This is a genomic window from Methanobrevibacter sp. (assembly GCF_045603845.1).
Lineage (GTDB): Archaea > Methanobacteriota > Methanobacteria > Methanobacteriales > Methanobacteriaceae > Methanocatella.
Genome location: NZ_JAZUMY010000040.1, coordinates 1 through 47782, shown reverse-complemented (window position 1 = coordinate 47782; position 47782 = coordinate 1). Strand labels below are relative to the sequence as shown.

At 34.2% G+C, this 47782-nt stretch carries 30 protein-coding genes; 13 read left to right on the top strand and 17 right to left on the bottom strand.

Annotated features, from left to right (window positions below; all coding sequences use genetic code 11):
- The 4 genes from gatB to ACKI2W_RS03720 all read left to right on the top strand — a co-directional run.
- The coding region (gatB, locus tag ACKI2W_RS03735) for an Asp-tRNA(Asn)/Glu-tRNA(Gln) amidotransferase subunit GatB (RefSeq protein ID WP_407379369.1) at nucleotides 1-1221 on the top strand (1221 nt) is incomplete at its 5' end.
- Between the two features lie 11 nt (nucleotides 1222-1232).
- Nucleotides 1233-2036 (top strand): CBS domain-containing ParB/RepB/Spo0J family partition protein, encoded by an 804-nt coding sequence (locus ACKI2W_RS03730; protein WP_407379367.1) that lies wholly within the window; start codon nucleotides 1233-1235, stop codon nucleotides 2034-2036.
- Nucleotides 2026-2316, top strand: coding sequence for a phosphoribosyl-ATP diphosphatase (hisE, locus tag ACKI2W_RS03725; RefSeq protein ID WP_407379365.1), 291 nt, complete (start codon nucleotides 2026-2028; stop codon nucleotides 2314-2316). The genes ACKI2W_RS03730 and hisE overlap by 11 nt, the downstream gene beginning before the upstream one ends.
- A 26-nt stretch (nucleotides 2317-2342) precedes the next feature.
- On the top strand, nucleotides 2343-4937 hold the full coding sequence (locus ACKI2W_RS03720) for a CDP-glycerol glycerophosphotransferase family protein (protein WP_407379363.1): 2595 nt from the start codon (nucleotides 2343-2345) through the stop codon (nucleotides 4935-4937).
- Here the strand turns inward: ACKI2W_RS03720 and ACKI2W_RS03715 are convergent.
- Together ACKI2W_RS03715 and larB are read right to left on the bottom strand one after the other, a co-directional pair.
- Nucleotides 4912-5463, bottom strand: a complete 552-nt coding sequence (locus tag ACKI2W_RS03715) for a GNAT family N-acetyltransferase (RefSeq protein ID WP_407379361.1) — start codon at nucleotides 5461-5463, stop codon at nucleotides 4912-4914. The genes ACKI2W_RS03720 and ACKI2W_RS03715 overlap by 26 nt on opposite strands.
- A 1-nt stretch (nucleotide 5464) precedes the next feature.
- Nucleotides 5465-6232, bottom strand: a complete 768-nt coding sequence (larB, locus tag ACKI2W_RS03710; protein WP_407379359.1) for a nickel pincer cofactor biosynthesis protein LarB — start codon at nucleotides 6230-6232, stop codon at nucleotides 5465-5467.
- Between the two features lie 68 nt (nucleotides 6233-6300).
- Between larB and hypF the strand changes: the two genes are divergently transcribed.
- Nucleotides 6301-8538 carry a carbamoyltransferase HypF gene (gene hypF / locus ACKI2W_RS03705; RefSeq protein WP_407379357.1) on the top strand — a complete coding sequence of 746 codons (2238 nt, stop codon included), beginning with the start codon at nucleotides 6301-6303 and terminating at the stop codon, nucleotides 8536-8538.
- A 415-nt stretch (nucleotides 8539-8953) separates the two neighbouring features.
- Here hypF and ACKI2W_RS03700 read toward each other — a convergent pair whose 3' ends face one another.
- On the bottom strand, nucleotides 8954-9097 hold the full coding sequence (locus ACKI2W_RS03700) for a hypothetical protein (protein ID WP_407379355.1): 144 nt from the start codon (nucleotides 9095-9097) through the stop codon (nucleotides 8954-8956).
- 155 nt (nucleotides 9098-9252) lie between these two features.
- Nucleotides 9253-9825, bottom strand: a complete 573-nt coding sequence (locus ACKI2W_RS03695; RefSeq protein ID WP_407379353.1) for an ArsR/SmtB family transcription factor — start codon at nucleotides 9823-9825, stop codon at nucleotides 9253-9255.
- A gap of 292 nt (nucleotides 9826-10117) precedes the next feature.
- On the opposite strand from ACKI2W_RS03695, the gene ACKI2W_RS03690 reads away from it, so the two are divergent.
- The 4 genes from ACKI2W_RS03690 (at nucleotide 10118) to ACKI2W_RS03675 (ending at nucleotide 14060) form a co-directional block, all read left to right on the top strand.
- Nucleotides 10118-10669, top strand: coding sequence for a nucleotide exchange factor GrpE (locus tag ACKI2W_RS03690; protein ID WP_407379350.1), 552 nt, complete (start codon nucleotides 10118-10120; stop codon nucleotides 10667-10669).
- A 45-nt stretch (nucleotides 10670-10714) separates the two neighbouring features.
- On the top strand, nucleotides 10715-12598 hold the full coding sequence (gene dnaK, locus ACKI2W_RS03685) for a molecular chaperone DnaK (protein ID WP_407379348.1): 1884 nt from the start codon (nucleotides 10715-10717) through the stop codon (nucleotides 12596-12598).
- A 127-nt stretch (nucleotides 12599-12725) separates the two neighbouring features.
- Nucleotides 12726-13868: a molecular chaperone DnaJ gene (gene dnaJ / locus ACKI2W_RS03680; protein WP_407379347.1), complete on the top strand. Its 1143-nt coding sequence runs from the start codon at nucleotides 12726-12728 to the stop codon at nucleotides 13866-13868.
- Between the two features lie 51 nt (nucleotides 13869-13919).
- Nucleotides 13920-14060, top strand: coding sequence for a hypothetical protein (locus tag ACKI2W_RS03675; RefSeq protein WP_407379345.1), 141 nt, complete (start codon nucleotides 13920-13922; stop codon nucleotides 14058-14060).
- A gap of 31 nt (nucleotides 14061-14091) precedes the next feature.
- Here the strand turns inward: ACKI2W_RS03675 and ACKI2W_RS03670 are convergent, their stop codons facing one another.
- The 7 genes from ACKI2W_RS03670 to ACKI2W_RS03640 all read right to left on the bottom strand — a co-directional run bounded on the left by ACKI2W_RS03670 (nucleotide 14092) and on the right by ACKI2W_RS03640 (nucleotide 40386).
- On the bottom strand, nucleotides 14092-15534 hold the full coding sequence (locus ACKI2W_RS03670; RefSeq protein ID WP_407379343.1) for an ATP-binding protein: 1443 nt from the start codon (nucleotides 15532-15534) through the stop codon (nucleotides 14092-14094).
- Between the two features lie 295 nt (nucleotides 15535-15829).
- Complete coding sequence (locus ACKI2W_RS03665; protein WP_407379341.1) at nucleotides 15830-27079, bottom strand: Ig-like domain repeat protein; 11250 nt, start codon at nucleotides 27077-27079, stop codon at nucleotides 15830-15832.
- Between the two features lie 188 nt (nucleotides 27080-27267).
- A complete protein-coding gene (locus ACKI2W_RS03660) occupies nucleotides 27268-33246 on the bottom strand; it encodes a hypothetical protein (RefSeq protein WP_407379339.1) in 5979 nt (1992 codons plus the stop codon).
- Between the two features lie 15 nt (nucleotides 33247-33261).
- Nucleotides 33262-37203, bottom strand: coding sequence for a hypothetical protein (locus ACKI2W_RS03655; RefSeq protein ID WP_407379337.1), 3942 nt, complete (start codon nucleotides 37201-37203; stop codon nucleotides 33262-33264).
- A gap of 1337 nt (nucleotides 37204-38540) precedes the next feature.
- Nucleotides 38541-38960, bottom strand: coding sequence for an NUDIX domain-containing protein (locus ACKI2W_RS03650; protein WP_407379335.1), 420 nt, complete (start codon nucleotides 38958-38960; stop codon nucleotides 38541-38543).
- A 67-nt stretch (nucleotides 38961-39027) separates the two neighbouring features.
- A complete protein-coding gene (locus ACKI2W_RS03645) occupies nucleotides 39028-39972 on the bottom strand; it encodes a TFIIB-type zinc ribbon-containing protein (RefSeq protein WP_407379333.1) in 945 nt (314 codons plus the stop codon).
- Between the two features lie 144 nt (nucleotides 39973-40116).
- Nucleotides 40117-40386: an ATP-binding protein gene (locus tag ACKI2W_RS03640; protein WP_407379331.1), complete on the bottom strand. Its 270-nt coding sequence runs from the start codon at nucleotides 40384-40386 to the stop codon at nucleotides 40117-40119.
- 110 nt (nucleotides 40387-40496) lie between these two features.
- Here ACKI2W_RS03640 and ACKI2W_RS03635 point away from each other — a divergent pair, with 110 nt between their 5' ends.
- Nucleotides 40497-41279, top strand: a complete 783-nt coding sequence (locus ACKI2W_RS03635) for an NAD(+)/NADH kinase (RefSeq protein ID WP_407379329.1) — start codon at nucleotides 40497-40499, stop codon at nucleotides 41277-41279.
- Here the strand turns inward: ACKI2W_RS03635 and ACKI2W_RS03630 are convergent.
- Both ACKI2W_RS03630 and ACKI2W_RS03625 read right to left on the bottom strand, forming a co-directional pair.
- The gene (locus tag ACKI2W_RS03630; protein ID WP_407379327.1) at nucleotides 41272-41514 is read right to left on the bottom strand and encodes a ferredoxin family protein; all 243 of its coding nucleotides are present in this window, start codon (nucleotides 41512-41514) and stop codon (nucleotides 41272-41274) included. The two genes, ACKI2W_RS03635 and ACKI2W_RS03630, sit on opposite strands and share 8 nt — an antisense overlap.
- Before the next feature lie 23 nt (nucleotides 41515-41537).
- A complete protein-coding gene (locus tag ACKI2W_RS03625; protein ID WP_407379325.1) occupies nucleotides 41538-42068 on the bottom strand; it encodes a TIGR00730 family Rossman fold protein in 531 nt (176 codons plus the stop codon).
- Nucleotides 42069-42642: 574 nt separating this feature from the next.
- On the opposite strand from ACKI2W_RS03625, the gene ACKI2W_RS03620 reads away from it, so the two are divergent.
- Both ACKI2W_RS03620 and ACKI2W_RS03615 read left to right on the top strand, forming a co-directional pair.
- Entirely contained in the window at nucleotides 42643-43320 is a 678-nt protein-coding gene (locus ACKI2W_RS03620; protein ID WP_407379323.1) for an archaetidylserine synthase, read from the top strand.
- A gap of 5 nt (nucleotides 43321-43325) precedes the next feature.
- Complete coding sequence (locus tag ACKI2W_RS03615) at nucleotides 43326-44039, top strand: alpha/beta hydrolase (protein ID WP_407379321.1); 714 nt, start codon at nucleotides 43326-43328, stop codon at nucleotides 44037-44039.
- On the opposite strand, the gene ACKI2W_RS03610 is transcribed toward ACKI2W_RS03615, so the two are convergent.
- Nucleotides 44019-44624 (bottom strand): hypothetical protein, encoded by a 606-nt coding sequence (locus ACKI2W_RS03610; protein WP_407379319.1) that lies wholly within the window; start codon nucleotides 44622-44624, stop codon nucleotides 44019-44021. The two genes, ACKI2W_RS03615 and ACKI2W_RS03610, sit on opposite strands and share 21 nt — an antisense overlap.
- A 1-nt stretch (nucleotide 44625) precedes the next feature.
- Nucleotides 44626-45123 (bottom strand): hypothetical protein, encoded by a 498-nt coding sequence (locus ACKI2W_RS03605; protein ID WP_407379317.1) that lies wholly within the window; start codon nucleotides 45121-45123, stop codon nucleotides 44626-44628.
- Between the two features lie 70 nt (nucleotides 45124-45193).
- On the opposite strand from ACKI2W_RS03605, the gene ACKI2W_RS03600 reads away from it, so the two are divergent.
- On the top strand, nucleotides 45194-45823 hold the full coding sequence (locus ACKI2W_RS03600) for a stage II sporulation protein M (protein ID WP_407379315.1): 630 nt from the start codon (nucleotides 45194-45196) through the stop codon (nucleotides 45821-45823).
- Here ACKI2W_RS03600 and ACKI2W_RS03595 read toward each other — a convergent pair.
- Together ACKI2W_RS03595 and ACKI2W_RS03590 are read right to left on the bottom strand one after the other, a co-directional pair.
- Nucleotides 45820-47001 carry an AAA family ATPase gene (locus tag ACKI2W_RS03595; RefSeq protein WP_407379313.1) on the bottom strand — a complete coding sequence of 394 codons (1182 nt, stop codon included), beginning with the start codon at nucleotides 46999-47001 and terminating at the stop codon, nucleotides 45820-45822. The genes ACKI2W_RS03600 and ACKI2W_RS03595 overlap by 4 nt on opposite strands.
- 141 nt (nucleotides 47002-47142) lie before the next feature.
- The coding region (locus tag ACKI2W_RS03590; RefSeq protein WP_407379311.1) for an MIP/aquaporin family protein at nucleotides 47143-47782 on the bottom strand (640 nt) is incomplete at its 5' end.

Sequence of the window (47782 nt, the reverse complement as noted above, 5' to 3'; positions counted from 1 at the left end):
AAACCACACCCAACTAACCAACATGCTATTGAAAATGCATTAATGATTTCATTGATGTTGAACTGTAAAATAGATCAAGGTTTTACTTATTTTATGAGAAAACATTATGATTATCCGGATTTATCTTCAGGATATCAAAGAACATCTGTTCCTATCGGATATGAAGGTGAATTGAACGGAATTAGAATTAGAGAAATTCACATAGAAGAAGATCCTGGCCAATACAAACCGGACAGAGGTATTGTTAACTTCAACCGTTCAGGAATTCCTTTAGTAGAAATTGTTACCGAACCAGATATAAGGTCTCCTGAAGAAGCCAGAAACTTCTTAAAAGAAATTATTCGTGTTTTACAATACAGTGGTGCTGCACGTGGAGAAAATTCAATGAAAGCAGACGTTAACATTTCATTAAATGGTGGAAATAGAGTGGAAATGAAAAACGTTAACTCCATCAAAGGAGCATACAGAGCTTTGAAATTCGAAATAGTAAGGCAGAAAAACCTTATCAAAAGAGGAGTTGAAATCCAGCAGGAAACCCGTGCCTACATCGAATCACAGATGATTACCACAAGAATGAGACTTAAAGAGGATGCTGACGATTACAGATTCATCCCTGATCCAGACTTACCTCCAATGGAAATTCCTGATGAACTGATTGCAAAAGTGAAAGACATCATGCCTGAAGCTCCTCACCACAAAGTGGAAAGGTTCGTTAATGATTACGGCATCGATGAGGAATCCGCAAAGGTACTGACCTCAGAGCTTGATTTGGCTATTGCATATGAAGAGGTTGCAAAAGAAGTTGACCCAGTATTTGCAGCCAAATGGATGAGAGACGAACTTAAAAGAGTATTGTCATATAACAAGCTTGATTATGCGGACAGTGAAATAAGCGCTGAAAGCTTGGTTGAACTCTTGAAAATGTTATTGGATAAAGAAATAACCACCAAAGCAGGTCAAAGAATCATCGAGCAGATGCCAAACAATGAAAATTCACCTAAACAGATTGCTGAGGAATTAGGATTGCTTGGTGTTGTAAAAGACGATGAGGTATTGGCTGCAGTAAAACAGGCAATTGATGAAAATCCTAAAGCAGTTCAGGATTACCTTGACGGACAGAAAGCGTCAATCAACTTCCTTGTAGGACAGGTAATGAGAATAACCCGTGGAAAAGCTGATCCTGGCGAAACCGTTAAGCTATTGAAAGAAAACATAGAATAGAGGCTTAGTTTATGGCAGCAAAAAAATCATTTGTAAAAGACTATATGACGAAAAACGTTATCAGCGTTTCTCCAGATACTCCAACAGAACAGATAATTACTCTAATGAAGGAAAGCCACCACAACAGTTATCCTGTAGTTGAAAACGGAAAACTTGTTGGAATGGTGACCGCTTTCGATATTGTTGCTAAGGACTGGCAGGAGTATGTAAGCGGAATAATGAGTACAAAACTGGTTGTCGCCAATGAAAACCTTTCAATCAACGATGCATCCAGAGTAATGTTTAGAAGGGGAATCTCCAGAATGCCCGTAGTTGACGAAAAGGGAGCGCTGGTTGGAATCATCACAAATACTGATATGGTCCGCTCACACATCGAAAGGTCAACTCCGAATAAGGTGGATTACTTTAAAAATACCATGGAACAGCTGTACGGCATCAAAACCACATTAAGAAGAATGAAAGTTCCTACTGAAAAGTTAAGGCCTACCCAGGACAGGGTTTATGCGGATGAACTTGAAGGCAGAACCTATGAATTGAAGATGGGTCTTGCGGAACCTGCCATTGTAGTTAAAACCGGAGACAGATGGATTTTGGTTGACGGCCACCACAGGGCAGTCGCCTCAAAGCAGATGGGCTGTGAAACCGTTGATTCATACGTTGTCGATTTGGGCAGAGACATCAAATTGGGTATGGAAAAAACTGCAGATAAAGCCGGAATCAGACGATTTGAAGACATTAAGATTATCGATGATGATAAACACCCGTTAATTGCAATTACAGAAAGCATCCAGGACAGTGAAGCTCATGGCGAATGATGAGATAATAAGGGAAGTTTGGAAAGTCCTTGAAGGAAGAAGAGACAATCCGATTGATTCCTACACTTCAAATATAATGCAGGACAGCGACAAAAGAGCTGAAGATAAGATTCTTGAAAAGATAGCTGAAGAGGCAGGCGAAGTCCTAATAGCCAGTAAAAATGACGAAAATCTTGTTTACGAATCAGTTGATTTGATTTTCCACACGATGCTGCTGCTCGTTTACAAGGGCGTTGAAATCGACGAGCTCTTCGAGGAATTCGAAAGGAGAAGAAAATAGCTTATTTTTATCAGGGTTGGCTGTTGATGAAAAAATTCGAGTTTTCCATAATTATTGCTGCTTACAATTCAGACTTATGGATTTCAAAGTCCATTAACAGTTTAATCAACCAAACCCTGGACTTTGAAGACAATGTTCAAGTTATTCTTATCAATGACGGCAGTGTTGATAATACAGGCAGAATCTGTCAGGAATATAAGGCCAAATATCCTAAAAACATCATCTATATCAATAACGAAAAGAATATGGGTGCATCATACTCAAGAAACATTGGCCTCAAGCAGGCCAGCGGAAAGTACATCAATTTTCTTGACAGCGACGATTATATTTCAAGATATACTCTCAGCGGTGTTTTAAACTTTTTTAGCGTGCATGATGACGCTGATTTGGTTTCCATACCAATACACTTTTTTGGTGAGAAAACCGGCGAACATCCGCTTAACTTTAAATACGAAGAGGAAAAGGTAGTCAATCTGCTGAAAAATCCTGAATATGTCCAGCTGTCCGCATCATCCTGTTTTTTCAAAAGGGAAGCTATCGGAGACCTGAAGTTCAATCCGGATCTGACAACGTCGGAAGACGTGGTGTTCATTAACCAGATTCTTCTTGACTATCCCAAAATTGGTTTGTGCAATCGTGGAAAGTATTATTATAGAAAAAGGGAAGAAAAATCATCACTTATTGACAATTCAACTCTCAAAAAGGAGTTTTTTACAAGCCGCCTGAATTTTTATTTCAAGTTTCTGATATTGAAAAGCATTGAAAAGTATGATGAAGTTCCCCAATTTATCCAGTATACATTAATGTATGACCTGCAGTGGCTGTTTGACATATCTTCAGTCAACAACATCCTGACAAGACCCGAAATCGAAAATCTCCATGAGGAACTCTTTGACATAATCCAGTACATTGATGATGAAGTGATATACAATCAGAAAAACATAACTAACCTTCTTAAAGCCCACATACTGGTTTTCAAGTACAAGCGGTATAGAAAAGGCTCCAAATACGGAAAAATTACAAAAAACATTATCGATAAGCTGAAACTGAATACTGTTTACATTGACGTCTATGAAATTGTCAACAGCAGACTGCATATTCTGGCTAATCTGCCGACCATGTTTGACAACAGCGTTGAAATCTATGTCAACGATGAAAGGCTGGACGTTCATGAACTTAAGTTTCCCCAAAGGGACAAATATAGCTTAAGTCATAAATACTGTACAAATTATTCATTTGAAGTTGAAATTCCACTGAAAATTGAAAATAAATATGAAATAAAGTTCAAATCCACTAAAGACAAGACCGAGTTATTGATAGAATTTTCAAGGCCATGCAACTTTTCAAACGTCGTAGGTTATGCAAAAACCAGAGACTACATTTCAACTCTTGAAAACAACACAATCATTGTCAAAAAAAGAAATTCACGCGAATGGGTTAAGCAGGAAATAAAAACAATTTACAGAATGCTTAAAAATCATAAGAAAGGATATAAAACAGGAGTGCCTATAAGAACGTTATATCTGTTGGCTTATCCCTATTTCAGACACAAGAGAATCTGGCTGTTTATGGATTTGCCAAACATTGCCGATGACAATGCAATACAGCTTTTCAAATATGCCCAGGACAGGGATCCTGAAATAGAAAAATTCTTCATCTTGGAAAGGGACAGCAAAAACTGGGATGAAGTGAAAAAAATAGGCAAGGTCATACCTTACAAGTCAATAAAACATCGTTTCATTGCACTTTATGCTGAAAAGATTGTTACATCACACCCTGACAACAACATCATCTATCCATTCTGGGGTAACTACCCTTACTTTGCAGGGCTTTTGAAATCCTCAACCATATTTTTACAGCACGGAATTACCAAGGACAACGTTTCATCATGGCTTAACGAATACGACAAGCACCTTGCAATGTTTCTGACATCTTCAAAATATGAATACAAATCAATCTTTGAATATCCGTATAACTATAAAAAGGAAGTTGTCAAACTGCTTGGTTTTCCGAGATTTGACAAACTGGAAAGAAAGGAAGATAAAAAACAGATTCTGATTATGCCTACCTGGAGAAGATACCTCAAGTTCAAATCCAATGAAGTGATTCTGAACTCCCAATACTTCAAAAAGTTCAATTCACTTATAAACAATGAAAAATTGATTGAAGCGGCTAAGCAATACGGATATGAAATAATATTTAAACCCCATCCTAACGTCTACGATTACATAAATCTCTTCGACAGAAATGAGAACGTTAAAATCGACTATGACCATGAGAAATATCAGGACACTTTCAATCACGGGTCTCTTCTGATAACGGATTACTCTTCAGTGGCTTTTGATTTTGCCTATCTCAACAAACCTGTAATCTACTACCAGTACAGCAGAGATTATCATTTCAACATTAATGAAAGCTATTTCAATTACGATACAATGGGTTTTGGTGAAATCTGCCGCAGCGAGGACACACTGGTAAATGAAATCATCGAATACATGAAAAGCGACTGTGAATTGAAAGACGTTTATAAGCAGCGTATTGAAAATTATTTCCTTTTCCGCGATAAGAACAATTCAATGAGAGTATATGATGCAATCAGAAGGCTTCCTCGTAAAGTCTAAGCTCCATATTATGCATTCCTCTTTTTAAAAAGGATTTTCTGTTGAATTCCTTAAATCCTAATTTTTCATACAACGCCTTTGCTTTCGTATTTCTGAAATCAGCATCCAGAGTCACTCTTTTGTAGCTGTTTTTTCTGGCATAATCTATGACGTCATGAATTACACGTCGTCCATATCCCTTTGATCTTTTGTCCTTATCAATAGCTATCTCGGCAAGATAGAAATCGCCCTTTTTAATGTCTGACAATACGAAATGGTCTAAAATGTCAACTATGAACAGTTTATAATGCTTAAGGCGAAATTCATGATGGATATCTGAAGTGTAAAACAACAGCATGCCTATTAATTCCCCATCATCCAGGATAACTTTCAGGCACTTTTCCTTTCTCAAATTCTTTTCGATTGCATCAATTGCCTTGTCGCTGGATTTGAAAAGCCTGTCGAATGTTCTGAAATCAACATCATATATCAATGTTGCAACATGTCTGGAATCATGTATTTCCGGGTCAAAAGTTTCATATTCCATGTTATCTACTTTTCACGATAGTTAATGCAAATACGGCAGCTCCAAAACCGTTGTCTATATTTACGACTGCGATTCCCGGAGCGCATGACTGAAGCATTGCGTCCAAAGCGACACGTCCCCCTTCGCCAACGCCATATCCGACTGATGTGGGAACGGCAATTACAGGAATGTCGACAAGCCCTGCAACGACTGAAGGAAGTGCTCCTTCCATTCCGGCACATACGATAAGCACTTCAACGCCTTCCTTTATCATATGAGCGATTTGAGGGAATAATCTGTGGATTCCGGCCACTCCGATATCATAGGATGTAATTGCTTCGCATCCCCCTTCCTCAACAATGACCTTTGCCTCCTCGGCAATGTTTATGTCTGAAGTCCCGGCGGTTATAATACCAATTTTTGCAACAGGTTCGAATTTATTCTCATCTGTTTTGATAACCAGTATTTGTGCTCTTTTATTATAGTCGAAAATGAAATCGTCAAGATAGTCCAGATCCTTTTGGAGCTTTTCATATCTTTGCCAGGACAATTTTGTAATAATCAGGTTTTGAGGGTTTTCGCTTTCAAAATACTTTTTAATGATTAACAGCAGGTCTTCATAGTCCTTACTTGGGGAAAATACGGCTTCCGGAAAGCCCGTTCTGTTTTGGCGTTTTGAGTCGAATTTGGCGATGTCATCAACTTCCAGAATATTATTTGACTTTATCATGTTTTCTGCCGTTTGTAAATCTATTTCCTCATTGATTAATCTTTCAAGTATTTCCCTCATAATACTAATATAAGATTGAAGATATTAAAAAAACTTATGAATAATTAAGCCTAAATACTATAATATTTATGACAGCGAAAAAGATTTTAACTCAGGGAATTGTGCAGGGTGTCGGATTCAGGCCTTACGTATACAGACTGGCTACAGGTTTACAGCTGAACGGTTATGTCAGGAATCTGGGAAATGTTGTGGAAATCATCCTTGAAGGAAAAGACATTGACTTATTTATTGAAAGGTTACAGACTGAACTGCCACCAATAGCTCGAATTGACTCTCTTGAGGTTACAGATATTGATGAGGGCAATTTTTCTGATTTTAAAATCATTGAAAGTTCAGATTCATATTCCGGAGTGAGCATCATCCCGCCGGACATTGCAATCTGTGACAGCTGTCTGGGCGAAATCAGAAATCCCTCAGACAGACGCTACAAATACCCTTTCAACGCATGCACCGACTGCGGTCCGAGATTTACCGTAATTGACAGCGTTCCATACGACAGGAACAGGACATCGATGGACGAATTCCCCTTATGCAGCGACTGTCTAGTTGAGTACAGAAATCCTCTTGACAGACGTTATCACGGCGAGGCAATCTGCTGCAGCGATTGCGGACCCCAAATGGCAATTTATAAAAAGGATTCTCTTATTGAATGTGACAATCCCATTAAGTTAGGTGCCAACAAGCTTAAAGAAGGCAAGATTTTGGCCATCAAGGGAATCGGCGGAACCCACCTTGTTGTTGATGCGTATAATGACAAAGCAATAAATGAGTTAAGGTCCAGGCTCAACAGACCGAATCAGGCTTTCGCTGTCATGAGCAGTGATTTGGATGCAGTTAAAGGATATGCTAAACTATCTTCTAGAGAAATCGAAACCATCACTTCAAATAAACGTCCAATCGTCATTTTAAAGAAAAATGAGAGATATGCGTTTCCCGAAAGCCTCTCGCCGGGCCTTCACAATATCGGTGTGATGCTTCCATACTCCCCAATGCACTACCTGCTTTTTGATGAGGGGGAAATCGACACCTATGTGATGACTTCAGCCAATATCCCCGGAGAGCCTATGATGATTGACAATGAGGAAATCATTGGAGGCGTCAGCGACTATTCACTCATCCACAACCGTAAAATCTTAAACAGATGCGACGATTCCGTAATAAGGTTCAGAAATGATGAGCTGTCCTTCATTCGCCGTTCCAGAGGATATACTCCCGAACCTTACACAATCAACTATGATGTCAATGACTTGAATGTGCTGTCACTGGGTCCGGAACTTGATGTCACATTCTGTCTTGCAACTGGAGCAAGTGCATACCCATCACAGCATATCGGAAACACGAATAAAGTAAAGACACTTGATTTCCTTAAAAGTTCAATCAAGCATATGAAAAGAATTACGAAGATATGTGATATAGATGCAGTTGCGTGCGATTTGCACCCACAGTTTTTCACTACGAAATTGGCATATGAATTTGGAGTGGATGTGATACCTGTCCAGCACCACCATGCCCATGCAGTGGCCCTTGCTAATGACCACGAAGCCAGTGAAATGATTGTTATCGCCGCCGACGGAACAGGATACGGCGATGACCACACAAGCTGGGGCGGAGAAATACTCTACACTGACATCAGAAGCTATGAAAGGATGGGGCATCTGGAAAGGCAGAAAATGCCCGGAGGAGACCTTGCAACCAAATATCCTATCAGAATGCTATTGAGTATCCTTAAAGATGAGGAAATGATTAAAAATTACGTTGACCATTTCAAATACGGCGAAATCGAAATAAAAAATATTTTTAAGCAGCTGGATTCCGGAATAAACGTTGGCGTGACCACAAGTACCGGAAGAATACTCGATTCCGTTTCAGCAGCTCTTGAGATATGTAACGAGAGGACATATGAAGGTGAATCGTCCATGAAACTCGAATCTGCCGCATATTACTCCACAAACGAACTAGAACTGCCGCTGATTATTGAAGACAATGTTTTAAACACCACAGAAATTCTTCGTGAAGTCGTAACTCTCTATTCAAAAGGCTATAAAAAGGCAGACATTGCAAGTGCAACACAAAAGACAATTGCTGAAGGGTTAAGTGAGCTTGCAATCGCATCAGCTGATAAAAAAGGCCTTGAAGATATCGGAGCAACAGGTGGAGTATTTTACAACGAAGCCATTACCGACACCGTTAAAAATTGCATTGAATCCAATGGATATAATTTCCTGCAGCATAAAAACACCTGCTGTGGAGACGGTTCAGTCAGTTTAGGTCAGGCCATAGTTGCTAAAATGAGAGTGTCTAATTAGTTTATAGGCAAAAAAACCTATAAACTGCCACATAATTAGACTAAATTCTTTTATACATATGTTTCAGAGGATCAAAAATTAGAACATGAAAACATATTCCAAATAATAATATAAATAATAATATTATATAAAATTAACTAAAAAAAGATAACAACATAAAAATAGAGTGTCTAATTAGTTTATAGGCAAAAAAACCTATAAACTATCACATAATTAGACTAAAAGTTTTCAATCCATATGTTTCAGAGGATCAAATTAGAACATGAAAACATATTCTAATAGATAATATATAATAATAAATTATATAAAATTTTCTAAATTGGTAAAGGGAAGAATTACGCAAAACTTCCGGATGTGATCCCTTGAAAAAACACGAACCTTTACCCAGTTCAACAGCATACTGCTATCATATCAGCTAACACAAAGCCATGTATAGGCTTATGACTGCCAATATGACAGAGACAATATTGATAGCTATTGCCAAAGCACTAGCCATACTTTTCCTCCATATGTGAATGAAAACTTTTAAAAAACATGATTCATTACCTAATAAATACATGTAAGTTTTAATTCATCTATTACATGAAACAATTATTCACCCATAATATAAAAATTAGATAGAAATTAATCCGGTTATATTGTATGAGGAGGTTATATTGTATGAACTTGTAAAAAAAGAGAAAAAAGAGTTATAACTAATACAAATCGATAGAATTATCTGTCCCTTAGAGTGCGCTCAAGTATATATTCGGCTCTTGCCTTGAGATTATCATATAGTCTTATCTGATTTTTGAGCTCCTCCAGGGCTTCCATCTGACCGTTGTCCAGTCTCTTTTCTATGTCTAAAAGTTTGGACCATTCGTCGCCTGACGGCAGCTGCAGGGTATCTCTGGGATTGTTGAAGTCCACGTTAAATGAGTTCTTGTTGATAGTTATGTGTATGGTCACTTCATTATCCAGATCATAGTATTTGCGCGGTCTTCCCCTCAATACTTTCTTATATGATGAGTTGAGTATGCCGACATCTTCCATCGCCCTTAAGTGTGCAATGATTGCCTTCTGGCCGACGTTGAGCTCATTGGATATTTCGCTTACGAACATCGGTTCCTGCCTTAGGAGATCTATTATGTCTCTTCTCGTTTTACAGCCCATGACATCCAGGATGTCTTCCTTGTCTATTTCGCCAACATTGCTTCCGTAGTTTCCGGTAATTTTTATGCTGTCTGATGATGAATTACCTTTATTCTGGAATTTGGCATTTTTCTTAATCTCATTTGTATCAGTCATGTTTATAGATTATATCTTAAACCATATTTAAAGTATTGTATTTTTATTACAAAATGTAAGAAAATAACCGAAACATTTATATAACTTTTTGTTACTATAATAATGTAAGAGAAATGTAACTTTTTGTTACTTTAATATTTGGTCATGAAAACTCGGAGTAATAACTCTTGAAAGATGAACCATTTTCCTATATGTCCATAAATTCCTTAAGCCAAATATTTGAAGTGCAAAAACAGTTATTCTCTGCTGAGAGTTATTACAAAGAGTTTTTCAAAAACAGAAGGGTGAGTGAATGGCAAAGAAAAAAGAAAAAGAAGAAACTAATGAAACGCAAGATCTTCAGGAGCAGTACGATGAGCTGCTTGAGGAGCTGGCTTCAAAGGATGAGGAAATATCCTCACTCAAAGAAGACCTCGAAAAGCAGGAAGGCGAAACTCAGGAATATGTCTCACTGTCCCAAAGACTTCAGGCTGATTTTGAAAATTTCAAAAAGATTACAGACAAAAGAAACGCTGAAATCATAAAATTTGCTAATGAAGACGTTATCAAAGAATTCCTCGACTGTTACGAAGACCTCGAAAGATCCCTTACAATCGAAAGCGACAAGGATTTCAGAGAAGGTGTGGAATTAATATACAACAAATTTTCAGATGTCCTGACCAAAGAAGGTGTTGCAGAAATTCCCGCAAAAGGGGAAAAGTTCGACCTGAACAAACATGAGGCATTAATGGTTCAGGAAAGCGAAGACGTTGAAAACGGATACATTATAGAAGAGCTCATGAAAGGATACACATACAAGGACAAAGTCCTCAAATACTCAAAAGTAATCGTTTGTAAAAAATAATCATGTTTATATAAATTATTAATTAAGAAAAAATTGGTGATATTTATGTCAGATAATAAAAAAGAAAAAATCATTGGAATCGACTTAGGAACAAGTAACTCCGCAGCATCAGTACTTGTAGGAGGAAAACCAACCACAATTCCTTCAGCAGAAGGAGCAAGCCAATACGGTAAATCCTTCCCAAGTTATGTTGCATTTACTGAAGACGGACAGATGCTGGTTGGTGAACCTGCAAGAAGACAGGCCGTAACCAACCCTGAAAACACAATAAGCGCAATCAAAAGACTTATGGGAACCGACAAAAAAGTAACCGCAAACGGCAAACAGTACTCCCCACAGGAAATATCAGCATTCATCTTACAGAAAATCAAAAAGGACGCTGAAACTTTCTTGGGCGAACCTATCGAAAAAGCTGTAATTACCGTACCGGCTTACTTTGACGACAACCAGAGAACCGCAACAAAAGACGCAGGTACCATTGCAGGACTTGATGTAGTAAGACTTGTAAACGACCCGACCGCAGCAAGTTTAGCATACGGTCTTGACAAACAGGATGACGATGACATCAACATTATGGTATACGATTTAGGTGGAGGTACCTTAGACGTAACCATTATGGAATTCGGTGGAGGAGTCTTTGAAGTAAAATCCACCAGCGGAGACACACAGCTCGGTGGTACCGACATGGATAACGTACTTCTCAACTACCTCGCTGATGAGTTCAAAGCAAAAGAAGGCATCGACTTAAGAGACAACGACCAGGCAGTTCAAAGGTTAAGGGAAGCTGCTGAAAAGGCAAAAATCGAATTGTCAACCACCCTGACCACTGAAGTTAACCTGCCTTTCATTGCAATGGGATCTGACGGCGCTCCTAAAAACTTGATTGAAAGCTTAACAAGAGCAAAACTTGAAGAACTGGTTGACGGCATCGTTCAAAAATCAGGCAAACCAATGCAGCAAGCTCTTGACGACGCTAAAATGAGCAAAAGCGAAATCGACAAAATCATTTTGGTCGGTGGACCTACCAGAATGCCATGCGTACAGTCCTTTGTTGAAAAATTCATCGGAAAACCAGTTGAAAGAGGAATCGACCCAATGGAATGTGTATCAATGGGAGCATCCATCCAGGGAGGAGTATTGGCTGGAGAAATCAAAGACTTAGTTCTTTTAGACGTAACTCCATTATCATTAGGTATCGAAACCCTCGGTGGAGTATCAACCACATTAATTGAAAGAAACACAACAATTCCAACCAAGAAAAGCCAGATCTTTTCAACTGCAGCTGACAACCAGCCTTCCGTAGACATCAACGTGCTTCAGGGTGAAAGAAGAATGGCAGTGGACAACACTTCCCTCGGACGTTTCCAGTTAGTCGGAATCCCACCTGCACCAAGAGGAGTTCCTCAAATCCAAGTGACATTCGATATTGACGCAAACGGTATTATCAACGTTACCGCAAAAGACAAAGGAACCGGTAAGGAACAGGCCATTACAATTACTTCCTCAACCAAATTATCCGATGAAGAAATTGAACAAAAAATCAAGGAAGCTGAAATGAACGCTGAAGCAGATAAGAAAAAACAGGAAGAAATTGAAATCAGAAACAATGCAGACTCATTGATTTACACATCTGAAAAAACATTAGATGAACTCAAAGACAAAATATCCGAAGATGAAAAATCCAATGTTGAAAAACTTGTTGGTGAGTTAAGAGAACTCATTGCCGGAGACGACATCGAAGCTATCAAAGCAAAAACCGAAGAATTGGAAAAAGTAGTCCAGGAAATTGGTGCTAAAATCTACCAGCAGGCTCAGGCTGAAGCACAGGCTCAGCAGGCTGCAGGACAAGATCCAAATGCCGGAGCTCAGGGCGCACCTGATGACGACGATGACACAATCGATGCAGACTACAAAGTAAAAGATGATTAGATTTATGAATAAATGTTTTATCTCAGGCGTAGGTAATCAGAATCAGAATCAATAAAGTAAACTAACGCGAGATGAAACATTTTATTTTTTTATCTAATTTTTTTTAATCAAATTTTAAGGTGAATAAATGGCAGACAAGCGAGATTACTATGAAGTCCTTGGGGTAGACAAATCTGCTGATGAAAAGGAAATCAAGAAAGCTTATCGTAAACTGGCTATGAAATACCACCCTGACGTAAGTGAAGAGGAAGGTTCCGAAGAGAAATTCAAGGAAATCAGTGAAGCTTACGCAGTGCTATCAGATGAAGAGAAACGTCAAAGGTACGATCAGTTCGGTCATGCAGGTATGGAAGGATTTACTGCTGAAGACTTCTATCAGAACGTTAACTTCGACGATATTTTCCAGGGCTTTGACATTGGCAATATCTTCGATTTATTCGGTTTTGGCGGAGGCGCACGTTCAAGAGGAAGAACAGGCCCACAAAGAGGTTCAGACATTTACACTGACGTTACAATTACTCTTGAAGAGGCATTCAACGGATGCGAAAAGGAAATCAAGGTTACAAGAAGCGAACTTTGCCCTACATGTAACGGTTCAAAATCAAAACCCGGCCATGACCCTAAAACCTGTCCAACATGTAACGGAACAGGTCAGATTAAGGAAGTCAGCAACACTTTTTTAGGCCAGATGGTTAATGTAAGGCCATGCCGTGAATGCGGCGGAACAGGAAAGATAATCACCGATCCGTGTGACGACTGTCACGGTAAGGGAAATATAAGAAAAACCAAAACAATCAAGCTCGAAATACCTGAAGGTGTAGATGAAGGAAATCATTTAAGGGTATCCGGTGAGGGTAACTGCGGAGATGCGGCAGGCCTTGAAGGAGACTTAATAGTTTCAGTCTACATTAAAGATAATAAACTCTTCGAAAGAGAAGGCGACCACCTGTACTATGAGCAGCAGATCAGTTTTCCGCAGGCCGCACTGGGTGACGTCATAAGCATACCAACAATCGAAGGCAAGGAAGTAGAGTTTAAGATAACTCCGGGAACACAAAGCGGAACAGTATTCAAATTAAGAGGTCAGGGAATGAACTCAGTAAGGCATTCCGCAAGAGGAAACCTCTACGTTACCGTAACAGTAGTAGTTCCTAAAAAATTAAATTCAAAACAGAAACAATTATTAACAGAATTTGCCGAAGTCAGCGGAGAAGAAATAAAACACGTTGAAAAAGGCTTGAAAGATAAATTCAAAGAAGTATTTAATTAGCTATTTTCCACATGTAGCTAATTATCCTCCTCTTTATATTAAGTGATAACCATGGCCAGACCAATAGAAGAAACACCAACATTATACGGAAAAGATGCTATAGACTTTTTAAATTCTTTAGACAAAGAATTAACCAAAAAAGAAGAAAAATATATTGAAGAAATGTTTTCACAAAGAAATGCTCCTTTTTAAATTGCATCCTTTATTATACAACTAATTCAATTTATCCAATTAATGAAAATGAAATCAGAGGAATATACAGAATATCATCCTTAAATTCTATATTGGAAGTTCTATTTGAAACCAATACTCCATAATCTGCACCATATCTGTTTTTTGCTCTTGTCAGCTGACTTTTGGTTTTTTTACCGACTCCCACCTCAATTGGAATAACATCATCAAACATTTTCACTATGAAATCGACTCCTTTCTTATTAGCATCATAGAATATGCCCAGTGAGTTGAAAGATTCATCGGCAAATCTCTTTAATGTAGATGCGACCATATTTTCAGCAAGCACAGCATAACATTTCTCATGATTCAAATCATATCTGCCTACGCGATAGTTAATGGCGGATTTAAGGCATGGTGTCAAAAAGAAATGCTGTTTAGGTTTATTGAGAATTTTGCCTGCAGATCCATATGCATTAATGCTAAAAATCAGTTGGGACTTTTCCAGAGCATCCAAAATATTATTAACTGTACGTATATTCAAATTAAGACTTTGGGCTAATGCAGAATTGGATGTGCTTCCCGGTTTTTTGGTTGCAAGATATGAAATCAGCCTCAAGATACTTTCATTGGAAACCTTATTGAATGATGCGAAATATCTCAAATCCTCCTGAACAATCCTTTCTATCAAATCATTGGTTAAACGATGTGTGTCCACTTCCGTCATTTTAATGGAAAATGGAAATGCACCTGAGTGCAGAAATTTCTTTAATATGATTTCAGGATCATTATTTAAATCCAGCAAATCCTTTTTAATTAAACTTTCACATTCGATTGCTTTTTCAATATTGCTTTCATCCATTTTCAATATGATATCCCTGAAATTATTTTTTGTTAAATTGAGATTATGATTTAAAAGCAGATATTCTGAAAAATTGCATGGAAACATCTGCTCTTTCATGATTCTTCTTGATGCATCAGTGTTGGTCTCCAAATTAAGGGCTGATGAACCGGTGAAAATCATGAATATGTTGAATGTTTTATCAAATAATAACTTGGCATAATCCGCCCAGCCCATATCCAATTGGGCCTCATCAACAAAGAGAAAAATCTTTTTGTTTAAATTAACTGCAGTTGTGCCGTGAATGTCCTCCAAATACAAATCAACAATATCCTTAATTGGGACATCATAGGAAATTTTCAAGTCATGAACATCGAGATAAAAGATATCTGACTTTGGAACATTTTTTTCTTTGGTGAGATACTCATATAACTGATATAAAACAGTTGTCTTGCCAACACCTCTTAAACCTGACATCATGAAAAAACGATTGTAATATTCACCATCAGTTACTATAAAATTATCAATATGATTTTTAAACTCGTTGAACTTCAAACGAGAATAATCAATATCTTTCAAATGATTTCTTGCCAATATTGGTGTTTCCCTTTGTTTTGCATGAATATAATTAATTAACTTCGTTTTTGATGTCATGATTTTATATTTAATATTCTTGATTTATAAACATTATGTAGTACACTACAATACTCTTTATAAATAAGCTATGCAGTACACTACAATATACGAATATTGAAAAAATCAGACGAAATTTCAATGCATTTTAATTGAATAGTCATACGATAAAACAATACATCAATCAGTAATCCATGCCAATATTTAATCAGTTATTTATAATAATTAATTGGCAGTTGAAAAAAAGTAAACTTAAATTATGTAATCTACATGTAAAAAAAGAAAAAGTGAGAAGTTAATTAAAACTTCTCTTAACCTAAGCGGTTACAGTTACCTTGTTAGCAGCTAATGCATAGCCGTAACTTGAGGTAATAATGTATTCGCCAGGCAGTAAATTAATGTTTAATCTAGCAATACCGTTACTGTCGGTTGTTCTGTTGTAGAATACACCATTGATGTTGAATCCGATACTTTGACCTGCGTAAGGGTTTCCTTGACCGTCAACTAATTTTGCTTCAAATGCGCCTGCTTCACCGAATTTTTTGGTGAAATTGCTTGCAGTTAAAACAGGAAGTACAGTAACGTTGTGTGCAACTTTACATCCTTTGTATTCAGCGGTGATTATGTAATCGCCAGGCTGCAAGTTGATGTTGAGTTTAACGTGTCCTGTTTCATTGGTTGTACGGTTGTAGAATACACCGTTGATGTTGTAGGAAATTATTTCACCTGCTTTAGCAGGGTTACCTTCATCATCCAATACTTTCAATACATATTGGGTGTCGTTGCGGAAGTATTTTACAAGATCATAATCTTCAACAAATCTGGATAACACAGTAATGTTATTGGTTTTAACCTCACCGGTAGCAGGGTTGGTTAAAGTAATTGTGTAGTTACCAGCAATCAAAGTAATAGCAATTGAAGCAGAACCGTTAGCATTTGTAGTTCTGGTATATACTGCACCGTTTACATCAAATGTAACACTAGCGTTAACCAAAGGATTGCCGTTTTCATCAAGGAATGTAGCGACAAATCTTTCAGGAGCCTTTTCAACTTTAGTCAAGTCTTCGGAAAGGATAGTTTCCTCAGGAGCAGGAACCTCAATAGTCTCGGTTGCATTTGCAGGTGCGTATTTCTTATCACCAGTGTAGGTAACGCTTACAGTGTGGTTACCAGGAGCTAATTCCGGCAATTCGAAAGCAGCAGTACCGTTTTCAACAGGAACATAGTAACCTGTACCGTCAACGTCAACAAGCATGTAACCGGTAGCGTCTTCAGGTAAATCAATGCTAATTTCATCATCTGATACGCTTACGTTAGCTTCAGAATCAACAGGAGTATCGTTTTTAGGAGCAGGAGGAACAGTTACAGCAACAGTAACATTAGCAGGAGCATAAATTTCATCACCAGAGTAAGTAACGATTGCCTGATATTCGCCTTCATCCAATCCGATAACTTCAACAGTAGCCTGACCGTTTTCGATTGACGCATAGTAACCTGTACCGTTAACATCAACTAAAACATTACCGGTAGCATTTTCAGCTAATTTTACAGTAATAGTAGTGTTTTGAGCAGTTGCGGTTAAGTTAGCATCTTCAGGAACAACTTCAGGAACAGTTACGGTTGTATTTGCAGTTGCAGGTGCATATTTATCATCACCGGAATAAGTAATTTCAACCGGATATTCACCAGGAGCTAAATCACTTAAGTCCAATTCGATTTCGTCATCTGCATCGAAGTAGTATTTTTTGTCTCCAACGCTTACAACAACATAACCTTCAGCATCTTCAGGAAGCTCAACAGATACATCACTGTCATTAACAGCAACAGTAACGTTAGCTTCTTCAGGAACAACTTCAGGAACAGTTACAGTCGTATTTGCAGTTGCAGGAGCATACTTATCATCACCGGAATAAGCAATCTCTACAGGATATTCACCAGGAGCAAGACCGCTTAAATCCAACTCAATATCATCACCAGCATTAAAGAAGTAATCAGTACCATTAACACTAACAACAACATAACCCTCAGCATCTTCAGGCAATTCAACAGATACATCACTGTCATTAACAGCAACAGTAACGTTAGCTTCTTCCGGAACAACTTCAGGAACAGTTACAGTAGTATTAGCAGTTGCAGGAGCATACTTATCATCACCGGAATAAGCAATCTCAACAGGATATTCACCAGGAGCAAGACCACTTAAATCCAACTCAATATCATCACCGGCATTAAAGAAGTAATCAGTACCGTTAACACTAACAACAACATAACCCTCAGCATCTTCAGGAAGCTCAACACTTACATCACTGTCATTAACAGCAACAGTAACGTTAGCTTCTTCTGGAATTACTTCAGGAACGGTTACTTCACCTGTTGTGGTGATTTCGTTGTAGTTGTCGTCTCCTGTGTATGTTACGGTTGCATTGTATGTACCAGGTTCTAAACCGATGATTTTAACATCTGCTTTACCGTCTTTTACAGGAGCGTAGAATCCTGTGCCGTTTACATCAACCAGCACATATCCGGTTGCATCTTCAGGCAATTCAACATCCACACCATCTTCAGTAGTGATGTTTAATTCTACATCAGCCTTATCAACAGTAAAGTCTAAAGTAGTTTCACTTTCTGCGTATTTAGCATCACCGGCATATGAGATTTCAGCGGTGTAGTCACCAGCTTCCAGGCCAGGAACAGTAAATACTGCTTTACCGTCTTTGATAGCTTCTGTGTAGATTCCGTCTTCAACTTTAATGGTTACGTTACCTGTAGCATCAGCAGGGACACTTACGGTTACTGTTACGTTTTCACCTTTTTTAGCTTCACTTGCTTCAGCACTTACATCGTAGTCGCTTACTTTAGATACTGTGAAGTTTTCACTTCCGGTTGATGGTTCGTAGTATAAATCACCGGCGTAGGTTACTTCAACCGTGTAGTTTCCGTAAGCTAAACCATCAACTGCAAATGTTGCAGATGAATCTTCAAGTTCTTTATCGTCAGTGTATTCGCCTATTTTAATTGATACTTTACCTGTAGCGTTAGCGACAGTCACAGTAATATTGGTTAAATCACCGACACAACCTTCCTCGATGTTAATTTCGATTTCGGATGGCAATCTTGTAAGAACTGATAGTGTGCCTTCAGTGGAGTTTGCTTCATAGTTGTCATCACCAGGATATCTTACAGTGAACGGATAGTCACCATAGACCAAACCAGGAATAGCAAATACTGCTTTACCTTCTTTGACAGCTTCAGTGTAAGTTTCATTGTTGATTTCAACAGTTACATTACCAGTAGCGTCATCAGGAAGAGTTACAGTAATTACAGCATCTTTTCCAACATCAGCAACAGGAGCTTCAATATCGAAAGTGTAATTGTCGGCTTTTGCAACACTGAAGTCTTTAGCAGCTTGTGATGTAGCATATTTGCCATCACCATCATATGTGATCTCAGCAGTGTGGTTGCCCGCATTCAAGTCAGGAATAGTGAATACTGCTTTTCCGTCTTTGATTGCTTCTGTGTAAATGCCTTCCTCAACTTTAACTGTTACGTTACCTGTAGCATCTGCAGGGACACTTACGGTTATTGTTACGTTTTCACCTTTTTTAGCTTCACTTGCAGTAGCGTCGATAGCATAGTCAGTGACTTTTTCAACTTTAAAGTCAACGGAAGCAGCGTTTTCATCGTATTTATCATCACCTGCATATGATATTTCAGCAGTGTAGTTGTCATAAGCTAAATCCTTAATAGTGAATTTGGCAACGCCTTCTTTGATAGCTTCACTGTAAGTGTCGTTTCCAATTTTGACTGTTACGTTTCCGGAAGCATCATCAGGAACAGTTACTTCAATGATTAAATCCTCACCGACTTTAATATCATCTGCTTTGGCATCAATTGCATACTCACTAACTTTTGAGATGGTAAAGTTTTCTTCTGCAGTATTCGGATTATAATTGTCGTCTCCGCCGTATGATACTTCAACAGTGTAGTCTTCAGCAGCCAAATCCTTGATTTCGAATTTTGCAACTGAATTGTTCAATTCTTTAGTATCGGTTTTGTTTGCGACTTTGATTGATACTTTACCGGTTGCGTTAGGAACGGTCACAGTAACGTTGGTTATTGTACCGACAGTTGCGTTTTCAACTTCAACTTTGATTTCAGATTCGAGTTTGGTAACTGAAATGTCTTTAGTCTCAGAAGCAGTTTCATGAGTAGCGTCACCGCCGTAAGTTACTTCAATAGTGTAGTTATCAGCAGCGAACTTGTCTGCGTTGAAAATTACAACAGTGTTGTTTAAATCCTTGGTTTCTGTGAATTCTCCGACTTTAACGGTGACATTACCTGTACCATCAACTTCAACCTTAATTAATAAATCGTCGCTTACAGTAATATTATCGGCAGTGATGAATATTACAGGAACAATCTTTTTAATAGTTAAGTTGGAAGTTCCGTTGGATGGGTTGTAGAACTCGGTTCCGTTGAATTTAAACTCGACAGTGTAGTTGTCAACATCCAATACATCTTTGATTTCAAAGCTTGCAACACCGCTAGTATCAGTAGTAGCATTGTATGTCTCATTGTTTACAGTTAGGAAAATAACGTTTCCGGCCTCTTTAACGCTTAAAGTTACGTTGATGACTAAATCATCACCATAGGTAATTTCAACGTCTTCAGCAGAAACAGTAGTGTTTGCTTTAACAATGTTTAATGTGAACTCTTGGTTATCTATTGTTAAGTTGACAGTACCGAAAGCATCTGGTAAAACAGTGAAAGACACTTCATTGCCGTTAATAATGTAGGAAGTGCTGTTTTGACCGTTTTCAAAGATAGCGCTCTCAGCAATAGCTCCAACAATACGGGCAGGAAGAGTAGCGTTTAGCTCAGATCCGTCATTGGATATGAATTTCACAGTGATAGTGTTATTTTCATTAATAACTAATTCACTTGGAGTTACATCAGCGACTACCCAATTGTCAAAGGTATTTGCTCCATAAATTAATACTGGAATATCAGCTGAAGTAATGTTTCTGCCCCACCAGTTATTGTTAAGAACCATCTTAGCATAATCATTTGATGTATAAACAACATATAAACAAGAATTATTTGCAAATACTGAATTGAAAATATTTAAAGTACCTGCATTTAATGTAAACATATTTCCAGTGCCGACATTATTTTCAAATATTGAATTTTCAACTAATGCTTCAGTATTTGTATAGAATAATTCTCTGGTGAAATTTTTAAATGAAGAATTATTAATATACAAGTTCTGAGCACCCATATACCAATTGTTTACAATATTTTCAAATTCTGAATTATTTATAATTAATTTTCCAGAAGAATACGGGCTACTTCCAGTTAAAGAATACGTTACAATATTTTTAAATGAACTATTATTAATTGTTAAAGATTTGTATTGATCCATAAATGAATTACCAACAGTGGAATCAAATACTGATACATTATTTAAAACAACATTACTCTGTGTGAAATAGGAAAAGTGGTAAACATTACTTATATTGTAAATATTCACATTTTCGAAATTAAGATTTTCAATATACATAAATGTGAATAATGTAACAGAAGTAGTTTCTCCTTTAATATCATGAATATCAATATTTTTAATATTCATTGTGAAATTATTAACATTTACAGAGTTACTTATAATAGATTTCGTAATATTGACAAATTCAACGATTCCAGTTTCATCAGGCAAACCAATAATTGAAAGAATTGAATTATCTGCTACATCTAATACTAAATTACAATTTAAATCACCAGTGTATTCACCAGGTTTCATATAAATAGTAGTGTTGATAGCATTGATATCTTTAAATGCTCTGGATAAAGTTAAATAAGGATTATCTTCAGAACCATCACCTAATTCATCATCACCTAAAACATCAACATAAATAATCTTTTCTTTAATTTGTTTCACATTTATTGTTGAGCTTAAGATAGTTAAATCCTCAGGATTTAAGATATTATTAATATAACCAGATAGGACATATGTACCTTCACCAGCGAATTTGAAATCGGAATCTATAGTTCCGTTTACAAGCCTCATATTTTTGAAATCAGAGCCGTTAAGAGTAATGTAAACTGTAGAACCTGAAATCAAATTACCATCAGCATCCATTAAAGTAGCATTTATATGTAAAACATTACCTTCAATATCAATAGTTTGATTTTCGTTGAACGTTAATATATATTTAGAACCATAGATTTTAGCGGAATCGGAACTAATATAAATGTAATTTCCATCAATTAATGCAGTATTATTAATTGCAGTATTATTTACAAATTCTACGTTACCACTAATAATATTTACAACTGCACCGCGATTAGCAACATTATTTTTAAATGTATTGTTAATAACTGTTGCAGAACCTTGTAAATAAAGTGTACCTACACTATAATTGTTAGAATCAAAGACATTATTTGTTATTACCAAACTCCTAGGAACATAATTACCATAAATAATGCCTCCATTAGAAGCATAATGATTTCCTGTGAAATTACATCCATCTATTGTCAAACGGACATTATTATTTGTATAAAATATGGTATTTGCAATGTTTGAAAATGTTGAATTTATAAATGTGGCTGTAGTCTGTCTAAGATTTATTGCAGTCCAAGTAGAATCCTTAAGTGTTGAATTAACCATATATAAAGTACCACCAGTAGTTTGTAATCTTCCTACAAAAGTGGAATTTACAATATATAATGTACTGGATGAATCAATGTTAGGCATGTTATTTTGATTGAAATATGAGTTATAAACATTGACTGTTCCAGAAGACTGAATTCCTCTTACTAAATCATAGAAATTACAATCATAAATATTTAAGGTTCCACCATTTAAATTAACAGGACCATAATTCTGATATAAACCACCAGTAATATTTAAATTAACGAGATTTACAACAGTATTGGCTCCAGATATTGTGAAAAGATAAGATTGGATAGGAGTTTCTTTATCCATAATTAAAACAACATCATCATCCTCACCTTTAATGGTTAAATTCATAATATTAGATATTGCTATGCCTTGAGCATAAGTATAATTACCACTTAGAATATGAATTGTTGGATTGACAGCTGAAACAACAGTCAATGCATGTTGAATTGTTGCGAATGGATGATCTCTGGAACCATTATTTTCATCATCACTACCATCAGTTGAAACCCAAACATCATTTAACACATCAGGATTATTGAATTTCAAAGTAGCTGTTTTAACTACATTATTTTCAGCATTTCCTAAAGTACCACTAAGTACATATTCACCATTCAATTTAATATCTACAGTTGTTGTAGCAATACCATCACCTAAACTGGCAGTAGCTACATTAATATCATTTAATGTGAATGAAATTTGAACACCTGATCCTGTGATAACATTTCCATTATCATCAGTTACAGTTACATTTAAATTAACTGATGAACCAGTAATTTCCTGTGTAGCATTGTCATTGAATGTTAAAATAACACCATCGACTGTTCCAGTAGTTAATACATAATTACCAAAATCATTTGCAAAAACGCTTTCTACTGTATTATTTTTTAGATATAAATATCTTTCATTATAGATAGCTCCACCCTCACAAGAAGAACAATTAATAAATTTAGAGTTTAAAACATATAATGAACCATAATTATAAATAGCTCCACCTACACCCCAATCAATTTCACAAGAGGAATTAATAAATGAAACATGATTTATAGTTAAATTACCCATATTATAAATAGAACCTGCACCATCTTCATCATAACCATTGGTGATATCTAAATCTTTTAAAACAACAATAGAATCAGAAGAAATACTATTAATAAATCTGCTTGATTTATTTAAATCAATTACAGTATTTTCACTACCAATAATTGTGAAAGTACCACCAGCAGTAGAAATTACTAAAGGACTTGAAATATTATAATTACCATCAGCTATATGGATTACATTATTATAAGCAAGAGCTTCATTAAATGCTTTTTCTATAGTCTTGAATGGATGAGCCTCAGAACCATCATTTTCATCACTACCACTATTGGAAACATATAAATCTTTATCCACTAAAGGAATAATGTTTAAAGTAGCAGTTTTGATTGTGAAATTAACTAAATAATCTGATTTTACAGAAACAATGTAAGTTCCGTTTAATAATTTTTTGTATTTTAAAGTGTAAACACCATCATTATTATATGTTGCTGAACCCACATTAGTTTCATTTAAATAAAAGTTCAGTGAATTTATTTTGACTAAATTACCCATATCATCATAGATTTTTGCAGATAAATCAACACCGAAAGATTCAATATCAATAGTTTTATTTTCTAAAACTTCTACAGTACCTGAAGAAGCAATGTAATTAGCATAACAGAAAACTCCATCATTTAAAAATGTATTGTTTTCTAAAAATACATTTGCATAAGCACTACTGTAAATTGGAGCATTATTAGTTATACCTGTACAGTTATCAAATATTGAATTTTTAATTTGCATTAAATAATTATTTGTACTGATACAACTTCGAGTGAAATTAATGAATTTTGAACCATCAACAATTAAGGTATGTCCATAATTAGCACTAATTGCTATATGGTTATTTCCATAAAATGTTGAGTTAATCACTTTACCATGACCATTATAATCAAGTTTATTATCATTGAATGTACAGGAATCAATGATAACTTTAGACTCTGAATTACCAGCATCATAAATAGTTGAACTGTATCCATTGTTATTTATAAAAGTACAGTTTGTTACATTTAAATTTCCGTCAACAGTTAATATACCATATGTATGACTACCCCATTGTGTAGCACCATTTGCAAAAATGACATTAGATATATTAACATTAGAGATTCTACCGACATAACAGAATCCAACATTATTTTGCATATCAAAAGTAACATCACCATCATAACCTACAATAGTGAGATTTTGACCATTAATTTCAACAAATTTGGTAATATTATAATTTCCCCCTTTTACATATACATTTCCGCTTAATGCATTATTTAAAGCAGCATCAAGAGCTTTATCCATAGTTTTGTAAGGATTATCTATTGAACCGTTACCAGATTCATCATCTCCTGTTTCAGCAACATAAACATCAATACTTTTTATTTGAGCAATATTTAATGTTGCTGTGCGAACAATACGGTTATCCGTACTTTGAATTGAAGAAGTGACAGTATAATTACCGTCTTCAAAGGCTCCTTTTGTTGTTGCAGAAGCAAAACCTTTATCAAAATCTGCTTGAGTTACATATTTACCATCAATATAGAATTGACATCTTGCACTAGTTTGGATTAGATTGCCCATATCATCTGTAATTGTAGCATTTAAAGGTATATTAATAGATTTAATGGAAATGGAAGAATTATCCAGTATAGTTACATAGTGAGTGCTTGTTATTTTATTCAATGCTAAGTTGAACCATTTTACAGGGGAACTTTCTGAAATAGTATTATTTTCCAGATATATATTATTATTCATATAAAGAAGATAACCCATAGATTCTGGAGTTAAATCAAAATAAGAATTTGTTATTCTAGTATTTGGATTATATAACTGGAACATATATTGATTACTCTTTTCTGTAGTGTTTATGAATTTATCATTATCAAAAGTTAATTCAACTTTAACCATATCATTCATATCCCTATAGATAGTTGGACAGTTAATAAATGTTGAATTTGATACAGTTAATTTATAATTAACATTATAACCTTTACCATAAATAACTGGTTGATCCCAAGTTCCATAAAATGAAGTAATGTTATTGTAATTGATATTATCTTTAAAAGTACAATTATTGATAATGGAAACTGAATCTGCAGCACCATCTATTTCAATACAATGAGGAATACCTGTTGCTGATTCACCACCCCATGTATTGTTTTCAAAACGACAATTGTTGCAATAAATATATTTAGCTTCAGAAGACTGAATGAATGGCAATCCTCTGTATGTTCCATCAAAATCACAGTCTTCAACTGATAAGCTTGACCTATAAACACGAATCATTCCACCATAATTTACTCCACCACCTTCACGATAAACTGTTGGATTAGTGAAACTTAAATTTTTCATTATAATTACTGTATTTTCACTAAATGAAAAAATAGGATAATCAGAACAACCCACATCTAAAATTGGTTTTGAATCACCATAACCAATAAATGTTAAACTACCTTCACCATCTTCATGATTTATGTCTACATTAAAAGTATAATCATTAAATTCATATTTTCCAGAAGCAATATAAATTTCAACATTTTGAAAACCGTTTGCTAATGCAATAGCTTCAGTAATTGATTGGAAAGGACTATCAATGCTACCATTACCTGAAACAGCAACACTATTGTTTACATAATATTTAACATCCTTATCTTTAGGAGGAACAGCATTTAAAGTAGCTGTTTTAACTGAAAAATTATTTAACCCATCAGATTTAGCAGATATAATATAAGTTCCATTTAATACTTTTTGATAATTTAATGTATAGTCAACATTTCCTTCATAATAAGCAGTGCCAGCATAAGTTTCATTTATATAGAAATCAACTGATTCTGGCCTTATTAAATTTCCATTATCATCATAAATTTTTGCAGATAAATCAACACCAAAACCTTCAAAATCTATAGTTTTATTGTTTAAAACTTCTATAACGCCTAAACAAGTAATAGAATTAGCAGCACATAAAAACCCATTACCGTCAAATGTATTGTTAGATAAAACTAAATCGCTGTTTACACTAACAGGAATCATGCTTTTACTACAATTATTAAAAATACAATTAGTTAACTCAACTGGACTCCATGAAAAAACACATGGTTGACTATTAAAATCTAAGAATTTAGATTTGTCAATTACAAGATTTCCATCAGCATAAATTGATTGACCACGGGTATTTCCATAAAATGTTGTATTATATATTAATCCACTACCATAAAAATCAATACCCTGATAGTCTATTCTTGCAGTATTATCCTTAAATAAAGAAGAATAAATTTTAGCAGTACCTCTAACAGCAGAAGAATAACCAGCATTATTGGTAAAAGTACAATTAATAATATTTAAATCTCCTGTTGAAGATACAATACCTCGATAATTCCAATACATTTGACTATATCCATTAGTGACAATAAGATTTGAAATGTTTACTTTAGAATTTGTACCGACAGATAAAAAATCATATTTTGATTGCATATCAAAGGTAACATCTCCGCCATAACCGATTAATGATAAACTACCTCCATCACCAGCATGGTTTAAAGTTATATCTGTACGACTTTCAACAAGATATTTACCGGATGCTATATAAATTTCGACATTCTGACTACTTTCTGCTTTTGAAATAGCATCATTAAGCTCCTTAAAAGGGCTATCGATACTACCATTACCAGAAGTAGTTACGCTATCATTAACATAATACTTAACAACATCAGCAGTACTGACAATATCACTATCTGATGTAACACTAATCACATCATCACCAGCGACGGCAATATCTGCATCATTTATATCTTCTGCATTGACACATGAAAGACATATAAACAAAACAGCAATTATAGCTAATGTTGTTAATATTTTGCTATAATTTGAAATATTTTCACCTCGTTTAACTTAATAGAACTCAAGTTTATTGTTTTTAAAATAAACTTTAGTAAAAAAAACTTCAAAAAAAATAAAAATTCTTTTTATCATTAGTTTTTTATAATAATACCATTTTTACAGTATTATAAACATCAATTAACCTTTAATAATGTTAATTCCTCCATATTTGCATATGATGATTTTAATAAATACTGACCAGGATTTAAATTAATTTTAATCCTAGCATCACCATTTTTATCACAATATTGAGTGTAATTTACACCATTAAGATTAAATTTAACTGGCTCGCCGACTAATGGGTCATCACCGTCTTTCAGATTAACTGAAAACAAATTAGTGTTAGCTGTAATTGAAAATTCATCTGGAACACTAAATGTAGGTTTAAAATTCCAGACAACAACATTACTTGATCTTAAAAGGCCATTAGACTCATCACATACCGTTGCAATATAACGGCCTTTATTTAAATTAATATTCAATATAGCTGTACCGTTTTCATCTGTTGTTCTATGATAAAAGACTCCATTAATGTTAATGCTTACATTAGTATTGGATACTGCTCCGCCAGTACTGTTGAGAAGTTTAATTTCATATTGGCTTTGATTTCTGTAAACTTTATATAAATCATCAATAATCAAAGTAGATAACACAGTAATATTGAAAGAAGATTTGATATTCTCAAAACTTGGATAATAAACTGTTAGAATATATTCTCCAGGATTTAAATTAATATTTAATCTAACAATACCTTCATCATTGGTTTTTCTTGTATAAAAAACACCATTAATATTCATTGAAACATCAACATTATTTAAAGGATTATTTTCAAAATCGGTCAATGTCGCATAAAACTGTGAATCATTTTTATAAAATTTTACTAGATTAGAAGCATTAATCGGTGATGTGACAGTTAATGATGTTTGAACCATATTAGAATATCTATACTCATCATTTCCTTTAAATATTGAATGAATTACATAATTTCCAGGGTTTAAATTTATATTCAAACCTGCAACACCATCTTCATTTGTTGTTCTAATATATGAAACACCATTGACAATAATAGTTACATTAGCATTCCTCACTGGATAGTTGTATTGGTCTGTTAGCAAAACTGTATATCTTCCTTTTCCAATAATGGACATAGAACTATTTGCATTAATTTTTGTCAATTTTAAATTCAAATGATTTAATACAACAATTTTAGAATAGGATTCGCTTGAAAAATATGAATATGATCCATCAAAACGACAATAAACATCATATGAACCAGTGTTTAAATTAATTTTTAAACTAGCTAAACCATTTTCATCAGTGCTACGATTATATTTGACACCATTTACCGAAATACTAACAATTTGATTAGAAATCGGATTATTTAATCTATCTTTTAATTCAACATTGAAATTTGTAACCTTATCATTGAAAACAGAATAAATTGGTGCTGATAAAACAGTAAAAGTTGCATTATCTGAAACAATAGTGATATGGAAGTCAACACTATTTTTTTGATAATCATTAGTGCCTGCAAAAGTTATTTTCGCATCATATGAACCAATACCCAAATTGAAATCCCACAATACAAATCCATTCTCATCAGAAATACCAACAAGAGTTTTTCCATTAATTATACATGATAATGTTTGATTAATTAAAGGATTATTGTAAATATCTGTTATGGAAGAGCTAAATTTCTGATTTGAATATCTAAAAGTAATTGATTTGTTTATTCCAATTACAACAGGAAACTTATAGTCATCATCCACAACAAAAAGATTAGATAATACAAAATCATACTTATAATCCAAATCTCCTCTGAAATAGCTAGTAATATTATATTTTCCATAATTTAAATTGATTTTTAAACGAGCAAAACCATTATCATCAGTCATTCTTGTATAAGAAACTCCATTAACAGAAATAATAACATTTTTACCAGTTAATGGAACATTATTACTATCAGTTAACTTAACAGTGTAATAACCTGAATTTTTGATGATGATATTGGAATCCACTATTAATTTAGAAGTATCTCCATAAACCGTAAGATTTGTTAAAACAATACCTGATTCATCGAACCATTTTTCACCTTCGAAATTAGCTAAAACCAGATACCTACCAACAGGTAAAGTAATTTTTAACTTGGCTGCACCACTATCATTAGTAAAAGCATGATAAGTAACATTAAACTGACTAGAATACACATCAATGACAATTTTACGGTTTGACAATATGGTATAATTATCATCAACCAAAACATAATTTAAATAGTAATCCTCACCAACAACCTCCAAATTAGGAACACCGAATAAAATAGTAGGTGTTCTTTTAACATGAACATTGAAAATCTTTGAAATATTCTTATAAAACCTATTTCCGCCATAAATACAATTAATATTAAAAATACCTGAACCATACACTAAAGGAATAGTGAAATTACCATATTCTCCTGTAGTAAAATTAAATTTGGATATATTTTCATTACCTTTTGTTATAACAACATCTATAAATAAATCAGATAATGGATTTCCATCAATGTCTACAAGACTTGCTGTGAAATTATTGCCTTCACCAACTACAGTCAGTGGAGTTTTATTTATAAAATCCGTTGATGTTTTATTTGGATTTTCAAAAACATTAATGAAAAATGCCTCATAGCAGGACAGATAACTAGAATCTCCACCATATACAAATTCTATTAAATGCTCCCCAACATCAAAATAATCAGAAAATGTGAAATTTACAGTTGAATTTGAGGTCATAAATTCCTCTAAAAAGACACCATTATCATATAATTTAACTAATTTGTCTTTTAATAAATCACCATTTAAATCAGACAAGTTAACTGAATAATTGGCAAAATCGACTTCAGTAATATTTTCTGGACCAATCACGTCTAAACTTGTAGAAATAGTGGCATTTTCATCATTTACAATGAAAATAAAAGAACTGTTGAAAGCATTGAAATAACCGTAACTTTTAGAACGGAAAGGATTAAAAGGATAAACGTTATGTACAAAAGATTTCTTAAATTCCAGCCTATAAACATGAATACCTGGCTCCTTTTCTAAAATAGGTAAAATAAAATTACCTGAATCAGAAGTTGCAATCTTTTTACTCTGCAATATAGGGTCAATTAAATGGCCTTTAGCAAAAATGTCTGTTATATTCAGCAGCTCATCATCCCTATACAAATCAAAATAAGATAAAGAGACTTCACCTAAAGGTTCTATTTCATGACGAATAGTTCCATTATCATTAACTGTCTTATTATATTCCATTGAAAACTCAAAAGGAATAATGGAATTAACATTTGAAATTACAATTGGATAATATGAAACAAAAATAACATCCTTAAAATTAATTTCATGAGAAATATATTTAACAGTGAAATTTAAAGTTTCAGAAGCTGAACTGTGAGTCAAATCACCATTATAAACAAAAAGGTATTTATAAGTACCAAATAAGTTGGTTAATGATACATTGACTTTCCCCACATCATCAGTGAATATGGAATCAACATAAGTCCTGGATTGATAAATCTTAATTTCAGCATTGGCAATATATTCATCCTTAGAATCTATTAAAACTATCTCATAATTAAGAATATCAGTTGAATAAATATTATCCAAATCATGATCAACAGTTAAAAACATTTCAGAGGATAAAAGTGAATAAACAAAAGCGTTTTTAGTGAAAACAGGTGATCCCGCATAGCCATATGAACCCATAATTATATATTTTCCATAATCATATGTGTCATTCCAATCAACATAAGCCACTCCTTCCCATAATCTAGAAATGCCCAATATTATTGATTCATCATTGTTTTCATCATATAATATGAATGTTACGTTACCCCCTGTTACGGGATTACCCATGTTATCAGTGACATTGGCAAATAGATAACCTTCATTATTTAAAATTGTATAAGTTTGGTTATTAACAAAGGAAACTATTAAATATGAAATTGTGGCTGTTGTGTAAATAAAATCGCCATAACCGAACCCTGATAGTTTAGAATGACAATCATCCATCAAATTAGAATATAAAACCAGATTATTTTTTGTATTGTATACAGCACCACCAGTAACATTAGCATTATCAGAAGTGAAATTATTGAAAGATATAATTAAATCCAGACCTTCATTATAAATTGCTCCACCATAAACAGCAAAATTTAAATCTAAAACATTATTTTCTATTTTACCGCCATTTCCACGAACATAAACTGCTCCACCTTTAAAAGCAGAGTTATTTACAAAAGTAGAATTAGATGTGTAAACATCATGACCTGAATTATAAAGTGCTCCACCCATATTATCGGCATAATTATCTACAAACTCACAAAAATTAAAACTGGCAAGAGATCCATAATTAAAAATTGCACCACCATTTGAATAATCTGCTCCTTTTGCCACATTATTATTAAATGTTACATTAAAATAGGAATTGCCTAATCCATGATTATAACTCGCACCACCATACATAGCAGAATTATTCACAAAAGTAGAATTATAAAATGTTGAATAATCCCCATTATCATAAACAGCTCCACCATATATAGCAGAATTATTCACAAAAGAGACATTAGAATATAGGGAAAAATGATTTGTTAATTGTTCCATATCATCATAATTTAGTCTGGTTACAGAATAAACAGCACCACCATCATTTTTAGCAGAATTGTTCACAAATAAAGAATTGATTACATGGAAATTATCTCCTGCAGTATGAAAAATAGCACCTGCTTCATCCATTAAAGCAATATTATTTGTAAAGATGGAATTAATTATTGATGAAGAAATGCCTCTAGTAAACAATGCACCACCACTTGATGCAACATTTTCGTTAAATATACACTTATCAACTGAAGAATTTGCTCCAATTGTAAAAACTGCGCCACCAAATGAATATCTTGAATTATTATTGAAATTTGATGAAAAATTTGAATTGGTGATAGATATATTATCCATTTTCAGAAATACTGCACCACCACCCATGAAATAATTATTATCATATAATGAAAGTACATTATAGTCACAGTGCATTAGATGATTTCCATTAAAATAACAATTGTCAATAGAAATATTTGAATAAATATTATTGTATAAATAATCCATTAAATGTCGATTATTTGTATAATAATCAAAGCTAGATAATGCACCACCAATGTATGCTGAGTTATTTAAGAAAATGGAATTTTTAACTGTATTATTATTTCCCAAAATAGAAAATGCTCCACCTATATCTGCACAATTATTTTCAAATAGACAGTTTAAAACTTCATTATTATTGCCCCCAATAAATAATGCACCACCTTCACTAGATTTAATAAGATGTTTATTATATTCATATTCAGTAATTTTATATGAAATTGTTGTTTGATTTTTAAAAACAGAACTATAAATCTTTGTATTATTGGAAAAAGAAGCAATAGCTCCGCCTTTTCTACCCAAATTATTTTCATCATCAATTTCCCAGAAACTCATTGAATTTCCTTTAAAGTAACTGTTATTGACAATTAATGAAGCATTATTATATATGGCACCACCACAAGCATTACGCTGAAAAAGAGAACCTACAGAATTTTCTAAAAAATAACAATTATTTATTACAAGAGTATTATCATTATATATAGCACCACCACATGTAGAAGAACCCGTGATTGTAGTGTATCCATTATTTTGAATAAAAGAACAATTAACTAATGATAAATTTCCATGATTAGTAATTGCTCCACCATAACTGGCTTTTCCATTAATAAAAGTCAAATTAATTAAAACAACATTAGAATGATTTGAAATTGTAAATATATTACTTAAAAGTTTTGCATCAAAAACTGTTTTATTCATGTCATGACCAATTAAAGTAGTATTACCAGATATAATTAAATTTGTATTATTTAAACCTGAATAATTACCATTTTCAAGATATATTATTTTATTAGATTCATTTATTTGTAAAATTGAATTAATATCGCTGAATTCACTATTATTAAAGCCAACATGATAATCTACAAATTCATCACTATTTTCTGCATGAACATTGCATATACAAACAAACAATAATATTACTAATAAAATCAAATAAAACTTTTTGAAAGACATGATAAACACCAAACTTCAATCATCATCAGATTTATTTCTATAATAACCTACAATCAACAATAAAACAAATAGTAAAACAAAAAATACAGTGAAAATCACAGAATTATCAACAACATCAATATCCTTGGAAACATCATCTTTTGAAATCTCATAAGCATTTTTCGAATCTGAAGGAGTGCTTGAAAGCGGATTCACATTAGAAGATTCCTGAGAATCATCATTTGAATCAGATTGTGAAATAGAAGAATCTGCATCAATAATACCTGTTAACGGATCTGAACTTTCACCAACAGAAACAATTTCTCCATTATTTGCAATGTTGCCGCCTGAATTTTCACTGAAATCATCATCACTTCCATTTACCAAAATAATCTCATCATTTTTTACAATATTATCAGAATCAGAAGTATTTTCAACAATGTCATTTGGATATTGATTTAACTCATTTAACAAATCGTTAATAGAAATTAAGTTACCATTATTAGTCACAATATTAGTGTACTGGCCTAACATATTGTAAATATCATTTAAAGACAAATAACCATTTTTATTAGATTCAGAACTGCCAGAAGAAGAATTGGAATTACCATTTCCATTTCCATTACCTGAATCATCATTACCTCCAGAAGTACCCTTTCCACTACCTGAACCAGAATCACCATTATCCCCATTTCCATTGTTTCCATTATTATTTCCAGACGGATTATAAGGATTTATGTTTTCATAGTATTCAGAAATATATTTGCTGATAGAAGGTCCATCATAACTGCCTTTCCATCCACCAATACCCAGATATATTGAATCATCTCCAGTTAATAGAGATGAATCGGCAACATAAATTTCTTGACCGCCGTCACCATAATTTTCAAAGCGAGGCTTATAATGATGGTCAATCAGGAAATCTCTAAAGTCAGTTGTAGGTAGAATTAATGCACCACCAGAATCAAAACTATTTGATTTAAAAGAACTATCTATAATCAATAAATTTTTATCGTTAATTGCTCCACCTAAATTCATTTGTTCGGAAAAATACAAATCTGGAGATGTTTTATAAGAACCAATATGGGTAGATTCTATAGTTGAAGGATCATAAGTATAAACAACATTATCAAAGAATTTACAACCAATATACTGGGTGAATATATTATCCATAACATATGTTCCACCACCACCTAAAGGTGCGATATTCTTGTTAAAAATACAGTTTATAAAGTAAATTTCCTGAAAACTATAAGGTAAATTAGAATGATACCAATCACCATATAATACATTATATCCATAATCGTTTGCACAAGGTTGTGATCCGCTTGAATAAAAAGCACCACCAAAACCATTAGCATAGTTATCATCAAAAATACAGTCTGAAATAACAACTCTTCTTCCTAAAAATTGATAAATAGCACCGCCGAAAGAACGGGAAATAACCTCATTAAGACCAATATGTGCTAAATTTGAAGTAAAATTTGAACCTGAAATATATAAATCACTCTGATTATTATAAATCGCTCCACCAAAAACAGCTTCATTATTATTGAAATTTGATGAAATAACAGTCAATTTCCCACCAATATTATGGATAGCACCTCCAAGATTAAATTCTTCCATACTTTCTGGGACCACAGTGCCTCCTCCATAAGATTTATGATAATCTGCAAAACCGTTATCAACAAAAGTGCATCCAATTACAGTCAAATTAGCATTTCTTGAATAGATTGCAGATATTTCAGCATCTGTGAAATAACAGTTATTAACAGTTAAAGTTGCAATGGAATTATTAATCATAACCTTATTGAAAACCAGATTATTCAACTCAACAACAGAAGGAGTATTAATAATACAATCGCTTGTAATGAAAGTCTTGTCCTTAACACCGCTTACAGTCAAACCATAAGGAACATTAATATCTTTCAAAGGCAATTCATAAGAACCTTCCATCAGTTTAATGGTAAAATGATCAACAATAACATCAGCTAAAGACAAAGCATGAGCAACAGTTTTGAAAGGACTATCAAATGAACCGTCACCTTCATCATCACTACCATCATTACTTACATAAAATACTGCATCATCCATTATAACGGAGCTTTTGATATAACCAATGTTCACAAAAGTGTTGGTTAAACTGTCAAGATAACGGCCTGTTACCCTGAAATTACCGTTTAAAGAAAGTATTGCATCAAAAGATGACACACCTTTATCAACATTGAAACTTCCTGCAAATTCCCTTCCCTGAATTGCAAACTTAACGGAACCACCAGAAACGGGATTGCCCATATCATCATGCAGATAAGCAATTAATTTAACATTTGACACATTAACAACAAGCGTTCTGTCCTCTTCAGAAATTGAATCTCCTAAAAAGTTTAAAATCAGATTGTCAATCTTGCCTTTATTATGAATGTAGTGACCATTTGGAGAAGACAGCTGCATGATATTGCCGGATAATCTCAAATCACCATAATTATAGACAATGGCTGAAGTTGCAACCAAACGGGAATTTTCAAAAATACAGTCCTCCAAAGATAAAGAACCCCTATTGACAATTAAACCTGCGTAGTTTTTACGCAAAAGACCATTGACAAATGTGATATTTTTAATCAAAACTTCACAATCATCTGAAATTTCAAAAAATGTATTTGAGGAAGTGCTCTTAATGAATGTGGAATTATAAGAATCACCAATTATCTCAACGTTCAAGCCGCTGACATACAAACCTAAATTACGGCCAAAACCTGTATATGTACCATTTGCCACATGAACTATGCCTTTATAATTAATATTCCCATCAGCAATTATAAGACTTTTAAGATAAAGCAGAGCATCATTGATGCTGGTGAAAGGATTATCAAAAGACCCGTTACCATTAACATTAGATGCATCAACATATATATCAACAAGAGTATAGTTAACCACATTAATGTTGTCAGGTGAATATGCAGTGTTGTTGTACTTATATGCATCACCAATGACTGAATCATCACCTATCAATGTATCATTATTGGATGACATCCTATTGTCTGTGATAATTATGTCCTTGCAGCTACTGTCAAGCCTGATTGCATAGTCACCACCAAGGTCATAATAGGACAATATTCTATTGCCAACTATTGCAATATCATGTGTGTTCTTCATAAGCACTATAGCATTATGGCCAGTAGTAATTGCATCAAAGTTATCACTGACCTTACCTGCATCACTACCATTAACTAAAATATCATTATCATATACAACAACACCATATGTCTCATATGCTGCAATACCATAAACCGCATCACCACTGGACACTATAGTATTTGACATGATTTGTATATCATTGCATCTGAACACCTCAATATCATATACCATACTTGAGTGTGCATTGATGACATTGTTGGATATGGTAATATTATATGCTGATGTATCATCACCTATAGTATCAAAGTATTCAGATATTATACCATAAGCCAGATTAGTAGCATTCAATATAATCTCATTATCACAAATATATGTATTGATAGCATTTGTAGAATAAATTCCATTGGAATAGTAATCGCCTGTAACTTCAATGGCATTTCCTACAATCCGATTATGGGATGGTGAAAACCTTGAAAACAAATTCGAATTAAAAAGCATTTTGGAAAGTTCAATACCATAAGCATAATGTTTGGAATAGCTATTAGTGGAAGTGACAGCAATCCTATTGAATGAAATCTCATTGTTTAAAGACTCACCGCAGACATACATGCCCACAATATTAGGATAACTGTTTTCATTGAAACTCAACAGTATCACATTATTTGAAATGACATTGTCTGAAGCCTCATCAATGCATATAGGAACAGTATAGCTACTGCCAACAGTATTGTTAAAAACAAGATTTCTAATAGAAGAACCGGATCCGTCATCAGTAATCCTAATAGTGGAATTGAACATTATTGATGTAGAGTTAAAAGCAGCCAAATTCAGAGGAATATCCAAAACAATATTCCTATTCGAGATAGTACCAATATAAACAGTAGAATTTTCAGTAATATTAGGATTTATAACATATCCATCATCATCAAAATAAGAATTAAAATTAGAGTCATTGACAACTATAGGCTCATTGGAGGTTAAATCAGTAGTATTTGCCCCCCCCCCCCGATTGAAGCCTCGGCGCCAGCGGCCGAAACCACACCAAGAGATAGGAAAAATATTAAAACCAATAATAAAGATTCACGATAAGACATGATTGAACAACTCTAAAGAATACTTTATAGTATATTATGAAATAAATCGTATATAAATCTTTATAAAGTATTACTTTATAACGCATAAAATGGCTCCGTTTTAATTATCAAAAAAAGCATTTCAAAAAATCAATGTCTAATGTGAGATTGAATAACCCCACAAAACCCATGGACATTGATTAATTTTATCACTATGGTTTTTTTAGTGAAATAATTTCACTACAATAACTAATATAACATATATAATATTTAAAAATAATCATTATCTTTTAAATTAACTACAAAAAAATTACAGTACAAAAAAAGCATTATCAATAATCAATGCCTTAATGTGAGATTAAAAATCCCACAAAATCTCCAGAGACATTGAATTCATCATCAAAGTTTGTTTAGTGAAATAATAATTCACTTCGAATTATTAAAATAATTCTATTTATTAATATTTTACTTACTCCTATATATATTTATTTGAATTTGTGTGAAAAATTGATTATAATCCATTTCAGAAGGGAAAATATGCCTCTTATCAATAAAGTAGATATAATATGGAGAATATTATATCTCAATCATCATTAATATCATATAATCAAAAATTCACACCCTTAGGAGATGAAAAAAATGAATCATGATACTTATGTCATAATCTTAATTAAAATTAGGACAAATATCATTAAAAGTCTAAATGAAAGACCTTTAACAGCCAAATCGAACTTCAGCTTAAAATCCATAATTTCACCTCCTCAAACCTTGATGATGACTGAAAACATAGATTAATACTACAATCATAATAATTAATCAGCGTAGTTAAAATCATATTATTTCCAGAAGTAAGGTTATAAGGCACATTTTCAATTAATATATTATATTTCAAGCTATTTAAACTTTTTTAACAATTTAAAGACCTTAAAATTACTTTCTGATTATAATATTGCTTTAAGAGAGTTAAATTGTTTCAACTTGTAAAAAAAGTAGTGAAAGAATAATCCTATTTTTTTGATTAAAAAACCCTATAAGCACAGTTTACACAAAATTCATCTTTAAAAAATATTTCATCCCCAAAGAATCATCCAAATAGCTTTAACCTAGCTAATCAAATTTAAATGAGTTTGCTGCAGCACGTGAAAGCAGGCCATCTTCAAGCAACTGCCTGACCTCTTTTTTACCAAACCAGCAGTATTCATCATGCTCATTGCTTATTTCTACTTCATCTGTTTTTGAAGACACATTCATGATCAGCTGTATTGACTTGACCTTCTCATTGCTTTTGCATGCAGTGTAGTCATTTTGGATTACGTTGTATAGGGAGTCTATGTTTATTTCAAGGCCGGTTTCTTCTAGAAATTCCCTTTTAAGGGCTTCATCGAAAAACTCATTTCTTTTGACCTTTCCGCCGGGAATTTCCCATTTTCCAGCATCATGGCTTGATTTTGATCTTACCTTCAAAAGCAGGATTTTACCTTCAAATTCACAGATTCCTCTTGCTGCCAGTCCCCACATGTCGCTCATTATTATTCACCTGTTAAGAGTATGTCGGAAGTGATTCAAATTATTTTCTAAAGTGATTTGGGGTGCGCTATACGGCAACACCCAAATCAAGACATTCAGAAATTTCCCTGTATCTGTTTCTTACAGTCACTTCAGTTACTCCTGCAACTTCAGCGATTCTTTTCTGACTTTTCCTATCGCCCAAAAGCAGTGAAGCGATATATAATGCTGCTGCGGCAAGACCGCTCGGCCCCTTTCCGACTGTGAGGCCTTCCTTTCTGGACTCGTTAATGATTTGAATGGCTTTTGATTCAAATTCACCAGACATTTCAAGTTCACTGGCAAATCTTGGAATGTAGTCGTTTGGAGATGTCGGAGCCAGCTTGATGTTCAGTTTACGTGTTAAGAACCTTTCAACTCTTCCGATGTCCCTTCTCGTTGATGAGGACACTTCAGCTATCTCATCCAGCGTTCTTGGTATGTTATGTTCACGGCATGCAATGAAGATTGACGCTGAGACCACACCGTCTATCGTTCTTCCCCTTATCAGCTTTTCATCAAGAGCCTTTCTGTAGATTAGTGAAGCCCTTTCACGAACAGATCTCGGCAATGATAAAAGAGAGGATTTCCTGTCGATTTCCGTCAGTGCGAATGCAAGGCTGCGCTGTCTTGCTCCGGAAATTCTGATTTTCCTGTTCCATTTCCTTAACCTGTACCATTTGGCCCAATCTTTCCTGGAAATGTTTCTGTTTGCACCGTCAATATCTGTGGAAATGCCTCCATCGTGAATGGCCGGCGTTGAAGGTGCGCCATGCTGAATTTTACCGGCATCTTCAGGACCATAAACTCCTAAACCGGAACCGTTAGCGATGTAGTTTTCCTCAATTACGGTGCCGCATCTTTTGCAGGTCACTTCATGTGTTAAAGCATCATAGCTGAAATTGCTTGACTCACACTCGGGACAGATTTTTTCATTGTTTTCAACGTTTGAAACTTTTTCAGGTCTTTTTCTTAAATTTCTTTGATTATTCATTTTATTTCACTTGAAATATTTAAAAAAATTCATATAAAAACAGCTTTCAAAATACAATTTAAAAATAAGTTAACCACATCTTATAGACAGAAGTGTTAAATTAACAAATTCAATTAAAATAAGTTGCAAAAATAAAGAAGAAGATTATTTTGAAACGTCCAATGCTTTTTTAGGACAGTGACATACACAATTCAAACATAAATCACAGCGATTAGGATATATTGTCCAGATTCTTCTTTTGCGATTAATGTAGATTGCATGTCTTCTGCAAAGCATCTGGCATTTTCCGCACAGATTGCATCTGCGGCTGTTGATTGATATTTCGCCTTTCGGCCTTATCAGGTACGGGGCAATGAAATGCCCTATCAAATCCAGAGGAAGTCCGCCATGACCCCCACGATGTCTAGCTTTCAAAATTAAGTCATCTCCCATGTAACTTTAACAGTAATTTTATAATTTCTAGTATAAATATTTAGGCATGACTAAATTTCAAATATATAAGCTCAAAAAACAAAAAGATAGATATGAAATGCTATATCAACACGGACACCTACAAAGAGATTGCCTTAAAAACACAGGATAAATTAAGAGAAATTTGCAGAAAATATGACGTCGAAATAACCGGCGACATCAAAGATGCTGACATCATTTTCTCAATCGGAGGTGACGGAACATTTCTTGAAAGTGCAAGAATTGCCGAGTCAAAAGAAATTATTGGAATCAACTGCGCAACATTAGGCTTTCTAACCGAAATCAGGCCTGATGAAATTGAAAACACCATCAAGGAAATATTAGCTGAAAATTACCATATTGAAAAAAGAATGATGCTTGAAGGTGAAATCATCAAAAATAATGGTGAAAAAGTAAAAATTCCTCAGGCACTCAATGAAATATCCGTTTCAAAAAACACTTTCGGAGTTATAAGGTTTGACGCAATAATAAATGACAAGCTCATCAATTCATATACAGCCGATGGAATAATTGCAAGCACACCTACCGGATCAACGGCATATAACCTATCCTGCGGAGGACCGATTGTGGAGCCGACAGCCGAAATCATCACATTAACCCCGATAGCACCCCATACAATACTAAACAGAAGCATAGTGCTCTCAGACAAATCCGTTATAAAAATCAGAATCACAGAACTTAGAGGTGACACAAAAGCATACGTGCTCTATGACGGAAACTCGATTGAAGTTTCAGCCGGTGACACAGTCAAAATCAGAAAATCACAAAATTTTACAAAAATCATCAAGCTCAACAATCAGAGCTTCATCGACACCATACGTGAAAACATCAGTTAACCTTGATGCAGTCATTAGGACAGATCGCTTCACAGACCCTGCAGTATTTGCATGTAATCGGATTTCTAGCAACCGTCAAGTCCCCATCCTTAGAAAGAACATTGTTCGGACATGCAATTACGCATTTCTCACAGTCCGCACCCCTGCAGTTATCATTGTCAATGTCAATGTGTGATGCAATTTCGGTACCTTCCTTTTTATCCTTGTTTCTTTTGAAAAATGAACCTAAACCCATAATTAATATTTTATATATTGGCCTTAATAAAGTTTCATCATGACCTCATCAAGAGTGTGGGCCACCTCAAAGATATCAAGTGCACCAGGCCTTATCAGACCCCGGCTGTGCATCTCCCCAAGCATTTCAATCATTCTGTCATAGAAATGATTTATATTGAAAAGTATAATCTTTTTGGAGTGTCTGTTGAGGTATTTCAGGGTCAGGACTTCAAAAAATTCATCAAGAGTTCCAATTCCTCCGGGAACGATAATAAAAACATCTGACCTTTCCAGAAACAGCTTTTTTCTCTCATCCATCGAATCCGTTTTGATATACTCGCTGCAGCTTTTAAAATCATCATCAAACTCACCGATCCACTCGGGAGCGATGCCTGTGATGTTTCCTCCATTTTCAAAAACGCCCTTTGCAACGGCACCCATCATTCCATCGTTTCCTCCGCCAAAAACCAGTGAGTGGTTATTTTGAGCGATTTTAGAACCTAATTCATATCCAACATCAGTGAACTCCTTTGGAGTTTGCTTGCTTCCGGATCCATATAGACAAATTTTCATAGATATTAATATGTGATTTAAGCATTATTAATTTTAATATTTTAATAGCTGTGTTATAAGACCATGAATGTTGAAGAAAACTAGTCCATCAACTTTGTTAATATCATTCATCAAAACTCATAACTATGCCTATCACACAACTATCGACTATTTATCCTATAGCTAGGTGGAAATAATGTATAGCAATCACCAAATATGCAATTGCAACACATATTTCTTCAACCATAATATATCACCATATTTTATCATATCCTAATTAAATTTTCTGAAAGTTTTTCCAACATTTAGATTTGATAATTTATCACTGAAAATATTTAAATTAGATAGTATCTATGAATATAAAATTGATGTGAGTGAGTAAAAATAATATAAGAGGGGAAAATTGCTTTAATATAAAAATTATAGAATAAAAGGGTTTATATAGTATGAATTTCATATCATATTACAACATCATTGGATGTTCAACCATGATATTCATGGTTAAATTTTCTGAAAATAGAATGGGTCTAAACCCATTCTTTTTAATAAACTCTTTTTTAAAATATATAAATTAATAAAACCAAATATACCATTAATGAATACTAAAATACAAGATTTTATCGCAATATCTGATGTGGTATCACTGATGAATTTGCTGTGTGGCGTTTTGTCAGTTATAATGTCCATCAGGCAGGATTTTTTCACAGCAGCCATCCTTATGATATTTTCACTGCTTTTTGACTCAGTGGACGGTTGGGTTGCCCGGAAAACAAATAGAATTGACGAATACGAATTCGGAAAAAACATTGACTCATTATCAGACATAGTTTCATTTGGAGTTGCTCCGGCCGTATTTTTATATTCCTACGCTTTGCTGAACACTCCTTATCTTGAAATTCCTGCAATTATCGTGACTTCATTTATTGTAATCTGCGGTGTTTTAAGATTAACTAGATATAATGTGATTTCAAATGAAGTTAAGGGATTTATCGGTTTTCCGATTCCTGGAATGGCAATCATAATAGCTGCATTCTATTTAAGCGGCCTATTTAACATTTATCTGGCAATGATTCTTGCAATAGTCATATCACTGGCTATGATCTGCAACAGACCATATGAGAAGTTCGGAAACCTCTATCTTCTGGTTTTAAACTGCATATGCTTACTGCTGGTAGTGCTTCAAGTTCCGCTTAAGATTTACTTTGTAAATGTTCCTGCATTGATTGTTCTTCTGACAAGCCTTGCATACCTAATAATTAACCTTATCAAGTGATTAGCATGAAAAAACGATACATTATCATTATAGCTGTAATTCTTATAATTGCTGCGGCATCATTTGTCTATTTCAATGACTATTATCATGCCGACAGCACAGCATTGCAGTATTTAAACGGAAGTGAAAACGTAAGCGTTGTAAAAACGTCAAATGGAGTTTTGCTTGACGGGCCTGGAAATGACTCGGCGTTAATATTTTATCCAGGAGCTAAAGTTGAATACAGCTCATATCTGCCTTTGATGAGCGAAATAGCTGATGATGGTGTTGATGCATATATCGTTGAAATGCCACTTAACATTGCATTTCTCGGTGCAAACAGCGCCGATGATATAATAAAAGACGCAAACTATTCACATTATTTCATGGCCGGCCATTCACTTGGAGGTGTTGTCGCTTCAGGATACGCCGAAGACCACAATGTTGACGGATTGGTACTGCTTGCGGCCTACCCTACAGATGAAATCAGCATTCCTACACTGTCAATATACGGATCAAATGACACTGTACTGAAACTTGATGACTACAACAAGGCAAAACCATTGATTAAGGGCAATTTCACAGAATTTGTTATTGAAGGGGCAAATCATGCCCAATTCGGCAATTACGGCAATCAGTCCGGTGACGGGGCAGCTTCAATCAACTCAACGCTTCAGCAGAAAGAGACAGCTGATGAAATCATCACATTCATCAGAAATCTAGTAGAGAATCCGGTCTAAATCTTTCACTGCAAGCAATGTCCAGGCTAAAACGAACGCTCCGCCCATTATCAGGACTATCCAAAATACAGACATTATTAAAGACTGTTCATATACCTTCAAGAAAGGATATGGACCTGTCACTATTTTTAAAATATTCAATATTAACAGTATCACTGCATAAACAATGGTGAAATATACTGCTCTGAGATTGTTTTTGATGGTATTTCCCAGAGTATTTCTCTCAAAGAAAACAAATGACACTAAAGCAAGTATCGGACATATCACATGGACATAGAGATTAGGGCCGTCCAAGAGGAAAAACTGATAATTGAAATCATACATCGGCAGAAGAACAAATATAACCACTAAAAACGTTATCATGACTGACAACGTTGCCGAATACCTGATCAGCTCAACTGCTTTTGGAGTATCCTTTCTGAAAATGAGATATAATATGGATGATGCCAGCAAAAATATATTGGAGTCCACTGTATAGTATGTTAAATCTATACATCCCATTGACTCCAGGCATATTATTAATGCAAGTATCTCCAGAATGATTATAGCTGCATTTAAAACAATACTTAAGTCAAACTTATTCATTTTAATACCATTCTCCGTCATAATTATGAGGGTCATCATAGATTTCTTCAGGCCAGTAGTTGTCATAGATGTACTCGTCCATCCTCAGGCTGTCACCGTAGCTATGACTGTCATAATATGAGTAGGCGGAAGAAGATCCGCTTCCTGCAGTTACGGTAATTGTCTTAGTTAACGTGGCCGGATTGTAGTTGTCATTTCCCTTGAAATTAACAGTTATCACATAATTTCCCTTTGCTGAGCCCAAAAAGAAAATGTTCTGGCCGGTCTTGTTAAGTGTTTTTGTAGGCAATTTTCTGACAGCACCGCTAGGCTTGGTGATTTCTATTGAAAACTTTACTTTTGGAACGGGATTGTTGGAAGAGTCCTTAAGTGTTATTATTGCTGAGTAACCTGATGAGTCCTTTTCTATTTCAAAGTGTGTATCCTCTTTTGCCGATACGAATGACATACCCAAAAGGAATATTGCCAATACCAGCAATATCAAAAATATATTACGCATGTTAATATATTATGTTTATTTAAGTATATAAAGCTTAACTTTTAATAATTTAAAAACTAAAGTAGAAATGATGAATATTAAAAATGAAATTAAAGAGGCGTTTTCTGAAAACAAAAAGATTTTTCTAATATTGATAATTCTATTTGCAATAGGATTTGTTATAGGAGCCATTCTGGCCAATGATATAGCGCCGATTTTAATGCCTATTCTTAAAGAAGCAATGATTGAAGAAAACGCAACATCAATCGATGCGTTCAACATAATGTCCCATAATCTGAACTCCGCAATAACGATAATTTTTGCATCAGTATTTTTTGCAATATTTGCGGTAATATCAATCATTTCAAACGGATTTGTAATCGGATTTATGGCAGGATACACTGTAAAATCAGTCAATACATTAATACTATATCTTGTTCTGATTCTGCCTCACGGAATAATTGAGCTTCCTGCACTGTTCTGTAGCTGTGCAAGCGGAATACTCCTGTTTCTGTTTATTTTCAGAACAATTAAAGACAAAATCGACCATTATTCATTCTATGATGCTTTTGACAACAACAGAAATACGCTGAAGCATATGCTGATTCTGATGATAATAGCCATTGTTTTATTTGTAATAGCTGCACTGATTGAAGGATTCATAACCCCTGAGCTTGGAAATATCGCAAATCAATTAATGGGCGGAGAAAAATTATTTTAAAGGGGATAAATTCCATAAACCTCTTTTTCATGATTCAGCCAAGTTTTAAGCATTTTATCCTCAATACTATACTTTTGATTTTCATAAGCCAGAATTCCCTTATCCTTTAAATTAGTGAGATATTTGTTGAAAGTGGCTCTTGAAACATTAGTCTTTTCTAATAACTCACTCCATGTTAGGGAATCTTCATCAACAAGATTTTTAACAATATTTTTCTCAGTATTGTTTAAGCTGCTCCAGACTTTAATCCACATTATCAATATTTGTTCCATATTGGTGAAAAACGTATTTTTAACCATTTCAGAATCATATACCTGACCGCTATCCATTACATTGTAGAAACTGTTGATATATAGAGGAATACCTCGCGTGCATCCATAAAATCTATCAAAGCCATCTTTTGTGAATTCAATTTCACTCATGCATTCATCGAAATAAGATCGGGTTTCTTCTTTTGTGAATGGATTAATCCTAATCTGTTGCAAACGTCCGCCAAAAGGTCCGCTTTCCCCATTCAATTTGGATATGATTTCGGAACTGCGAGAGATTGAACCTGTGAAAATATATGAAACATTATGCTGTGTCTGATTGAAGCTTCGTATTAACCAGAAAAACTTATCCATTTTTTCAATTTCCCTAAGCTTTTGAAACTCATCAATAATAATAACAAAACCTTTAATCCCATCTATGCTGTCAACTACCTTTTGTGGAAACTCCATTACAAATCGGCTTAATTTACCATAATCGGTTTCCGTTTTAGGAATGGGAATATTGAATATTTCAGCGGCATCAGTGAAATCATAATTTTTTAATTTCAGATTATTAATTAGTTGATTTATTTTTGACTTAACAGTGTTTTGGTAATCACTATCTAGAATAGCTTTGTTCATTTCAGATAATAATTCAATCAAAACATTATTAAGTGTAAAATCTTCGTAATTCATAGAATATACATTAGCAATATCCAGATAAGCAGAAAGTATATTTGGTTCAATTTCACTTTGGAGTTTCTTTAAGAGATATGTTTTTCCAACACCCTTATCTCCTGTCAATAATATCTGTTGGGGCAAAGAGTAATTTAAAGAATCAATTTGATATTTTAATCGTTTAATATCATCTTTTCTATTATAGAAATATTTATCCAAATCGTCGTGCAGAAATAATGGCTTTGAATTCATATTAGTATATTAATTTATTTAAGTATAAAAAACTATACTAGTTCAAAAAATTAAACTTCACTAAACTAGTTCAAAAAAATATACTAGTTCAAAAAATTATACTTATAAAAAATAGTAAAAAAAGAGTATTTGAAAATACTCTTAATCTTCATTGAACGGTTGCGGTAGTGCGCATGCATCATTTCCTTTAGCAATGAAGTTATATACTAAAGCTGCTAGAATACCACCAAGGATAGGTCCGATCAAGTAAATTGGATAGTATGCCCAGAGATTTGCTCCGCCAAGTAACATGTCCATCAAATAAGGACCGAAAGTACGGGCAGGATTGATTGATGCACCAGTGAATGCTCCTAAAACTACAATAACAGCTGTTACAGTCATACCGATTGAAAGACCTGCAAAACCAGGTTCTGCTTTTTTGTCGACTGCAACACCCATAACCACAAGTACAAGGAAGAATGTTCCAATAAACTCAGCAAACATTGCCTGCCAGTATCCAACACCTAATCCGGGAGCTGTAGCACCTAATGCTCCGATGGTTACAGCACCACTTCCCAAACATAGGAATAATGCCAAACTTCCTAAACAAGCTCCAATTACTTGTGCGATAATGTAATAAACACTGTCAATCAATGAAATATTCTTGCTTACAAGCAATCCAACTGTCACTGCAGGATTCAAGTGTGCACCAGAAATTTTACCGAATAGGTAAATACATGCCATTACAGTCAAACCGAATGCAAGTGAAATTGCTATCCAATCGCCAAGACCACCAAGAATG

Bases quoted from the DNA above. Each gene is read 5' to 3' on its own strand.
- ACKI2W_RS03695 (WP_407379353.1), bottom strand. From the start codon at position 9,825: ATGACTGATACAAATGAGATTAAGAAAAATGCCAAATTCCAGAATAAA.
- hypF (WP_407379357.1), top strand. From the start codon at position 6,301: ATGACAGCGAAAAAGATTTTAACTCAGGGAATTGTGCAGGGTGTCGGA.
- ACKI2W_RS03625 (WP_407379325.1), bottom strand. From the start codon at position 42,068: ATGAAAATTTGTCTATATGGATCCGGAAGCAAGCAAACTCCAAAGGAG.
- ACKI2W_RS03715 (WP_407379361.1), bottom strand. From the start codon at position 5,463: ATGGAATATGAAACTTTTGACCCGGAAATACATGATTCCAGACATGTT.
- ACKI2W_RS03675 (WP_407379345.1), top strand. From the start codon at position 13,920: ATGGCCAGACCAATAGAAGAAACACCAACATTATACGGAAAAGATGCT.
- dnaJ (WP_407379347.1), top strand. From the start codon at position 12,726: ATGGCAGACAAGCGAGATTACTATGAAGTCCTTGGGGTAGACAAATCT.
- ACKI2W_RS03660 (WP_407379339.1), bottom strand. From the start codon at position 33,246: ATGTCTTTCAAAAAGTTTTATTTGATTTTATTAGTAATATTATTGTTT.
- ACKI2W_RS03610 (WP_407379319.1), bottom strand. From the start codon at position 44,624: ATGAATAAGTTTGACTTAAGTATTGTTTTAAATGCAGCTATAATCATT.
- ACKI2W_RS03635 (WP_407379329.1), top strand. From the start codon at position 40,497: ATGAAATGCTATATCAACACGGACACCTACAAAGAGATTGCCTTAAAA.
- ACKI2W_RS03600 (WP_407379315.1), top strand. From the start codon at position 45,194: ATGAATATTAAAAATGAAATTAAAGAGGCGTTTTCTGAAAACAAAAAG.
- ACKI2W_RS03615 (WP_407379321.1), top strand. From the start codon at position 43,326: ATGAAAAAACGATACATTATCATTATAGCTGTAATTCTTATAATTGCT.
- ACKI2W_RS03690 (WP_407379350.1), top strand. From the start codon at position 10,118: ATGGCAAAGAAAAAAGAAAAAGAAGAAACTAATGAAACGCAAGATCTT.
- ACKI2W_RS03720 (WP_407379363.1), top strand. From the start codon at position 2,343: ATGAAAAAATTCGAGTTTTCCATAATTATTGCTGCTTACAATTCAGAC.
- ACKI2W_RS03630 (WP_407379327.1), bottom strand. From the start codon at position 41,514: ATGGGTTTAGGTTCATTTTTCAAAAGAAACAAGGATAAAAAGGAAGGT.
- ACKI2W_RS03730 (WP_407379367.1), top strand. From the start codon at position 1,233: ATGGCAGCAAAAAAATCATTTGTAAAAGACTATATGACGAAAAACGTT.
- ACKI2W_RS03670 (WP_407379343.1), bottom strand. From the start codon at position 15,534: ATGACATCAAAAACGAAGTTAATTAATTATATTCATGCAAAACAAAGG.
- hisE (WP_407379365.1), top strand. From the start codon at position 2,026: ATGGCGAATGATGAGATAATAAGGGAAGTTTGGAAAGTCCTTGAAGGA.
- dnaK (WP_407379348.1), top strand. From the start codon at position 10,715: ATGTCAGATAATAAAAAAGAAAAAATCATTGGAATCGACTTAGGAACA.
- ACKI2W_RS03645 (WP_407379333.1), bottom strand. From the start codon at position 39,972: ATGAATAATCAAAGAAATTTAAGAAAAAGACCTGAAAAAGTTTCAAAC.
- ACKI2W_RS03700 (WP_407379355.1), bottom strand. From the start codon at position 9,097: ATGTATTTATTAGGTAATGAATCATGTTTTTTAAAAGTTTTCATTCAC.
- larB (WP_407379359.1), bottom strand. From the start codon at position 6,232: ATGAGGGAAATACTTGAAAGATTAATCAATGAGGAAATAGATTTACAA.
- ACKI2W_RS03620 (WP_407379323.1), top strand. From the start codon at position 42,643: ATGAATACTAAAATACAAGATTTTATCGCAATATCTGATGTGGTATCA.
- ACKI2W_RS03650 (WP_407379335.1), bottom strand. From the start codon at position 38,960: ATGAGCGACATGTGGGGACTGGCAGCAAGAGGAATCTGTGAATTTGAA.
- ACKI2W_RS03605 (WP_407379317.1), bottom strand. From the start codon at position 45,123: ATGCGTAATATATTTTTGATATTGCTGGTATTGGCAATATTCCTTTTG.
- ACKI2W_RS03595 (WP_407379313.1), bottom strand. From the start codon at position 47,001: ATGAATTCAAAGCCATTATTTCTGCACGACGATTTGGATAAATATTTC.